The organism is Streptomyces sp. NPDC059534, assembly GCF_042743475.1.
Lineage (GTDB): Bacteria > Actinomycetota > Actinomycetes > Streptomycetales > Streptomycetaceae > Streptomyces.
Genome location: NZ_JBHWAQ010000027.1, coordinates 57,672 through 113,611, shown reverse-complemented (window position 1 = coordinate 113,611; position 55,940 = coordinate 57,672). Strand labels below are relative to the sequence as shown.

The following is a 55,940-nucleotide window of genomic DNA, read 5'->3' as shown; positions in this document are numbered from 1 at the left end:
CGGACGGTTCTGATCCGATCGAGGGTACGTCGACGCAGCTCGGGGGGTACGGCGATGGTTTCGGCGGCGGCGAGGGAGGCTGCTGTCCGTTGGAGTTCGTCGGCCTCGCGACGGCATGCTTCGCAGCTTGCCAGGTGGTTCTCGAACGCCGCTTCCTCGGCCGGAGGCAGAGCGTGCAGGACATACGCACCTACGGCGGCGTGCGGGCTGTCTGCAGGCGTCATGATCCCTCCTCCAGACAGGCGCGGAGCCGGCGCAGTCCTGCGCGCATTCTCGACTTGACCGTGCCCGGCGGGGTCGACAGGGACCGGGCCACCTCGAGATAGGTCATTCCCTCGTAGAAGGCGAGCACCAACGGAACCCGGTGGACACTGCCGAGCCGGGCGAGGCAGCGATACACACGTCGGCGTTCCTCCCGGCCTTCCACCGCCTCGATGACCTCGTCGACGGGGCGCCCGGAGGACAGCATCGCGGCATGTTGTTCCCGCTCCGCGCTCGCCTGGACGTTGCGTACCCGGTCGACGGCCCGGCGGTGTGCCAGGGTGAGGACCCATGCCTTGGCCGTGCCACGTTCGGGCCGATAGCGGTCAGCGGTCCGCCATACCTCGATCATGACGTCCTGGGTCACCTCCTCCGCCAGCGCGGTGTTCCTCAGGATGCGGCAGGTCAGTGCCATCACCGAGCCGGCGAGGGCGTCGTACACGCCCGCGAACGCCTCGTGGTCCCCGTCGGCCGAACGCGTCAGCAGCTCCTCCACCGCCGCGTCCTCCGCGTGTCCCTGCGGCACGCGCTGCTCACCGTCCTCTGCGTCAGCCGTCCGCCGCTCCTGCGGCGTGGATCTGGTGCTTCGGCTCTGCCCCTGCCCGACTCTGCCCGTGATCCCCGACCGTCGCCGGGCGGCGGCGGCAATCGGGTGAGGGTCGCGGGGACGGGGGCAAGTTCATGGCGGGTCGCCTTCCCCCGCGCCGTCGTCTTCGAGGCCGAGCACGACGTGCACCGTCTTGCCGCCGAGGGCGGGAACCACCTTGATGCGCCCTCCCAATCCCCGGATCAGACGGAAGCCGAGGCCGCCGCGCTCGTCGAGGGGTGCGTCCCACGACGTCTGGGGAAGTTCCTCGCTCTGGTCGGCGACGGCGATGTCCAGCAGCGTTTCGCGGATGGTCAGCGTCAGCACGCAGGGACCGCGCGTATGGCGAACGGCGTTCGTCACCAGTTCCGAGACGATCAGCACGGCGTCCTCCGTCCGGTCCGGCCGGCCGCCGTTTCCCGCTAGCCAGCGTGCGGCAACGCGTCGGGCGGTGGCCGGTGTCCGCCAGTTGTAGGGAAGACCGAGGCTGTGGCGTGTCGCGGCCGGTGCCGACACGGTGGTAGTGATCATGACCGCCCCCTGGCGACTCGGTTGGGACGTGTGGTTCTGCTGGGTATTCGAAGCCGCGCCACCGGTGGATGACGAACAGGGCGCGGGACGGCGAAGGCATCGCATACGGCCATTCGAGAAATCCGGGCATCGGTTCATCCGCAGCGCCTGCTGCTTCGAACCCACTACGAAGTGCACGGCGAGACTCAGGGCTCTCGGCCCTCGCCACACAAGCCGGAATGTCCGCTCTCACGCTGACTCTCGTTCCGTGCAGGCCCAAATCGGATCGTTCGAAGGAGGTGTGTTCCATGACCAGGTCCATGCGAGTCCGCCGGCTGGTGGCGGGTGCCGCCGCGTCCGGCCTGCTGGCAGGCGGCGCCGCGCTCGGCATGTCCGGCTCGGCGGCAGCTGCTCCTGCCCCGACGTCCGTCGCCACCACTGTCGTGGCCGGCCACGGCGATGGGCACGACCGGCACGACCGGTGCGAGTGGAAGAAGGGGCACTGGGAGAAGAAGTGGGTGAAGGGGCACTGGGAGAAGAAGCGGTTCAACCACGACACCTGGCACCAGGGACATCACGACCACCATGGGAAGTGGCAGCACGGCTACTGGCAGCATGACCACTTCTACAAGTGGGTCTACGTTCCCGGGCACTGGGACCACGTCTGGGTGAAGGGGCACTGGGACTGCCGCCACCGGTGACTCGCGACCGGCAGGGAGCAGGGGTTCACCCCACCCTGCTGCGGCGACGATCGGAGTCCCGATGTCCACCGCACGTCGGGTGGGCGGAATGGATGGGGCAGGGCCCGTGACGCACGGGCCCTGCCTTCTTCGGTGGTTGTCCTGGGGTTGGGAAGCGATGTCGTCCTGGCGGCAGTCGCCGGCGGTGGTGCCGACAAGGTCACCAAGCCGGACACCGTCGCGGTACTACTGGACCCGGCCTGCCCGCAGGTGCAGTTCTTCCCCGCCGAATCCGGCGCGGAATCCGGGGTCGTGCGAGACCGCGACGACGGTTCCCGGGTACTGGGCCAGGGCCTGCTCCAGTTCCTCGACCAGGGACAGCGCCACGTGGTTGGTGGGCTCGTCCAAGACCAGAAGGTCCACCGGGCGTGTCACCAGCCGAGCCAGGGCCAGGCGCCGTTGCTGCCCCGCGGAGAGCGCGACTACGGGCACTGCCAGATCATCCTCGCGGAAGAGACCGAGGGCCAGCAGCCCCTCGGCGTGCTCCTCGGCCGTGCCGGGCCGACCGGCCGCGAAGGCATCGAGCAGGGGGCGGCGGCTGGGTGCGGCGGGGAGCTCCTGCGGTAGGTAGCCGATGCGGGCCGGGAGCCTCGCACGGCCGGTGTCGGGCTCCAGGTCACCGGCCAGTACGCGCAACAGGGTGGTCTTGCCTGCCCCGTTGGGGCCGGTGACCAGCAGTCGCCCGCCCGGGGCGACGGCCAGGGCCTCGATGTGAAGTCGGCCTCCGACGGTGACACCGGCCAGCAGAGCGGGATCGGTCTCGGGGCTTGCGGCCTCCAGGGCCGCGGTGAAGCGCAGCGGCTTCGGCGGGGCGGGCACGGGCGACTGCTGCAGCCTCCACAGCTGCTGCCGGGCCGCGCGTACCCGGCCCCCGAGCTTGGCCTCGTGGGAGCGGCGGTGCTTGCCGAAGCCCTCCTGCGGGTCCTTGCCGGTCACGGTCAGTCGCTCGCCCGCGGTGTCGACCAGCCTTTCGGCCTGGGCCAGTTCGGTCAGCCACTCCTGGTGGCGCTGTTCCCAGCGTGCCCGGGCGGCGGCCTTGGCGGTGCGGTAGCCGGACCAGCCGTCGCCGTACCGGGTGATCGAGAGGGTGTCGCGGTCGACCTCCAGGATCGTGGTGGTCACCCGCTCGAGGAAGCCCCGGTCGTGGGTGACGGCGACCAGTGTGCCGGGGTGGGCCCGCAGCTGCCCTGCCAGCCAGTCGACGGCGTCACGGTCGAGGTGGTTGGTCGGCTCGTCCAGCAGCAGCAGCTCCGGCTGCGCGGCCAGGACGCAGGCCAGCGCCAAGCGGGAACGCTCCCCACCCGACAGGGTGCACAGGACGCGGTCGGCGGTGATGTGGGTGAGGCCCAGCCCGTATATCGCGGCCTTCACTCGCGCGTCGGCCTCGTAGCCGCCGCGTTCCTCGAACGCTGTGAGCAGCTCCCCGTACTCCTCGAGGGCCGCTGCGTCGGTCAGGTCCTGTTCGGCCTCGCGCAGGCGCCGCTCCAATTCGCGCAGGTCGCAGAGGGCCTCGTCGATGGCGTCCTGGACGGTGAGGGCGGGGTCGAGGTCGAGGGTCTGGGCGAGGTGGCCGGTGCCGCCGGGGAAGGCGACGGTCAGCTCTCCGGTGTCGGGTTGCTCCAGCCCTGCCAGGAGGCGTAGGAAGGTGGACTTGCCGGAGCCGTTCTCTCCGATCACCCCCACTCTTTCGCCGGGGCGGACCGTGAGGGTGACCTGCTCCAGGACGGAGCGGTCACCGAATGCCTTCGAGACGTCTTTCATCGCCAGTTGGGCGCGTGCCTGCATGATTCGTTTCCCTGAGTCGGGGGCGTACAGGGGGGCGGAAGGAACGCCGGGCCGCCGCAGCTCATCGGAGTGCGGTCAGCCCGGGCGTGGCGCCCTGAATCAGCGGAAGTCGTGATGCGAACCCATGTCCCCACCATAACAAGACGAACCGTCTCGTGACATCTTGAATCGTGGGGTCGCGCGCGTGCAGGACTCGCCTCCGCCGGCTTCGTGTGCTGCCACTACTACTGGTCGAGGGTGACGGCGACCTGAACCAGGTGGGCGTGGTGATTCCACGTGTCCACGGTGTGAAGGGTGGCGGGTGTGTCCCGATCCCGCTCGGTCGAACCGCAGAATCGGGACATCGCGCGATCAGTGGATGGGGGCCTGGCAGCCCGTCCGGGCGGGTCACTTGTAAAGAACGGCCTGGATTTCGAGGCTGATCGACACCTTGTTGCCGAGCGCGACGCCACCGGCGTTGATGCCGAAGTCGCGCCGGTTGATCTCCGCGGTCGCGGAGAAGCCGGCCCGCTGTCCATCCCGCTGGTCCGAGCTGAAGGCGTTCACCTTGAGGGTCAGCGGTACCTGCCGTGTGATGCCGTGCAAGGTCAGCTCACCGTCGACGGCCCAACCGTCGACGGTCTGGCGGATGCCGGTCGAGCGGTAGCTCACCGTCGGGTACGTGTCGACGTCGAGGTACTCGGCGGCGTGGAGGTGGTTGTCGCGCTTCTCGTTGCCGGTGTCGATGGATGCGAGGTCGATCGTCGCGGTGACCGACGAGCGCAGTGGGTCCTCGTCCGTGACGAGCGTGACGTCGTGGCGGGTGAACCGGCCCCGCGTCTTGCTGATCCCGAGAAGGCGGACGGAGAAGGCGATCTCGGAGTGCGCCGGGTCGGCCTTCCACGTGCCGGCCAGATAGCCCGGAATCGCGGCGGTCGCGGGGGCGGTGTTCATGGGTTCGTTCACGGCTTCCTCCATGGTTGTGCGGCCGCAGCCGCACGGCGAGGGTGATAGTCGGTCGGGGTCGGGGCCTGTGTTCCATCGCGAGCGGCGCGCCCAAGGGAGCCGGGGATCCCAAGACGTCGGTCATCGCGCACAGTTGCCTGGTGTTGCTCGAACTCCTGCGATCTGTCAGGGCTCAAGGTCGACCGCTCCGTTGCCGCTCGCGATGTCGAGCGGCACCGAGACGTGGTCGTGCGTGATCAACCACGTCCCGTCGATCTTCCGGAAGCAGTACGTGACCCTGACCCACATACCGCCCATCGCCGTCCCGTCCTTCAGCGTGCCGCCGAGACGAGCAAAGGCGTACCCGAAGGCCACTTCATCGGCCATGGTGAGGGTCAGCTCGCGAACCTCGTAGGTCACGCTCTCGAGGAACACGAACACGGGCGCCCAGTCCTTGAGTTTCGCCTCCACCCCCACACTCCGGAGCGGCGGCTCGATGTCGAAGGACACGATGTCCGTCGCGTACAGCATCTTCAGGCCCTCCGGATCCTTGGCCTGGAGGCTCTCGGCGATCATGTCCACCTGCCGGCGAATCTCGGCTTCGTCCCTCTCGCGTTGCGTAGGCATCGCGACCTCACCTTTCCTTTCACGTTGGAATCCTGGCTTCTCACACACTCCGCTCTGCGGATTGCGCTGCACCTCTCAGTGCAGGATTTCGGCCCGCACTCTCTCTTTCGGCGTTGCGATGTCCCAGTAGCGAACGATGCCCCGCGCATTACTGAAGTCGCCTGTACCGCCGGTGATGGCCATGTCGAGCTGGCTCGTTCCGCTCACCCAGAGCGACTGCATCGCCAGAGAGCCACGGTTGAGTTCCATCGTGATCAGGCACTGTGTCATGAGTTCTTCGCCATTGATGTGGATGACCTGGCACGCCCCGCCCCCGCGTCCGACACTGCGGCCGTCCTTTATCGCGGTGCCGGAGTAGACGTACGTATCACCCAGGCTCGGCCCTTTCGGGTCGAGATCGGTATACGCGTACTGGTCGTTCTGAACCTTGAGTTCGAGGACCTCGACTCGTCGCTGTTCCAGGGCGTCAGCGTCTGCACTAGTTACGGCAAAGACGCCGATCAAAGCGGTGACCAGCGATATGGCGAGGAATTTTGTGATCGACGCTCGTGTGTTGTTCTTCCTCCGATCCCTGTCATGCACGCCGACGGATCCCAGCCTTCTGGTGACCACGATGGAACCTCCTCATTCGCTCAAGCAGTTTCTGCCCCTGATGGGCGTTGCCGGTCAGACGAGTCCCGGAGGGGCGACCTCGCCGCCGCCCTTGGAGCGCCCTGTAGACACGCCGACGAGCTGAGCCCCGACGTGCTCGCTGGGTGATGTGTTCGTCCCACCGGTTCGACAGCGCAGCCCCACGGAATGTGAGGCTGGTGCGTCGCCTCACATTCCGTGGGGCTGTGTTGTCGAACCGGTAAGGGCAGATACGACGAAGGGAGCCGTCGGCACCATGAGTAACCGATCCGAGCCAGGACACGGCCGGCCCGATCCGGGCCTGGACGCGCTCATGAGCGAGCGTCGCCAACTGATCAATCTCGCGTACCGGCTTCTGGGTTCCCTGGCCGAGGCAGAGGACGCCGTCCAGGAGACCTACACCCGCTGGTACGCCATGTCACGGCAGCAGCAGGACGCCATCGAGAACCCCGCCGCCTGGCTGACGACCGTCGCCGGCCGCATCTGCCTCAACCTGCTCGGCTCGGCGCGGGCCAGGCGAGAGACCTACGTGGGCGACTGGATCCCAGAGCCGCTGCCCAAGCATTCGGAGTGGATCAGTGGGCGGGCGGACGGTGCGGCGGCCGATCCGGCCGACCGGGTCACCCTGGACGAGTCGGTCAACCTGGCCTTCCTGGTCGTGCTCGAATCGATGACCCCGGCCGAACGCGTCGCGTTCATCCTGCACGACGTCTTCTGCCACTCGTTCGCCGAAGTGGCCGAGATCCTCGGCCGGACCCCGGCGGCATGCCGCCAGCTGGCCTCCTCGGCCCGCCGCCGCATCCGGGCCGCGCGGCCTTCCACGACTGCTACAGCCCAACGCGCCGCCGTCGTCAGAGACTTCAAGCAAGCCTGGGAGGCCAAGGACATCGATGCCCTGATCGGCCTGCTCGACCCCGATGCCACAGCGATCGCCGACGGCGGTGGCCTTGCCCTCACCTTCCCGCACCCCATCGAAGGCGCTGAGCAGATCGCGCACGCCTGGCGAGAGATCGCCCGCAGCAAGCCCGACACCATGACGTTCCTGGAGCGCACGGTCAACGGCCAGCCCGGTCTGGTGGCTCAGCAGGACGGCGCCATCGTGTCGGTGTACGCGTTCGATGTCGCGGACGACCGGATCAAGCACATCTGGGTCGTACGCAACCCCGAGAAGCTCCATCGCTGGACGACGGGTTGAGGCGCGGTTCCCTACCGTCCGGTCCGCCGGCTCACACCCGCCGGCCGGCAGCACAGAGCAGGAACGAGGCCGGGGGCGATACCGATCCGGCTGTTCTCCATCCCCTTGCGCACCGGGTGCGCCGGCGAGACCGTTGTCCGACATGACGTCAGAGATCAAGGTGAGGGGCCACCATCCCGTTCAGGATGGTGGCCCTCGTCGGCCTACCCGTCGATCAGACTTCTCATCACGGCAGGCGCCACTGCTGGTTGGGGCCTCCATGACACGCCCAGAGCCCCTTGCTGTCTGTTCGCGCCGCTGGGGTTCCTCAGCGTCCGGCGGGGCGCGTCTGCGGCCGGCCGGGGCGGGTCTGCGCCTGGCCGGGGTTCGGCGCTTCGACGTAGCGGACGGTCTGCATCATGCCCAGGTCTCCATGGTGGAGCTGGTGGCAGTGGACGAAGGTGTCGCCGGTGAAGTCCTCGTACCGGACGAGGAACGTGGCGGACTGTCCGGGAGTTCCGCCGGGAAGGCCGATGGTGTCGTGCCAGGTAGGGGTCTCGAGCGGTTGGCCGTTGCGGTGGGTGAGCAGGACCTGATTGGTGTGCAGATGGAAGGGGTGGCTGCGCGCGGGGATGGTTTCGTCGGTGCGGATAGTCCATCGCTCCACAGAGCCGAGGCGCAGGGTGTGGTTGGTGTAGTCGGGGTCGAACAGGCCGTAGGCGGGGTCGTGGGTGAGGTCGCCTGTGGGATCGGCCGCGGGGGTGGGATGAGTGCCGAGCATGCGGTAGGCGTTGGGGAAGGGGCCGGTGAAGACGCCGGGGTCGGCGTGGAAGACCACTTCCCGGTCCGCGCCCGGGTGGGTGATGTCGTTCTCGTCGAGGAAGGGCCTGCCCTGCGGCAGTGAGGTCGGCAGTTCCATCGGAGGCTGTACGGGTTCTCCTGAGACCTGGATCGTCATCAGCGGGCCGGGGGCTGTTGCGGCGCGCAGCTGGTAGGTGCCGGGCGTGGCGCCCTGGATCAGGACGTCGGCGCGGTTGCCCATGCCCAGGTCCACGATGGTCTGGGCTCGTGGGGCGCCGAAGGTGACACCGTCCTGGGCAATCTGGTGCATGGTCAGGCCGTCGCCGACGCTGGTGCTGGTGCTTGTACTGGTGATCTTGAGCTGCAGGGCGGTGAACGCGGTCGCGGCGACCAGTCGCAACCGCTGGACCTCACCGGGGCGGAGGGTGAGGGTGGGGTTGACCGTGCCGTTGACGGTGAAGAGGGAAGGGATGCCGTTCACCCAGGTTCCGGAGGTGAAGGCGGGGACGTGGCCGTCCCTGAACTTCAGCTCGCTGATGCAGAGGACGATGTCGGCGGCCGCCTTGATCTCGGGGACCTCGTCGACATCGCCTTCGACGATGATCACGCCGGCCATTCCTCCGATGAGCTGCTCGGCGGTGGCTCCGTGCAGATGCGGGTGATACCAGTACGTTCCCGCCGGATGGTTCTCCGGCACGTCGATGACCGTCTCGTGCCTCGGCTCCGGGGCGCCGGCGGCGACCTCGTCCTCCGTGCGCGGCGCGAACTCCCGCAGGACGTTGTCGGCCTGCCCTGACGGGCTGACGTGCAGGCCGTGGGTGTGCAGGTTGAAGCTGTTGGCGTGATGGGGCGCGTGAGGATCGGTGGTGTGTGGCGGGTTGGGCGGCAGGCCGTTGACATGCGTCAGCCGCAGCGTGTCCCCGCCACACACCCGCAGGGTCGGCCCCGGGATGGTCCCGTTGTAGGTGCGGGAGGTGACCCGGCCGTAGCCCGGCACTTCGACGTCCGTGAACCGCACATCGAAGATCTGCTCAAGCACGCGTGATGCCGAGCCAGGCACCGGGCGTGCCGTCGCGACAACAGGCTGCGGGAAAGGCGCCTCCGCTGCCATACCCCGGCCGGCCAGGACACTCCCTGTCGCTGCTGCCAGAGCGCCGACCGGGATCGCTTTCAGCACCGTCCGACGGCTGACTCCACCACTGGATTCCATAACAGGGCAATCTAGAACAATGCTGCTTCAGTACCCGAGAGGCGGACGGCCGACACCACCGACCGCCACGAACAGGAGGGCCGGGCGGACGCCACCACTCACCCCAGCCCGCGCCTCCGTGGCCTCGCCGAAGCCGATACGGACGCAGGCCGGCAATGCAGGGTCCACGCAGACCGGCGACGCTTCGCGGGCGTGGCCTGCTTGACCGGCCGGAGTGTCGCCTGCAAAGTCGCTATGCGGACCCGAAGCAGCACTCGTCCCCCGTCGGCCGCCTCTCCCTCCAGGTGCGGCGGACAGCCCCGAGACCCAGGAGCAACCTGTCCCGATGGTCCTCGATCTGGTGCTAATCGGCACTGCCATCACCCTGGGGCCTTTGCACAACAGCGCCTTCATCCTGCTGCTCTCCTCACGGCGCGGCATCCGGCAGGGGCTGGCGTTCCTGCTGTCATGGCTCGCCAACCTGATCGCTGTGACCGCCGTCGTGGTGCTGCTGACCGGCGGTCAGCCCCCCGCCCGTCACAGCGCGCCCTCGACCGCCGGGCTCGCCGTGAAACTCGCCATCGGCCTGGTCCTGGTGCTCTACGGCGCGCACCGACACCGCCGGCCGCCCCGCCCGCACGGCCCTCCGCGCTGGACCACCCGGATCGACAACGCATCCCCCGTCACAGCAGCCGGCCTGGCCTGGGTGCTGCAGCCCTGGGCGCTGGTCGGCGCCGGCGCCGCCACCGCCCTCGACGCCGATCTCTCCACCGTCACCGACTGGCTCACACTCACCGGCTACTGCCTGCTCGCCTCACTCAGCCTCATCGTCATGGAGACGTACGCACTCCGGGCGCCCGCGGACGCCAACGCCCGCCTCAACGCCCTTCGAAACTGGCTGGCCCAACACCAGGAACAACTCATCGTCACCCTCGCCCTGATCGTCGGCCTTTGGCTGACGGCACGCAGCACCTACGAGCTCATCGCCTGACACAACCCACACGGCCCTGACGGCCATCACCCTCATCAGGCACGACAGCGACCGGCAGGAATCGTCCAGAAAGACACCGGGGCCTGCCGAATTCAGGTGGCGCCTTGCACGGGCGCCAGGCACTGCCCGGGCAGGCCGGAGCCGGCCGTCAAACCCACGACACACGCCGGGGACCAGACAGGATTTCACCAGGCAACAGACGCGACAGCGGCCTCGTGTGACCACCCACGTGACACCTCGCGTGACAACAGACGCAAGGCACGCAAGGCGCTCCCACCCATCCTGCGAGCGGGGAAGGGCTCCGGGACCGCTATTGGCCACCGGGCGATGGCCGTGGCCGCGTCGACCAGGCTACGGCTCCACCTGGCGTCGCCCGCCGCAGCGCCAGCAGCCAAGCGAGCCGTTTCAAGGCCCTCCGGCTCAGGTCACGACGGACGGCGGGGCGTGGTGCAGGCCGGTGTTCCTCCCGGTAGTCGGTGGCGGTGGGCCGCGACGAGACGGTAGGCGCATCGGGCGGCCCATCTCACGCCGGGCAGCAGGAGCACCGCGCCGAGAAGTGCCCAGGCCCCGCCCGCGCTCATGAGTGCCTTCGCGACGGCCCGGGCCCCTCCCTCCACCGCGCCGGCCGGTGTCACCCACAGCACCTCGTACTCGGCACGCTCTCGGGTGACGCCGAGGGCCTCGAGGTCCGCGTACTGCCATGGAATGAAGTCGCAGCGGGGCCGTACGCGCCTTTCGGCGAACTTTGCCGACGTCGTACAGAAGCCGCAGTCTCCGTCGTAGACGAGCACGGGCCGAGAACGCATATCTCCATCATGCTGCGTCGCGACGCCGGGGCCGCCGCCCGGCACGCCCACAACCCGGAGGCCGAACACTCCGCCCGGACCCCGGCGCACGCAGCTACAGTCGCCCTCGGCGAGAGCGGCACCCATGGCGGAACCAGCCCGCCACACAACACCGCACCCTCTGGAGCGAAGGGGCTGACGGCACAACCAGGCCACCGACACGGAGACCGCCCGCAGTGAGGGCACGTGTGAAGGCCCTGGCGCACGCCGGTCGGTACTGCCCATGCGCCTCCCGCCCGGGGAGGCGGGAGGTCCGAAGGGGGTAACTGGTGCGAGGTAGCCAGCCGACGCCCCGGCCGGCCCTCATTGGAAGCACATGCCGGTCGTGGCGCCCCGCTGCCTGACGTCTCACAGCTCGGCCAGGAAGGTGGCACGGTCGATCGCAGCGCACGCCTGGTGAGTCTGCAGATCGACCAGGTCGTCGCGCGGCATGACGTTCACTCGCACGGGGCAGCGAGCACGGCAGCCCCGGGAGTCTTGTATCGTTCTCCGCGAATCATCCAGAGGGGTGGAGGGACCGGCCCTACGAAGCCCCGGCAACTCCCCGGTCGACTCGGCGCTCAATGTTCACGCCGTGTCGTCGGGATCAGTGCCAACTCCGGCTCGCGCCAACGTGGCGCGGGAAAAGATGAGGAGACACGGTGCTCTCTGTGCTGCCTTTCGCCCCGGCTCTGTCCACCCCGGGCTTTCCGCGTACCCATCTCGCGATCACCGCGGCATATCGGCCGACCGCTTCGGCCCTTTCCCGCTGATCATCCCTGCCCTCCCCTGAGCGAGGTCGCCGCAAGTCATGGCTCGCGGCACGAGACTGGAGTACCCCCTTCATGGACATTTCGGATATTTCTAGTGGTGTTGGCGTCCTCGACAAGGCAGCGGTGATACTCGGCGCGCTCGCGTCGGGCCCGGCCACTCTGGCGGGGCTGGTCGCTTCCACCGGCCTGGCCCGGCCTACGGCCCATCGACTCGCCCTCGCACTCGAACGTCACCGTCTGGTAGGCAGGGACGTGCAGGGCCGCTTCGTCCTTGGCCCTCGACTTGGTGAGCTCTCGGCTGCCGCGGGCGAGGACCGCCTACTGGCCGCGGCCGGTCCGGTCCTCACCTCCCTTCGGGACGCCACCGGCGAGAGCGCGCAGCTCTACCGACGCCAGGGTGAGCTGCGCGTCTGCATCGCCGCCGCCGAGCGAACCGCCGGCCTGCGCGACATCGTGCCGGTGGGGTCCACCCTCCCCATGAAGGTCGGCTCCGCTGCCCAGGTCCTGCTGGCCTGGGAGGAGCCCGAGCGCTTCTACCAGGGCCTGCAGGGCGCTCGCTTCACCGCCACCGCCCTGAGCGGCGTACGGCGCCGAGGCTGGGCCCAGTCGATCGGTGAACGCGAACCCGGCATGGCCTCCGTCTCGGCGCCGGTCCGCGGCCCGTCCGACCGCGTCGTGGCCGCCGTCACGGTCACCGGCCCGATCCAACGCCTCACCCGACACCCCGGCACCCGACTCGCGAAGGCCGCCGTCGACGCGGCCCACCGGCTCACCGAAGCCATTCACCACTCCTAACCCGTAGGGAGGGAGAGGTCTTGGGGCAGCGAGGTCCGCGAACGGGATTCGGACGTCGCCCACTTCCTCCTGCGGGCCTGGGTCAGGACTGGCTCGTCCTGCCTGGACGGTATCTCCGCCAGAACCGGCTTGAACTGGGTGTAGGCCACGTGTTGGCCTGGAGTGAAGATCAGGGACAGCGGGCAGCGGCCTCCGTACGCCCTCAGGTCCAGTAGGTCGGTAGGCGTGGATCCGCTGCGCCCGATGTAGTGAATCTGCCGGGCCTCGCATGGCGTACCGACTGACGTTTGATCCCAGGCGTCCCCTGCCGTGAAGTCATTCCCCGTACACGAACCTCAGGAGGACCAAGTGGGCAAGATGACCGAGGCCGAGGCCGAGGCAGTGTTCGCGGACATCGACACGGACGGAAGCGGAGAGATCCGACTGCGCGAGTTGAGGGACTACGACCTGGCCAACGGCGGCACCCTCGGCGGAGTAAAGCTCGCCGACTTCGTCCGAGAGGCCGACACCGACGGCGACAGGCGCATCAGCCTCACCGAGTTCAAGTCGTACTTCGCCTGACCCTCCCCCACGTCACACCACCCCACACCAGGCGCCAGCTGGCGGCGCATCCCCCTCCTCACCCGGGGCACGGGTGACACCGCCTGCTCACAGCCAAGGTTTCAGGCGGGTTCCGGCGCACATTCCGGATGCTGTTGGCCATCTTGTCGCGGCCGGTTGGCGTGGCGGTGTCGTACACCGCGTGGTGCCCGGACTCGCGGCCAAGGAGCGCGTGTTCTTACGGTCCTTGGCCGCAGTCATCGTTACCCCTGCCCGCGCGACCAGCGGCGCTTCGGTGACGACGGCGCTCCCCCCGGTGACGGGCATGGTCTGGGTGTTGCCCATGCCCCGGTGAGTAGGGCTTACGGGGTTCTTCGCGGGCAGGGTGTAGTCCACCCTGCCCGCGGTGGGGCTTGGTGCTCGTTGGCGAGGCTGAAGTCGCCGCCGACCGGTACGGCGATCCGTCGACGCGGGTCAGGGCGGTGAGGGTGGTGACCTCCTACCCGGACGGACCGTACCGGTGCGCCGAGGGGTGGGGGTCAGCCTACGGGGTGAAGGGGGACGTCGAGGTAGGACTCGGTGCCCTTCGGGGAGGTGATGTCGATGGTGAACACCGGGGTGGTGGTGTTGTCGTAGGCGAAGAAGGGGTCGTGGGTGTCGATGACCAGCTGGAGTCGGCGGCCCTTGGACACGACGTAGTCGGCCGGCTGGAGGGGGAAGGTCACCGTGGTGGCCTGGCCGGCCTGCTCGGCGGTGAAGGTGTACGGGGCGTGGGTGATGATGTGGGCCCTGCCGGTGGCCGGGTCGGCGTCCAGGAGGTAGGCGACGATCGTGGCGTCCGCCTGCTGCGGCTTGACCGTGAGCCGCAGTTCCAGATCGCCCCGGACGCGCGATGCCTGCTCCAGCGGCGTGGTGGCGAAGACGGCGGCCAGGCCACGGTCGATGTCGGCGGTCTTGTAGGCGTGGGGCAGGCCCAGGCGTTCGAACAGGCCGGTCTGGACCAGCTTGGGGGCGACGACGATGTCGGTGCCCTGGCCGGTGGCCTTCACCGAACGCGTCCAGCCTGCCTGCGGCTTGTCCTCGGTCAGCTGCCCGTCGCTCTGCCCGGAGGGGGCGTCGGCAAGGTGGAGCCGCTTCTTCGGCAGGGCGTAGTCGTCCCAGGTGGCGTGGCGGAGGTCAGAGAGGGGGTTGAACATGTACTCCGAGCGGACGTCGAACCGGGGAGGCTGTCCGTCGCCGGCGGTGCCGCCGAGGAAGTGGTCCATCCACCGGTAGGCCATGTCGGTGGGCTTGGCGGGGAGTCCGGCCAGGCCCGGGAGTTCGGCGTTGCCGTGGTCGCCGACCTGGACGAGGAGCGTCTTGGGGCTGGTCAGACGCTTGTGGAAGTCGATGACGGCGGGCACGGAGAAAATGGTCTCGTGCCAGGTGGTGGTCAGCAGGATCGGCGTCGCGTTGTCGTTGTACTGCGACAGGTACGCCTTGGGCGAGCGCCGCTCGGCGAACTCCCTGACCTGGTCGTCGATGGTGTTGGCGCGGATCTTCTGGATGATCTCGCGGAACTCGGGCGAGCACCGGTCCTCGCCGAAGAGCTGCACGAGCGCTTCGAACGCCTTGATGTGGCGGGTGCCGTTCTCGTACAGCGAGGTGAACAGGTCGGCCCAGGCGCTGGCGCCCGCGACGGCCTTGACCCGCGGGTCCTGCGCGGCCGCCAGCAGGCTCGTGCCGGCGCCGTAGGAGGCGCCGAAGAACCCGATCCGGTCCGCGTCGACACCGTCCTGCGCCACCAGCCAGTTGATGACCTCGGTGGCGTCGGACCAGTCCAGCGGTCCGGCCACCTGGATCTCGCCCGTGGACTTGGCCAGACCACGCTGGCTGTACGCCAGAACGGCGTAGCCGCCCTGCGTCCAGCGGGAGATCATGCCGAGGTAGGCCCGGTGCCCGATACTGATCAGCGGCGCGGGCAGCACGACCGCGGGGCAAACCTGCCCCGGCGCGAGGTGCCTCGGGACGCTGAGCGACGCGTCCAGGAGCGTCCCGTCCGCCATGGTCAGCGAGACCTCCGCGTACCGGCCGATCTCCGCGTAGACCTCGTACTCATCGGCCAGACCCCACTGGTCGAGACGGCCGATCCGGCGCGGCGACGGGTCGAGCAGCGCCTCACGGATCGCGTCCAACCTCGCGAGGTCTTCTGCCGAGAGCGCGAAGAGGGGATCCGTGGTTCCGTCTGCAGACATGGCTGTACCCGCCTTCTGTGAAAGGGATAGTGACAAGGTGTCGAGACACATGCTCACCCCGCCAAGATCACCCTGGGGAAATTTCCGCACCGGCCACTCGAATGAATGAACAGCTCCTCGCAAACCCCAAAGCGGACAACAGGCCATAGGTCGACCGAGAACAGCCGAGCGCAGCCGAAGGCACCGGTCAGCAGCACACTCACGCGAGGACGGCCGTCAATCCCCGGTGCCGTCGTACCAGGCAGGTGAAGCCCAGCCAGGGCGCTGGCGGCCCCGCCCCTGAATAGGCAACCGCCCCCGGCTGCGGCGCGACGGACGGGGCGATGTCGAGGGTCCCGTTGAGGCCGGACCCAGACCCGGAGGCCAAGGGCGGGGCAGGGGCAGGGCAGGGGCGAGGCCAGCAGGCCACCGGCGATGTGCACGGCGTGGCCTCACACAGCTCGCCGTGTCGCGCCACTGGTGCGGTGCGGCGTAGCTGGACAGCCGGTCCTCGGCGTCGTCGGTCAGCTCAAGCCGCGGAGTGTCCGCCCGGAGATGCTGCTCTCCCCCTGCGCCAAGGACGGCCGTAGCCGTCGGCATGATGGCGGCGCAGCAGCGGACCTTGTGTGTGACGTAGGGAGCGATTATCCGTCCCCTGGGTCTCCCTGATGAGGAGTCAGGGTCGGTTCGGGGTTGGACCGGGGTGATCCCGGTCGTCGCGGGCGTGCCAGGCGGACAGACTCGAAACGAACTTGATCACTGCTTCGAGAGGTGGAGTCGACCCATGCGTCGTGCCACGCGTCGTTCATCGTTCCTTGCCCTGTCCGCCGCTCTGGCGTTCGGTGCCGTCGCGCCCGCCCAGGCTGCCACCGCTGGGCCCACCCCGGAGCTGGACCGGGCAGCGCTACGTTCGACGATCGTCCCGCGTCCGGGTGACGGTGCGGCCGGCGTAGTAGCGGAGGTGCACAAGAACGGGGAGACGTGGCGGGGTGCGGCGGGGGACGTCGTCACCGGTCGGCATCTCTCCCCGCGCGCGCACTTCAGGATCGGCAGCATCACCAAGCCCATGGAGGCGGTGATCCTGCTCCAGCTGTCCGCCGAGGGCCGTGTCGACCTGGACGAGAGCGTCCAGCACTACCTGCCCGGCCTGCTGCCGGAAGACCGGTTCAAGGAGCCGATCAGCGTGCGGCAGTTGCTCAACCACACCAGCGGGCTCCCGCAGGACTTGGAGGGCGCGCCGGCCGCCACGCCGGACGAGGAGATCGAGCAGCTGCTGGGCTACGTCACGTTCGACGAGGTGATCCGGGAGACTCTCCGCCCCGAGAGCCGGCCCGGCCCGGGGCCGCGCTTCAGCCCCGGCACACGTCAGGAGTACAACTCCTTCGGCTACCGGATCGCCGGGAAGCTCATCGAGGAGATCACCGGGCACTCGTACCAGTACGAGGCGACCACCCGCATCCTCAAACCGCTGAAGATGCGGGACACCCGAGCCGCCGTTCCGAACCGCAGCACGCCCGTGCCCCGGCCGTACCTGCCCGGCTATCTGGCGAACAGCGGGGGCGACCTGGTCGATGTCAACGTGCAGGGTGGGTTGCCTGCGAGCATGACCTCGACCACGGCGGATCTGGACCGGTTCATATCCGGCCTGTTCGACGGCCGGCTGCTGCCCCCGGCTCAGACCGCCGAACTGTTCGCGATACCGAAGGGCATCGATGGCAAGCCTCTGCCATACGCGGATGGCTCCCACTGCAACATCGGCCCCGGCAAGGGCACGGCCTGCTTCAGCGTGGGGCTGATGTCCACGCCGCTTCCCAACGGGTCGCTCCTGTGGGGCAAGACGGGATCGGATCCGGGATACCGGAGCGGTGTCTTCGCCTCCCGCGACCTCAACTTGCGCGCCGTCTACGCGGTGGGCACCGCGGGTCCCATCGACGGCGTCCCTGCGGTGGCCCAGCGACTGGCCCTCGCGGCCTTCGGCAGCTAAAAGCTTGTCCCGAACTACGGGGTGAGCTGGTGGTCTGCCTGGCAGTGCGGTCAGCAGGTGGAATCGAGGACGGTGAGCGAGTGCCCGTTGCACGGGGTCTTGAACAAGTGGTGGCTTCGTGTCATCTGTACGGCACGGAGGCTCCGTCCGACCCGTTGGACGTGTGACTGATCGACAGCGAAGCGGTCGCCACGCGCATCACGACCGGTTCGGACTGATGCCTGATCATCGAGACGGCGGCCCACTTCTCTGGATACGACATGGCGGAGTCAGGAGTATGCGAAGAGGACCGGGACCGGACCACACCTCTCAACCAGCATGACTGAGGCGTTCTGTCGGCATCGCCTCGTGTGTGCGACCTGCCCGGTGGAAGACGCCATGGGCGCCGACAGCCAGCGCCCAGAGCAGGAGAGGGAAAGCAGCGATCCGTTCCATACCTCCCATGCCTAGGCCGAGGTAGTGGCGGGAGAGGAACAGCCCGAGGGCCGTGATCGCTGTGAGTCCCAGCAGGCCGGTCCCCCACCGCAGGGGGGTTGGTATGCGCTCTGCCAGGGCGAACCCCGCCATGACGAGACCGATGTTGCCGGCTGCCATGATGAGGAGGGCGCCCAGGACATGCTGGTTCTCGTTGACGTCCGCAGGAGCCAGTCCGGCCAGCGCGAATCCCAAGCCGGCACCGGCGAGCAGCCATTGCGTCGTGGTAGCGGCCCGGCCACTGCGCCAAAGGACACCACTGGTCAGAACGGCGCCGACAACGAGCAACACTCCCAGGACGACGAACGAAACGTTCATCAGGCCGTGCTCGGGGGAACAGATGTACCGCGGCTCGGGCTCTGGCTGCAAGGCGCAGTGAACGTTGCCCAAGTCGCTGATGTTGTTCCGCGCCCAGCTATACGGTCTGGCCCAAGCCAACTCGGCGATGACGTGGGCAACGAAGAACTGCACCACGCCGACGATCCATGCCCAGTACCCGATCCGGACTCTCACCTGTCCACCTTCCGTTCCACGAATCTCGTGCGGACAGCCGATCACGCGGCGCCGCACTCAGGCACTCCGACAAGCCCCCTTGAGCGGAGTGGGGTAGGCCCTACTGCGCGAGGCGAGCGGCATGTTGCGCGGGTACGGCTTGGATGCCGTCGGCGGAGCGGCAGGGAGTGCCACGTAGGAACGTGGGCCAGGCAAGGTGGAGCACAGGGGAGAGATATCCGGGTCCTCCTCCAGAACGGCATCGGAAGGGTAGGCGCCGGAATCCCGGGCGTGGTCGAATTAGGGTCCGGAGCATGACAACACCCCTTACCGGCAGCGCCTTCGACTCGCTCCGCCTCGACGCCGTGCCCGACCAAGAGGCGCTGCGCCGGGCCTACGCACTCCCCAGCGACGCGTCCGTGCGCAAGCAGATGACAGAACTCACCGCACAGACCCGGCGGTTGATCGGATGCTCATCGCTGGTCCTGGTCGCCAGCGCGGACGCCGAGGGCAACTGTGACGTCTCCCCGCGCGGCGGCCCCGCCGGGTTCGTGGCCGTCCTGGACGCACGCACGGTGGCGATACCCGACGCGACGGGCAACAAGCGTCTGGACACCCTGCAGAACGTCATCGCCACCGGACGGGCCGGGCTGCTGTTCCTCATCCCAGGGCGCACCACGACACTCAGGGTGAACGGCCGGGCCTGCGTCTCCACCCGCCCGGACCTGCTGTCGCAGCTGACCGCTGTGGGCAAGCCGCCGGCCAGTGCGCTGGTGCTGGGGATCGAGGAGGTCTACCCGCACTGCCCGAAGGCGCTCCTACGCAGCGCTGCCTGGAAGCCGGAGCAGTGGCTGCCGGCGGATGCCCAGCCGACCTCGGCCGAGGTGACGCTGGCTCAGCTGCGGATGCCGGAGCTGACGATCGCTGACATCGAGCAGGCGGAGGCGGAGACGCTGAAGTACCGGTACGAGTAACGGGCCGACCAGCAAACGCTGAACTGCCACCCCGCCGGTCTGCAGGCCAATACGCTTCGAGATCAATCCCGGGTGGCCAGCCTGTAAGCAACTGCGGCACAGTCCAGATGATGCATTAGGGCAGCCGCAGCGGCGGCCCGTCTGGGGGCACCCGGGGCGTGGAGCTGGTCACTGACAGAGGGCGCTTAAGCGATTCTCGTACTCACAGCGGGTCTGTGCTGGGCCGGGATCGCCGAGGCGCCCGGGGCGCCGTCGAGGGGTTGGCAGCGGGCGAGGAGTGGGCGGTGGACCGAGGGCACACGCTGTCGCAGAGCGTGCAGCCCTGGCCGCGCCGTACGATCACGCCCTGGTCGGGCGCGGTGCGCACTGCGGGATCCAGCTCGGGCGGAGGAAGACGGCGACCTTACCCGCTTGTCGAGGGTGACCGGCAGCGCCGGGGCCGGAGTGCTGGCGCCGCCGGTGTCATCCTTTGGTCGCCCATCGGATCAACCCGGCGGCGGACGCTGAGGTCCCACCCCGCACCCGAAGATCGACAACGTCGGATCTCGTCGGGGAGGGCACACATGACCACGCCTGCCAGGGGCACGGCAACGGCAACCGAGATGGCGGTCGGCGCGCCGACCGGCCGTAAGCCCGTCGAGCCCGTTCCCCGCTGGGCGGTCCGGGTGGCCCATGCCATCCCACTGTGTGTCCTGCCGTCTGGGTTATGGCGTGTCGCGCTGGTGCTGGGCCTGGCCGGCTACGACGCGGACTACCACTGGTCGGTGTGGGAACGCCCGTACGTGATCGGGCTGTCCCTGGTCTCCGAGGGGCTCGCGCTGCTCGCTCTCGGGCTGGTGCGGCCGTGGGGCGAAGTCGTCCCGGATTGGGTACCGAGGCTGCACGGTAGACGGATCCCGATCCCGGCGGCCGTCGTTCCGGCCGCAGTCGGGGCAGCACTGATCATGATGTTCTGCGCGTACGCCGTGCTGAATCAGATCTTCGGTTTCGTGGAGCCGTTGAACGAGGACGGCAACGGTTCCCCTACCAGCGGTCCGGCCGCCTGGGCGCTGTGGACGTCGTACGCTCCGCTCCTCGTCTGGGGACCGCTCCTGGCAATCCTCACCGTCGCGTACTACCGACGCCGCCGAGCGAACGACGCATCGGCCGCCGCGTGGCCCGAAGCCGGATAGCCGGTCCGATGGGCTGCCGTTGCGCAGGCCGACCGAGCCCGCATCGGATGTCCGGGCCCTCGGCCAGTCCTCGGCGACGGTGACGTCCCTGCACGAGTGGCGGCTCGCGCATCTTCCCCCGGACACCAGGCCGCTGCCCTCGGTGACCCACTACGACCAGTTGCTCCGACACCGCCGCACCCGCGGCAGCGGCCACCGTGAGGGAGAAGCGCCGTGACCATGCCCCGCCAGCGAGGATTGACCGAGCAGGCGCCGATGCCGCAATCGACTCCGCCTGCCGCTTGCTGAGGCTGTCGTCGATCCGCAACGAGTTCTCCGACATCGCCGACCGGGCGACGAAGGACCAGATGAGCTACCGCGGCTTCCTCGCCGAGCTGCTGATGACCGAGTGCGACGACCGGGCCCGCCGCCGGTCAGAGAGGCGGAACAAGGCAGCCGGCTTTCCCCCGGGAGAAGTCCCTGCGGAGCTTCGACTTCGACGCCAACCCCAACATCGACCCGGCCACAATCAACACCCTGGCGAGTTGCGAGTGGATCAAGAAGAGTCAGCCGCTCTGCCTGATCGGCGACTCCGGCACCGGCAAGTCCCGCATGCTGATCGCCCTGGGCACCGAAGCCGCGATGAAGGGCTACCGCGTCCGCTACACCCTCGCGACGAAGCTGGTGAACGGGTCCCGAGCCGAGGGGCCCGCCAAGGCCGGCTGGCCGCCCCGACAGCCGGCCGAAGGATCCCGGCTACGTGTCCGCTCGGGTCCAGAACTGACGCGGCGCGAACCCCTCGCGCCGCAGCCAGTGCTCGGTATAGACGATCCGTTCGGCCTCGATCACGATGATCGGCCCCGACGGCGCTTCGTCGAGAGAGCGCGACCGCTCGACATGGTCGGACTGCCAGCGGAAAGACGGCCAGTAGTGCTCGAAATCCACGTCGGACTCGGACAGTACGCGAGCCTGACCGAAGAGCTGGGCACCTCGGCTGCTGGCCTGCCCGACCAGCGGAGCGAAGATCCCCACCGACACCCGGGGATCCGCAGCAAGGTTCCTCATCTTCGGCGAACCAGCAGCCGTGGAGAACATCACCGCGAAGTCGAGGTGGAAGTACCGCACCGGCGTCGCGAGCGGCCCCTCCGGTCCCGCCGTCGCGAGCACGCACATGTTCTGCGACGACAGCAGATTGAGTATTCGCTCTTCCAGCCGCTCGCGATCGAGCCGCTGCTTCGGTGACGGGCCGGCCAGCCACGGATTAGTCACAGGCATGATCAACTATCCCACGCCCTGCGCCGGGTCTCACCAGCCCGGACCGTCACGACCGTCGGCAGTGCCGTCAAAACTCGTCGGCATCTGCTCAGCTGTTGATCACCCACCACCGCCGGAAGCCATCGACAAACGCTGTCGCTTGAAGATTCTGGCTCACTCTTCGTGAAGCGTGCACCGGGAGTGACATCAGGCGTGGCAGTGGAGCCGGACGAGGATGGTGTCGCCGGGAAGGTCCGCGAGGTACGCCTCGCTGCCCTGCCATACGGTGGGCTTCGGAGGGTCGTGAGGGCAAGAGCCAGGATCACAGGAGGCGTGGACGGCGTTGCTGCCGCCCTCCAACCACCAACCGTCCAACGTGAGGACGTCCGTGTTCGGCGGGTATGGCCCAGTGAGTCCACGGATGTACTCGGCACGGGTTCCGTCGTAGCCGATCACCGGGTGCTCCTCGGGACCGGCAGGGCCCACGAACCCCAGATACCCCATGTCGAGGCTGAAGGGGTGGTCGAGGTAGGCCCGGATCAGAGGCTGGGCCCGGTAGGCGGAGAGCATCTCGTCTCCCCACCGGTCACCGGGGAATGCGTCCGGATCGTTCCACCAGCGGTCGACGAAGACCGCGAGGGGAATGGCCGGAGGGTGGAGGGCGGACAGGCTGTGCCACAGGTCCCAGGACGCGGCGACCGCGCGCTCGCGGGCGAGGTTCGGCTGCGAAAACGAGCAGGGCACGCGGTCCTCCGGCGCAGACGCCCGGGACGCTGGGGAGGGGCGAACCGTCGTATCCAGGGTCGTCGTGGATGAGTCTGGGATCGCCCATGTGTCCTGGGACGACCGCGAAACCCATGCCGTCGCTGCCGCCACTAACGTGGCGCGCGTCCCACATGCCACGGTCGACGGGGTTGTCAGCCGTGTCCAGGCAGAAGGGCGCGAGGGCCTCTCCAAGCGCCCCTTCGAAATCGCCCGCGGCCTCACCCGGCAGACACACCGTCACCCATACGCCGGCCATCCACCCCTCCTTGCCACGTCGCCAAGCATGATCACACGCGTGCGGAGACGCGCCACAAGCCAGGCCGCCTGCCGGCGCTCTGCACGTCGGCAGGAAGACGCAGACAGGAGCCGTGAACGCGTTCCGACCGGCCGCCGCACCCAGCGCAACCGGCTCCAGAGTGCAAGCTCCACGGAAATTGAGCCAGAACCCGCTTGAAGTCAACGAAGCCACACCGGTGACGTACAGAGCAGCAGGGTCTCAAATCAAGCACCGAGGTGTTTCCAGAGCTCGGGTTCCGGTCCATTCCTGGTGGGTCGCGTGCGCAGCGTGACCGGTGATCTTCGAGTGACGGCGGTCGAAGTTGCGGGGAAATGATCCCGCCGGTGTTGGGTGCGGGCGACAGTTCTGCGTCGGGGACGAAGCGTGGCCGCAGCCGTCCAGACACGGGAGTTGCGTCGCTGCCTGCGCTGGCGCAGCCAGAACGTCCGGCGTCCCGACGGCCTGGCCGTCCAACGACCCGAACGCGCCCGCATCCGCAGACGCATCCGCAGTGAGAAGAGCATCCGGTGGGCCGGACGACCTCTGCCGGAAGCGGCCTGGCCGTCTGCCGCACGATCAGATGTCGCCCTGGACGAGGGCATGCAGGTGCTCGTCATGCCACCCGTCCGCGTGCAGCAGCGCGCTGCGCATGGTGCCTTCGAGGGAGTATCCGGCCTTGTCCGCAACACGGCAGGATGCCGGGTTGGCCACCGAGTGACACAGCCGCAGGCGATGCAGGCCAAGGTCTTTCAGGGCCCACTCGCTGACGCGCTTCGTGGCTTCGACCACCACACCGCCCCCGCGTGCCGCGGGGAGGATCCAGTAGACGATCTCGGCGCTGCCACCGCTGAGGTCGATGTCGCCCCACCCGATCAGGCCCACAGCCTCGCCTTCCGGTCGGGCGATGGCCCAGATCGCGCTCAGCTCGGCCCGCCAACGCTCGTGCATGCGTTCAATCCTCCGGCGCGCGTCTTCTGGCGTCTCCACCAGCAAACGGTTCCACTGACGAATCCCGGGATCCTGACTGCCGGCCACCAAGACGGCGGCATCGGAAAGACGCCAGGGACGCAGCTCCAGGCCGCACGGAAGGCCGAACACCGGCTGGTCCATCTTGGCCATCTGCCCCGCCGGAACAACTGCTGGTATGCGTGAGCTGGAGATCATCGCGGCATCCTGCCACAGCCCTCAGCCATGCCACCCGTCGCCCGGTGCCCCAACCATCAACCCGGCGAATCTATGCGGTCACAGAGCTGGCGATCGATTCCAAGTCAGCGGTCGTAGGCGGTCAGCGAGCGTTGGACGGGCTATCCGGCCAGTTCCGAGCGTTACAGGCGTCGGTGAGCTGCGGGGCGATCCCACGGCCGGACGCCACGGCGCCAGATGCGGAGACGCCTTCGGCAGGTCGTCGGTCTTCACATAGAGTGCCGTCGCGAGGTGTCCGGATTGTTCGTCACAAAACGATCTTGGATGCCCAGATGCCCTTGTTCTCGCCTTCGGCGGCTCCCCTTGGCTTTGATCATTCGGTGAATCTTGTCCAGTCACTGATGCACGGAAAGGATCGTGGCATGTCCAGCGACCGTCTCATGCGCATCCACAGCGCCGAGTTCCAGGCCATGGCCGAGAGGGTCCTGCGGGTCACCGAGCTCACCTCCCGCCTGAACGTCCTGCCTTTCGAAGACGAAGCGGGCAAGGCGGAGCTGTTCGAGCAGATCCTCGGTAAGCCGCTGCCGCCGAGAGTCACGATCTATCCGCCCTTCTTCACGGACCATGGCCTGAACCTCGACCTCGCCGAGCGCGTCTTCATCAACCAGAACTGCACGTTCCTGGACTATGCGGGCATCCGGCTCGGCGAGCGCGTGATGATCGGACCGAAGGTCACGTTCATCACCAGCGGCCACCCGGTTGATCCCGAGGAGCGGCGGCTGTACCTCACCGGCGCACCCATCGACGTGGCGGAGAATGTGTGGATCGGTGCCGGTGCCACGATCCTGCCCGGCGTCAGCATCGGCCGTGACGCCGTGGTTGCCGCCGGCGCTGTCGTGGCCGATGACGTTCCGCCCGCAAGCTTGGTGACCGGTGGCAAGGCGACCGTGCACCGAATGTGGTGACGGCCTCTTCGCGCTCGTCGGTACGGGCACTCCCGCACGTCGCCGACAACGTGCGGGAGTGCCCGGTGCATCGACCCCGTGCTGCCGACGCCGGGCACCATCCGGTGACATGGCCGGGGGGTACGCGGCGGCCGGAAGAGGTCCCGTGTCAGTGTGCGAGCTTCCGGGCTGCGCCCCCGCACACCGACAGGAGCACGGGGGCGGGGTTGCAGTCGACGACAGTGGTCTTCATGCCTCGGCGTACACGGTCAGCGTGTCTGCTGTGCCAGGGTTTCGGGGCGGGTGTCGTCGCCGTGCCAGGTGGGCCAGCCGAGCAGGCGGGGCCGTTCGGTGACCCAGGCGTGGGTGTCGGTGCCGATCTCGGTGTCGATGAGGTCCTCCAGGAGGGCCCGGTAGCGCTCGACCAGGCCGTGGTGGGCGGGGTCCGCGGCGAGGTTGTGCATCTCGGCGGGGTCCTGCTCGCGGTCGTAGAGCACGACGTCGTTCTGCGCCAGCAGGGCTTCGGTGCCGGTGGGGCGGTTGGGGTTCAGCGGGGAGAAGTAGCGGCCGAAGGTGTAGCGCTCGTCGGAGTAGCCGCGTAGGAAGCCGCGCTTGTTCCAGTCGGGGCGCAGGTCGCCGGCGGCGACGCGCTGGGGCGCTTCCGGGTCGGTGAACTCGAACCAGAACGAGGCGTCGAGCATCATGATCGACTCCACTGCGTTGAGGACCCCGGTACGCACCGGGTGTCCGTGGAGCGCCGGCATGAGTGAGTGGCCCTTCAGGGCCGGGTGGCGGGTGGCGGTCTCGGCCGCGTCCAGTCCGGCGATCTCGAGCAGGGTGGGCGCGATGTCGATGGAGGAGGCGAGCGCTTCTGTGCGACCCCCGCCGGCCACGTCGGGGTGGGCGATGATGAAGGGGACGTGGAAGTTCTCGTCGTAGACGAGGTTGCCCTTCTGCCGCAGGCCGTGCGAGCCCGCCATCTCGCCGTGGTCGGAGGTGAAGACCACGACGGTGCGGTCCGCCTGGCCGGACGCCTCCAGGGCGTCGAGGACGAACTCGACACTGCGGTCCACGTCGCGAATGGCGTTGAGGTAGAAGTTCAGACCGTCGTACCAGTGCTGGTCGTCGGCGACCGGTCCGAAGACCGTGTCGAGCATTCGGGCGTACTCCCCCACCGCCGGAGCCGCACCCCTCAAGTCGTCGTGCAGGCTGACCGGCAGTTCGAAGTCCCAGCGCCGCTGGTACACGGGGATGTTCGCCGCCGCACGGGTGACGACGGCATGGGCGAGGCCGGGCGGGAGCTGGACCTGGGAGCGGCCGCCGTAGTCGAAGCTCATGATGTCGTGCGGGTTCACGAAGTTGACGGCCATGAACCACGGCTGGTCCTCGGAGACGACCGGCGCCCTGTTGCGCAGCCAGCGCACGGCCTGTCCGGCGATCACGGGATCGAGTTTGAGGCCCGCCCACGCGCCGCCGTCGATGTCGCCCCAGTCGTTGAACTCGCTGAACCCGTAGGGCTCCAGTGCGTCCGTCGTGGGTCCGGGGTTCTCCGCGGTGGCGTAGCAGTTCGAGAGGTGCCACTTGCCCTGGTAGGTCGTGTAGTAACCGGCCGACCGCAGCATCGTGCCGATGGTGCCCAGCTCGGGGTCGAGCGGACGGATGTACGGCATGTTGTCGTTGTCGTAGATCTCGGTGAGGGGCAGGTGCTGCCCCGTGTAGATCACGGACCGCGCGGAGCTGCACTGCGCGGAGGCGGTGTAGTAGCGCTCGAAGGTGGTCCCTCGCGCCGCGATCCGTTCCCGCGCGGGCAGGGAGTACCCGGTCGGCCGCGGAAGGCCGGCACGTTCCTCGTCGGTGATGATCAGCAGGATGTTGGGGCGCTGGAGCATGCCCTGCCTTTCGCTCGCCACGCGCCGCCGGGTGGATCGGGCGGCCTGAGACCGCCTCGCGCGCGGGTCGGGTACGGATGCTCCGAATCTAGGGTCGGCCCCGGCCGGGGCCGCTCAGGACGCGGCGGAAGGCGGCCGAACGAGTGATCGCGTCCAGGCGTCTCGCCGGGCGCGACCATGCCCATCACACCCAGCACCCCGAGGCCGCGATCCGGCCGCGCCACACCGGGTCGGGGCGCAGCAGGGAGCGGCCGCACACCGGCTTCTCCGCACCGGCGTTGTCGGGTGCGGATCACATCTCGTCGGAGCTGATTCCGGCATCCGCCGCGCGATCCGGTGGCCGGCGTCCGCCGATCAGTGCCACTCCCAGCGCAGCGCCCGGAAGCCGGGGCCCGGGGTCTCGAAGACCGCGTGCACCCGGCCGGCTGCGCTGATCCACACGGGCTCCGCGGACACCGGCTCGCCGGTGACCGAGGCGCTGAAGCAGCGCCGGCAGCGCACCGGCACGGCGTCCGGGTGGAAGGCGACCTCCAGGGTGTAGAGGAGGGCGGGGGCGTGGAAGCCCCGCCCGCACTCCTCCGCGCGGCGTCCGTTCTCGGGGAACCGCAGGGTGTACTCGATCAGCGTGGTCTCGCCCTCGGACAGCGTGCGGTCCAGGAACAGTTCGGCGACCACCAACGGCACGCTGCGGTCCGAGCGCAGCCGCCCGAGGCGGGCGTTGTGTACGTCGACGAACCGGGGCAGCGCTCTGTCCGGGTCCTCGCCGCGGAGGACCACGACGCAGCGGTCCACGCGATCCCGGGTTGCCTTGAGCGTCAGGCGCGTGGTCAGCCGCGCTCCGGCGCCCTGCGCGTCGAGCTCGTAGGTGTCGTGGGCGGCGACCCGGAGCAGTCCGTCGTCCGTACTGCCCAACTCGGCCAGCAGGTCGGGAAGGCTCACGAACTCCCGCCACAGGTGCTCGGTCTCCAGTACCTCGGAGTTCCGGTTCACCCAGCGTCCCCGGGGGCGGCGCGGGCCGAGCAGCGAGACCAGGCCGTCGGTGGGGACGCCGAGGAGTTCCTCCAGGAACCGGACCGCCTGCCGGGACTGCGGCCTCTCGGGGCGGCTGCGGCCACGGCGCCAATAGCTGAGCGTGGTGACGCTGATCTCCACACCGCGCTCGGCGAGCCGGTACTGGATGCGCTCAAGGCTGAGCCCGCTGGCCCGCACGGCGGAGTCCAGGGCGGCCTCGAAGGGGCCGGTGCGGAGCAAGTCGAGCAGATCGTCCGGTCTTTCCCGCGGTTGCACGGCCTTCTGCTCCAGTAGCCGTGGGGCCTGGACCGCCTGCCCGAACCGCGATGTGCCACTGGTTTCCACCAGTCTCTCGCCTCCTGCGCCGACGTCGCGCACCTGGGATGGAGGCGCTGCCGGTGACAGCGGTCTCCTGTGGGGGGGGTGGAGGCACTGCCAGTGACAGCGATCTCCTGTGGGGGGATGGAACGCGGCCACAGGTTAGCCACAGCCTGGCTGGATATCGACGAGACGTTAGACAGTCTGTGAACAGTTTTGACCAAAGCTCTGGCTACGGCAGGGTCGTGGCCAGGGGAAGGCCCGATCGCCAGCCTCTTCACAGTGCCTGCAATTAAACAGAGTTGGCGTCCGTTGACCTGACTTCCCGTCGACGGCCAGCATCGCGGCCCATGAAGAGAACTGTTCTTGCCGCATCGATCTCGCTGGCCGTCAGCGGCCTGCTGATAGCCGGCGCGGGATCTCCCGCCGTCGCTGCCCACGCCGCTCGCCCCCACCCGCCCAAGGCCGACAAGAGCCAGGCCATCCAGGACGCCCGCGACTCGATCGCCGCCCACCCCAGTGCAGTTCGGGCGAGCTCGGACGACACCTTCACGTCCTCCTCGGTGCTGGTCGACAAGGACGGCTCCCGTCATGTGCACATGACGCGGGCGTACCGGGGCCTGCCCGTACTGGGCGGTGACGTCGTCGTGCACTCCGCGCCCAGCGGGGCGTTCCGCGAGAGCACACTGACCCTCAAGAACAGCCTCTCCGTGCCGGTGACCCCCAAGGTCAGCGCCGGCCGCGCGGAGGCCCTGGCGCAGAAGCGGTTCCAGGGCAAGCGCGCCACGACGACCAGCACGCTGGTGGTGGACGCGCTCTCCGGCACCCCGCGTCTGGCGTGGCGGGTGACCGTCGACGGCATCGCCCCCGACCAGTCGCCGAGCCACTTCAACGTGCTCGTGGACGCCTTGACCGGCCAGGTCGGGCAGACGTGGAACGACTTCCACACCGCCGACGGCACCGGGCACGGCTACCAGGTGGGCGACGTCCCGCTGACCACCACCGCGGTCTCGGGCGGCTACCAGCTCAAGGACTCCACCCGCGGCAACGGGGAGACGCGGGACGCGCAGAACCTGACCGCCACCAACGACAGCCCGCCGGCCGGCTGGGGCAAGGCGTTCACCGACACCGACAACGTGTGGGGCAACGGCACGCTCGGCGATCGCGCGACCGTCGCGGCCGACGCCCACTTCGGCATCCAGGCGACCTGGGACTACTACAAGAACGTGCACGGCCGCAACGGCATCAAGAACGACGGCGTCGGCGCCCGCTCGTTCGTGCACTACGGCAACAACTACGCCAACGCCGGCTGGGACGACACCAGCTTCAGCATGATCTACGGCGACGGCGCGCCCGGCGACAAGCCGTTCACCGAACTCGACGTCGCGGGCCACGAGATGAGCCACGGTGTCACCTCCGCCACCGCCGGCCTGAACTACTTCGGCGACGCCGGCGGTCTGAACGAGGCGACCAGCGACATCTTCGGCACCCTGGTGGAGTTCAACGCCAACAGCTCGGCGGACGCCCCCGACTACCTCATCGGCGAGAAGATCAGCTCCACGCCGCTGCGGTACATGGACGACCCGAAGAAGGACGGCGCGTCGCAGAGCTGCTGGACCACCGGCACCAAGAACCTCGACCCGCACTACTCCTCGGGCGTGGGCAACCACTTCTTCTACCTGCTCGCGGTCGGCTCCGGCTCCTCCAGCTGGGGCAACAGCCCGACCTGTGACGGCGGCACGGTCACCGGCGTCGGCAACGCGGCAGCGGGCAAGATCTGGTACCGCGCGCTCACCACGTACATGACCTCGGGCACCACCTATCCGGAGGCCCGTACCGCGAGCGTCAAGGCCGCGATCGACCTGTACGGCGCGAGCAGCAGCCAGTGCGCCGCGGTGGAGAAGGCGTGGAGCGGCGTCGCCGTCGTGCCCACCGCCACCACCTGCGGTGGCGTCACCCCTCCGACGGGCTCCAACCTGCTGTCCAACCCGGGCTTCGAGTCCGGCGCCGTCAACTGGAGCGCCAGTACCGGTGTGATCACCAACGACACCGGCGCCGCTCCGCGCTCCGGCTCGTACTACGCCTGGCTGGACGGGTACGGCAGCGCGCACACCGACACGCTGTCCCAGTCGGTGACCGTCCCGGCCACCGCCACGGCGCCCAAGCTCAGCTTCTACCTGGCGATCGACACCAAGGAGTCGGGCACGACGCCGTACGACACGCTGAAGGCCCAGGTCGTCTACGGCACCAGCACCACCACCCTGGCGACGTACTCCAACGCCACGCCCGGCGGCTACGCCCAGCGGACCCTCGACCTGTCGGCGTTCAAGGGCAAGACGGTCACGATCAAGTTCACCGGCACCGAGGACTCCTCCGCGGCCACCAGCTTCCTGATCGACGACACCGCGGTCACCACCGGCTGAGCCACTCCCCCAAGACCCTGGGGCCCGCCGCGCATCCCAGCGCGGCGGGCCCCAGGCCCGTTCGGAGGGCGGTACGCAGGAGGGTGAGGTGCTTCTTGTCGATGCGGGCGGTGCTTCTTGTCGATGCGGGCCGCTGTCGTGCGGTCACGTGTGATGCGGATCGTGGTGAGCCTCATCGGGGTGGCCCACCGGGGCGGTCGTCGAGTCGGGCAGGAGCAGACGGAAGGCACAGCACTGGTCGGTGTCGGGGGTGTTGTCCGTGGCGGTCAGTGGGCCGCCGGTCCGGAAGTGAAGAACTCGATCATCCGCTCAAGCCCGTGGTCGCCGAACATCGTCTCCAGGCCGGCGGCGGACTCGGCGGCGGACGCCTCGCTGCGAGGGAAGAGGGCCTGCTCATAGGAGGTCAGCGCGGCCTCGGTGTCGCCGGGGTGGGCGGCGACGGCCTCAGCGAGTTCGGCGCCGTCGAGCATGGCCAGGTTGGCGCCCTCGCCGGCAAAGGGGGACATCAGGTGGGCGGCGTCTCCGAGGAGCGTGACGCCCGCGGTCCGCTCCCAGCGGTGTCCGACGGGCAGGGCGTGGATGCGGCGCGGGGTGATCGTGTCCGCGTCGGCGATCAGGGCGCGCAGGTCCTCGTGCCAGCCGTCGAAGCGGGCGAGGACACCGGCCTTGGCGTCGGCGGGACCGGTGAAGTCGACGGTGTCGAGCCAGCCCTCCTCCGCCCTCACGGCGGCGTAGACGTGGAGGCTGCCGTCGGTCTCGCGGTGCGCGAGGAAGCCGCACTGGCCGCCCAGGCTGATGAAGAACCCGTCTCCGATGACGGCGGCGCTGCGTGGGTGACGGGCATCGGCGTCGTGGAGATCGGCTTCGGCGAAGGAGATGCCGGTGTAGGTGGGCGTGGCGTCGGAGAGCAGCGGCCTCACGCGGGACCAGGCGCCGTCGGCACCGATCAGAAGGTCGGTGGTGAGAGCGGAGCCGTCGGCGAATGTCACCTCGTGGCGGCCGTCGCCCAGGGCCCGGGCGCCGGTGACCTTCCTGCCCCAGTGGATCGTGCCGTCGGGCAGCGAGTTCAGCAGCAGGTCGCGCAGGTCGCCACGGTCCACCTCCGGGCGGCCGCCGGTGCCGTCGTCCTTCTCGGAGACGTGGACGGTGGCGTCCGGGCCGACCAGGCGCATCGCCTGACCGCCCTTGTGGACGATGTTCAGGAAGTCCTCGTGGAGGCAGGCGGCGTGGAGCGCCTTCTGGCCGTTCTCCTCGTGGATGTCGAGCATGCCGCCCTGGGTGCGGGCCGCGGCGGACGCCTCCCGTTCGAAGAGGGCGGGCTGGATGCCGTGGACGTGCAGGACGCGGGCGGCGGTGAGGCCGCCGAGACCTCCGCCGATGATCGCGATGGGGTGATGGGTGCTCATGGGGGCCTCCAGGTGACTGGCCGAGTGCGCACGAAGCGCGCGGCCCGGGGAAGGGGTGCGGAGCCGGCACCGCTCGTCGCGGCGGAGGGCGCCGGAGGGCGCCCGGAGGGCAGACCGCCCCGGAGGGCGGCGGACGGCGGCGGACGGCTCGGTCGCGCGGCGACCTGACCGGACACCTCCAACCGTAACGAACATGTTCGTCCCGAACAAGTTCGTAGCAGTGCATGCCGACCCACCAGACCCCGACGGAAGCGCCGGGTGAAGGCGCCGGGCGGCGGGCCGCCAAGCTTCAGGCGGGGTGGCTTCAGCCCTTCGCGCCGGGTACGGAGGTGTGCGTGATGCCGTTGATCAGCACGTCGAAGCTCCAGCCCATGCGGTCGCCGGGCGAGCCGCTGACCAGTGCGGGCATGTGCGCCTTGATGGCCGGATGGCTGGCCTCGTCCACGGACCGCAGGGCTCTGGTGGTGGCGTTCCAGTCGTCCTCGGCCATGGGGTCGTGCTCCTGCGCCGACTGCTCGGCGGCCGTGGCCGTGGCGTCCTGGAGCAGCTTGTCGACGCCCCAGGCGACCTGCTCGCGGGAGGCTCCGCTGCGGGCCAGCAGGTCCAGGACGCGTTCCACCAGCCGCAGGTAGTTCTCGCCGCTGGGGCGCGCCACGAGAGCCGACCGGGCGAGCTGCGGGTGGGCGAAGAGTACGGCGGTGTAGGAGGCCAGTACGGCGCGGAGCCGCTCGCGCCAGCCGTCCCCGGCGCTGCCGCCGGTCAGGTCGACCTCGCCCAGCAGGGCGTCCAGCACGGCCGCGTGCAGTTCGGCGGTGTTGGCCACGTACACGTACAGCGAGGCCGGACCGGTGTCGAGCTCCTTGGCCAGGCGGCGCATGGTGACCTTCTCCAGCCCCTCGGCGCGCATGATCCGCACGGCGGTGTCCACGATCCACCGCCGCGAGAGGGCGGGCTTCGCCGGACGCTCCCGGCGGCTGATCGGCTCTCTACTCGCAGTCATCCCCTGATCGTAACGAACACGTTCGCCCGGGTGCCGGCGAGCGGCGCCCGACGCGCCCGCCGGCCGGCCTCAGGCGTGATCGGTCAGGTCGTGGCCCGTGACCGCTCGGGCGTAGGCGTGCAGGGCCGTAATGACTTCGGCGCGGGAGCGGCGGCCCGCGAGGACTTCCATCTGGTAGCCGTCCTCCATGGCGACGAAGCTGGCGGCCAGCATCCGGGGCGGGTCCTGCAGTGTGAAGTGCCCCTGGGCCTGCCCCAGGAGGAGAATGCCGGAGTAGACGGCGATCTGGCGTTCCGTCAGTGCGCTGTCGAGGGCTGCGGCCTTGGCGTCGCGCAGGCAGCGGGGCCAGTACTCGAAGAGCAGCCGGGTCAGCGTGTCGTCGGGCCCGCTGGCGACCCCCCTGTCGATGCACGCCTCGAGTTTCAGGCGCGCGTCGGCGAAGCGGTTCGCAGCCTCTTCGCGTTCCTGGCTGTAGCGCTCGATCGCCTGCTGATAGGCCGCGTGGACCAGGGCGTCCAGGTCGCCGTAGTAGAGCACCGCGGCGGGAGTGACCCCCGCCTCCTCCGCGACGTCACGCAGACGCAGGCCCTCCAGCCCGCGTGCCACCAGGGCGCGCCCCACCGCCTTGCCGAGCTCGGCCCGGCGGGCCTCCTTGTTGCTGCCCTTCCTCGCGGCCACGCCGCTCCTCTCATCGTTCTGTTGCATCTGAATTTAACAGTAGCTCGCCATCCCTTGACCATCGAACAGCCCATGTCTTAAATCTGCGTTTAACAAACCTGCGGCCCACGGAGGCACCATGCCCAACCCGACCGACGCCGAGGCCAGAACCGGGCCCGCGCCCGCCCCCGACAAGGGGCTGCGCAGGGGTTCGGTGGGCCTGCTCGCCTCCGTCACCCTCGGACTCTCCTGCGTCGCCCCGGCGTACAGCATCGCCATCACCCTCGGCTTCGTGACCCTGGCGGTGGGGGACCTCGCGCCGGCCGCACTGCTCCTGGGCTTCGTCCCGATCCTGCTCACCGCGTTCGCCTTCCGTGAGCTGAACCGCGAGATGCCGGACTGCGGCACCACCTTCGTGTGGACCACGCGAGCGTTCGGACCGCTGACCGGCTGGCTCACCGGCGGCTGGGTGGTGCAGGTCGCCACGTACATCGCGATGACAGCTCTCTCCCAGGTCGGCGCGACCTACCTGCTCCACCTGCTCGGCCTGCACCCCCTCGCCGACAGCGGCCTCGCCGTGACGCTCACCGCGGTGGCCCTGCTGGCGGCGGTGACCTCGGTCGCCTACCGGGGCCTGCATCTTTCGGCATCCGTCCAGTACGTACTGCTCGGACTGCAGCTGGTCGCCCTGCTCGGCTTCGGCGCCGCCGCCCTGGCCCGCCACGGCGCCGTCACCCCGTCCCTGGGTTGGCTCAACCCCTTCGCCTTCTCCGGTTTCGGCCCGTTCGCCGAAGCGGTGATGCTGTGCCTGTTCATCTACTGGGGCTGGGACGCACTGATCACCGCGAACGAGGAGACGCGCGACGGAGAACGTGTCGCCGGACAGGCCGCCGTCATCTCCACCCTCGTCCTGCTGGGCACCTACCTGTTCACGGCCTTCGCGGCCATCGGCTTCGCCGGAACCGGCACCGGCGGCACCGGGCTCGGCAACCCCGACAACGCCGCCGACGTCCTGGCCACGCTCGCCCCTCCGGTCCTCGGCACGGCGATGGCCAAGGTGATGCAGCTCGCCGTCTGTGTCTCCGCCGTCTCCGCCCTGCTCACCAGCCTCGTCGGCTCCTCCCGCGGCACCCTGTCCATGGCCGCCCACGGCGCCCTGCCGTCCGCGTTCGCCCGCGTCCATCCCCGCCACCGCACCCCCGGCTTCGGGACTCTCTTCGCCGGGGCGACGGCCGCCTGCCTGCTCGTCCTGCTCACGCTCGTCTCCACCGACTTCCTCGGCGACGCGATCCTGTGCATCGGGCTGCTCATCGCCTGCTACTACGGCACCACCGCCCTCGCCTGCGTCTGGTACTTCCGGGGACGACTACGGAACTCGCTCCGCGACCTGCTGCTCCGCGGAATCCTGCCCCTGCTCGGCGGGCTGATGATGCTGGCCGCCTTCGCCCGCAGCGCCCACGACATGTACGACCCGGCCTACGGCAGCACCTCCTTCCACGGCATCGGCGGAGTCTTCCTCCTCGGCGCCGGCTCCCTCGCCGGTGGAGCGCTGGCCCTGGCCGTCGCCCGCACCCGCTTCCACCGCTTCTTCCGCGACGGCCGCACCACCGTGGCCGAACTCACCATCACCGAGGACTGACACCCATGCGCACACTCGCCATCGCCGCCGTCCAGACCACGCCCGTACCCGGCGACCTCGACGCGAGCTGGCAACGCTTCGCCGACCAGGTCCGCACCACACGCGACCTGTTCCCCCACGTACAACTCGTGGTCGTCCCCGAGCTGCTGCTCGCCGCGGAAGGCTCCCTCCTCCAGCCGGCCGCCGACGACGACTGGACGGAACAGGCCGCCGTGACGATCCCGGGCCCGCTCACCGACCGGATCTGCGCCTTGGCCGTGGAGACCGGACTGTGGCTGGTCCCGGGGAGCGTGTACGAGCGCGCCGAGGACGGATCCCTCTACAACACCGCCCTCGCGGTCTCGCCGGAGGGCGGGATCGTCGCCCGCTACCGCAAGGTCTTCCCTTGGCAACCGTACGAGAAGACCACCCCGGGGAACGAGTTCACCGTCTTCGACATCCCCGGCACCGGCCGCGTCGGCCTGGCCATCTGCTACGACGGCTCCTTCCCCGAGACGGTCCGCCAGCTCGCCTGGCTGGGAGCGGAGGTCGTCATCCAGCCGACCCTGACCCCCACCCGCGACCGGGAGATGGAACTGGTCTGCGCGCGTGCCAACGCCTGGACCAACCAGGTCTACGTCGTCAACGTCAACGCCGGCGACCCTGCCGGGGTCGGGCAGAGCACCGTCGTCGACCCCGAGGGCATCGTGCGCCAACAGGCCGGCCCCGGCGAGGAGATCCTCGTCGACGTGCTCGATCTGGACGCCGTCACCCGAGTACGGCGCTACGGCTCCGCGGGCATCAACCGCCCCTGGCGCCAGCTGGCCCGCTACGGGGAGTCGGTGAAGCTCCCGATGTACGGCGGCGGAGGATTCCGTACACCGGACTGGCTCAAGGACGAGACCCCGTGACCACTCACTGAGCGGTGGTGGCGGGTGCGGCCATCGCCTGGGGCGGCCTGGCCATCGCTTCGGAGCCGGCCGGCGTGCCCCAGGCGTGCCACGGAACTCCGAGGACGACGCCGAATCGCCTGTTCCTGGGAGGTGTCGCGTTCGGAAGCCTGCTCGTCCTCGCGCACGGCCGCGGCATGACCGGCCACACCGGGTGGGTGGTCACCGCAGAGGGGTCGGTGACCACCCACGTGGTCCGGCGTCCGCGGGTCAGGCCACGGGAGGTACGGCCGGCTGGGACTGGGTGGCGCAGTGGATGCCACCGCCGCCGCTGGCGATGTTGTCGATCTTGACCTGGACGACAGTCCGGCCGGGATACGCGGCCCGCAGGATGCCGTAGGCCACGTCGTCGGCGTAGCTGTCGCCGAACTGGGGCACGAGGAGCGCGCCGTTCACGGTGTAGTAGTTCGTGTAGCTGGAGAGGAAGTCCGTGCCCCTGCCTCGGATGTACCGCCGGTCGGGGCCGGGGAGCTCCGTGATGGCCAGTCGGCGCCCCTGGGCGTCGGTGGCGCTCTGCAGGACCTTCTTGGTCTCGTTGTAGACGGCGACCCACTTGCTGCTGGCGCCGGGGCCGGGCTGGTCGAGGATCACCTGGCCGGGCGCGACGAAGCGCGCGAGGCAGTCGATGTGACAGTCCGTGATGTCCTGTCCGGCCAGTCCGGGGACCCAGATGACCTTGTCGACACCGAGGGCCCACTTGAGCGACTGCTCCACCTGGTCCTGGGTCATGCCGGGGTTCCGGTTGCTGTTCACGAGAGAGCTGATCGTCGCCATCAGGGTGCCGTGACCGTCGGTCTCCAGCGAGCCGCCCTCTCCGACGAACGGGGCCTGGATCCTGTTCACGCCGTACTGGCCCAGCAGCGTCGTGGCCGCCACCGCGTCGTTGGCGAAGGGCTGGTAGTAGCTCGTGCCCGTCTTGCCCCAACCGTTGAAGTTGGTGTCCACACCACCGATGGCGCCGGGCGCGACGACGAAGGTGGGGCCGAAGTCGCGGATCCAGAGGTCGTCGTTGGCTATCTCGACGACGTCGATCGGGTAGGAGGCCCCGGAGCCGCAGATGTACCGGGCATCGGCGGCCTGCGAGGGGCGCGCCAGTATGACGACCGGCTCGAAACGGGAGATGGCGTAGGCGATGCGCGCGATGTCGTTGCGAACTCCGCCGAGCTGCGTGGACCAGACCGACGACAGCGCCGGCCAGGCCATGAAGGTACGCACGTGAGGGTCGGTCTCCGCGGGAATCCGCAGGGTGGCGCTCGATGCGGCGGTGGCCGCCACGGCGTTCGCGGGCAGCGCCGAGCCGAGAGCGGCCAGCGGCACGGCGGTCGCACCGAATTGGAGAAGGCGGCGTCGAGAGGTGAGGGGCGTGGCCATGGAAGTTCCTTGATGAGGGACGGGAAGGTGCGTCGCACATCCTGGCCTGGACTGAAAATTCAGTCAAGATTCCTGAACCCTTTACCTGCGGGCTCGATCCCACGGGATGCAGTGCGGGACCCGCCCGACCTCGCCCTTCATTTTTCCGCTATTGCCTGAAATGTGATGACTCTACGTCTACAGATCAGGCCGACAGGGCATGGGGCGGGCCGCGGGTCCAGGTGGTCGTAACGTCGATGCCGGCACCGCCTTCCGAAAGAACGACACCGGGGCTGACTTTTCAGTCAGCCCCGGTGGGCACTGGACGGCCGCCGATTTCAGCCGGCGGCTCCCGGCGCGTGACTGCTCGTCACCGCAGGTCGCCCTGTGCCGCTCTGACGCCGTGTTCTCCCCGCGGATGAAGAGAGGTCTCGCCGATGGCCTGAGCGACGTCCGCCGGGTGTGTCAGCTGGGGGTGGTGCCCCGCGCCGGCGATGACGGTCACGGTGGCGTGCGGAAGGGATCCCAGCAGGGACTGCCCTTCGGCGGTGAGCGGATCACGGGAGCCCACGATGATGTGGACGCGCCCTGGGTAGCGCTGCAGCTTGGCGTGCAGATCTGCGCGCCACTGCGTGTTCCCCGAGGAGGCCAGGAGCCGCGCGGCGGTGGCGGCGACGGCACCGCGACGGAGATCGGCGACGGACGACTGCAGCGCGGTCGCGTGGCTCGTGTCGCCCGCAAGCCTCGCGGCCAGAGCCGCGGGAGTCGTCCGGCGCAGGTACCGGCGGGTGAGGAGTGCCAGCTTGGCGGTGCGGGGCGGGTGCGCCTGGAGGAAGAACGGTGACACGAGCGTGAGTTGATCCACCGCATGGGGGTGGGCGGTCGCGGCTTCGACGGCGGCTGCGGCACCGATGGAGTGGCCCACCAGATGACGGGCGCCGGTCTCGGTCACCAAAGCGCTCAGCCATGACGGCCAGTCGTCATGGCGCCCGGTGCTCATGCCCAGACCCGGCAGGTCGACGGCGCGGGCGTGCCTGAGCGCTGCGACGACCGGTGCCCAGGTGTCGGCGTTGACCGGCAGACCGGGCAGCACCAGCGTGGGGGCACCTGGCTCACCCAGTTCGAACGTGCGGATTCCACCGGCCATGGTGAACCGTCTGTCACCTGCGGGAGCGTCGCCGAAACGGTGGGCGGCGAGGTGGTCGGCCCAGCGGCGGATGGTCGTGGCGGTGTCCGGCATGGCCAGCCGGTGCCGGGCGGCGAAGGCGTGGGCCGATTCGGTCGGGTAGCGGTCGGCGGAGAGGAACGTCAGAGTCTCCGGATCGGCCTTGGTGAGCCGACGGGGAAGCCGCTTGAGCAAGGGCACCGGAACCCGGGTCCGGGGTGCCTTGACGCCGTAGTGCTCCGCTGTGAGCGTGAGCAGGTCGGGCAACGCGGGAGTGTCGTCGTCCAGCAGCCAGTACGCGGTGCGCTCGGTGGCCGCGTCCATCGGCAGCAGAGCCATGAACCGGGCGAGGTAGTCGGCCGCGACCACGGGGACGAACGTTCGCCCGCTGCCCGGCAGCGCGGGAAGCGCGCCCTGCCAGAGGTCTTTCACGTTGGTGGCGAGTCCCAGGTACTGGTCGGACTCCCCCGTGGCACTGTCCCCGATGACGCTGGCCGGGTTGACGATGGACCAGGGCACGTTCCACTCCGACGCCAGGTCCCGGAAGACGGCGTCCGCCTCGACCCTGGATGCCTCGTACGCGCCCAACGTCCGGTAGGTCTCGCGTCGGCGCTCTTCGCTCCACGGCTCGTGGTCCTGCCCGCCCACGCGGTACCCGGAGACCTGAACCAGGCGGCGCAGGTTCGGCAGCCGCGCCGCGAACGCGACGACCGTGCGGACGCTGTCGACGTTGGCATGGCGCGCCTCCTCCACCGACATCCCGAACCGGAAGGCACCGGCGCAGTTGTAGATCTCGGTGATGTCGTCGCACTCGGCCTCGATCAGCGCATCCTTGGTGAAGTCGACCCTGAGGTCGGCCGGGGCCTGGTCGTGCCCGCGCCCCGCAAGCCAACGGGCCAGCCGCTGGTAGGACGCATGACTCCGGTTCGCCGTACTCACCCGAACGCCCGCCTGCCCGAGCGCGAGCACCACATGGCGTCCGATGAAACCGCTCGCGCCCAGTACCAGCGCGTGTCTGCCCTCCAGGCTCATGCCGAGGCCCCCGCACCCTGCTCCAGGAGCACGTCGATCGCCTGCGCGGCGCAGTACAGGGGCTCGGTGGACCGCTGGGCGCGCGACACGATCACCGCTCCCTCCACCATGCTCACCATGGCGGTCGCCAGGGCGCGTGCGAGGGGGCGAGGACGGCCGTGGGCGATCAGCAGCTCACTCACCGGCGCGATCCACGACTCGAAAGCCTGGGTGCATGCCTCTCGCAGCCGTTCGCTCTCCGCACCCATCTCCAGCGTCACCACCGATACCGGGCATCCCAGCTGGAACCCGCTCTCGTCGAGCATCCCGGCCAGTTCGTCGATCACCCGTCGCAGAACCTCGCCCGGCGTCGCCGGCTCCACCGCCGCGTCGGCCACGAGGGAGCCGAATCGCGCCGCCGCGAGTTCGACGGCCTTCTCTCCGAGGGCCTGCTTCCCCTGGGGGTAGTGGAAGTAGAGCGACCCCTTCGGCGCGCCCGCGTGCTCCACCACCATGTTGAGCCCCGTGCCGCTGTACCCGTGCCGCTGGATCAGCTCCAGCATCGACTCCGCCAGCCGCAGGCTGGTCTTGGCTCCCTTGGTTTCAACCATGACCGCAGAATAGACCGGTCTACCTATTTTGCACAGCCGCCCGATCGTAGTGAGTTCTGCGCCAAAGTCGCGGGGATGAAGGGGCGTTCGGTACCGCCGGGCGCCAACGCCCCTGGGCGGGATGGGCCTCCCCGTCCGGCCAAGGTGGCTCGGTGCCGGTTCCGGCGCCTGGGACGATGTGCCCATGCGTGCCCACGTGTACCGATGACCGGACGATGGCTCTGGGCGAGAGCGGATCGGGGTGGACGGGCGCGGCGAGTCGGCGCCTCCGCTGCTGCGCCTGCGACGGGCCGACCGACGACTCGGAGGACTACGTACTCGTCGAGCTGACGGCCCAGTTCCCTGATGCCCAGTAATGGCCGGGCGCGCACGCGGAGCACCCGAGTTCCGTCCTGTGCGGGCGGGCAGCGGGGGGCCAGGTTCCCGGCCGGGTGCCCGCGGGGTGGTGTGTCAGGTGACGGCGAGTCGGTCCACGAGGAGTCGTACTCTCTGTTCGGTGTGTTCCGGTGGGAGTCGTCGTGCCCGGGTCAGGGTGGCCAGTCCGTGCAGGGCGGCCCAGAAGGTCTCGGTGAACAGTCCCGGGTGGATGCCGTCCCCGGCGACCTCGGCGAGGCTTTCCATCAGGGCGGCGAAGGCGTCCTTCAGCGGTGCGGGGGTGTCCTCGTGCGCGAAGGCCAGGCCGCCGTCGAGGTGGAAGATGGCGTCGTAGACCGCCGGGTTGCGTGCGGCGAAGTCGAGGTAGGCGTGGGCGAGGGCGGCGACCCGGGCGCGGGGATCGTCCACCGTGGAGGTCGCGGCCCGCACCGCGGCGGCCAGCTCGGCGGCGCCTTCGAGGGCGACCGCGCCGATGATCTCCCGCTTGCCGCGGAAGTGGCTGTAGAGGACGGGCTGGCTGTACTCGATGCGCTCGGCGAGCCGGCGGGTGGTGACCGCGTCCCAGCCCTGCTGCTCGGCGAGTTCGCGGGCCGTCGCCACGATGAGGCGCTCGCGGTCCGCCCGTTCGCGCTGCTTGCGTTCCTGTACCGACATGATCCGACCCTAGCACCGCTAGACAACCGAGCGACAGCAGCACTAGCGTTGCCTCAACACCTAGCGCCGCTAGGTCCCAGGAGGGGTCATCATGCTCAACGCACTCGAGGTCTGCACCACCGTGATCGTCGGCCTGATGGTGGGGGTGGAGTTCTCCGTCGCCTTCGTCATGAACCCGATCTTCACCGCACTCCCCGAGGACAGTGGCCAACTCGCCCGCTCCCACGGGGGCCGGATGCTCGGCGCCGTGATGCCGGTCTGGTACATCGGCTCGCTCGTCCTCACCACCGTCTGGGCCATCGCCGGATGGAACCACCCCGGCACCGGCCTCGTCGTCACCGCCGGCGCACTGCTGATCCTCAGCGTGATCATGTCGATCCTGCTGCTCGTCCCGATCAACGACCAGGGCAAGACCTGGACCCCCGAGAACCGGCCCGCCGACTGGAAGGAGCAGATGAACCGCTGGGACCGCTACCACTACGCCCGCGTCGCCGTCATCATCGCCGCCTTCACCCTGCTCGTCACCGCCCTCGTCTGACCCCGCAGACTCACCCGCCCGGTCGTCAGCCGCAACCGCTCGGCCCAACCTGCTCGGCTGGGGGCCGATGCGCGTAGCGGAGTGACGGGAAGGCGAGATGCCCTTTCCGTCGGTACGGATCACCCGAGAGCGCTCGTGAGGTCCGGGTCGACGCCGATGGGCCTGCGGGCACCATGCGGTGCCCGCATGGTTGCCCGTCGAGCTCTGTGAACCGGCGGGCGGGGCCGGTGCCATGAAGGGATTCGCTCGCGTCGATCGAAAGGCTGCCCCCTGTGGCGCATCAACACGGCCGAACCCCCGACCCCGACCGCTCCCCGAAGGCCCCACCGCCTCGCTCACCCCTGTCCCGGTCGGTATCGCTGGGCATCCAGCAGGCCGCCGGGAACATGGCCATGGTGCAGATGCTCCGCCAGGCCGGACACCCCTGGGCGCAGCCCCAGCCCGACCGGCACCAACACGGCTCCGCCTGCGGCCATCAGGCGAACACGACCACCGAGACCACAGGATCAGGTGCGGCGGCGGTGCAGCGGTCAGCCGTCCACGATGTGCTGCGCGCCCCCGGCAGGCCCCTCGACGACGCGACCCGTGTCGACATGGAGGCCCGGCTTGGCGCGGACTTCTCCGATGTCCGCCTCCACGACGACGCCGCCGCGACCGCTTCGGCCGCTGAGGTCGGGGCCCGCGCCTACACCTCCGGTAGCCACGTCGTCATCGGCGAGGGCGGCACCGACAAGCACACCCTCGCCCATGAGCTGACCCACGTCATCCAGCAGCGCACCGGGCCCGTCGCGGGCACTGACAACGGCCAGGGCCTCAACATCAGCAACCCCTCGGATCGGTTCGAACGCGAGGCCGAGGCCAACGCGACTCGGGCCATGGCTGCTGGTCCCTCAGCCTCCGCGGAGGTCGCGCATCCTGCCGGGACTACCCCCGTCTCTGCGACCGGCTCGGTGCAGAGGGCATCCGCCGTGAACGGCACGATGCTGGTGAAGAGCGGGCGGCACCCGTTCAGTTCGGCGCTCACCAATGCGCTGCGGGTAGGCGCGAACGAAGCCCGCTGCCACACGATCTCGTACGAGGCCATATCGGATGGCGTGATCACTGCCGTAAACGAGTCTTTGAGCACGACGAATTTCAACAATTTCGGCTACCTTGAGGGTCTCATTCGGGCGATATTCCCCAATCAAGGCGCCCTCCCCACCTGGCACCAAAATACTCCGCAGACGCAAACTCTACTGGCGATCAATCTGCAGGAGATGCAGAATGCCACAAATGCGGCGGCAAATCTCTACGGGCTCTTGTCGAACCCGGCTCGCAACGTGCAGGTCCTCAACGCCGCGAACGTTCACGCAAACGATCTGATCAAAGCCCTGAACAACTCCCCGGCCAACCTGCGTGTCGGCTTCGGCAACTCCAACAGCTCCATCCAATCGGGACTTGATTTCATTCAAGTCGGCGCGCCTCGAATGTTGCGCCAAAACAGCAGGATCGTCGACACAGGGCAGACATACGACTGGTCCGGACATCAAACCATCCCCCTGCAAAATAACACCATGGTCACTTTCGTCAACCCCCAGCAGGAACAGCAGGTGTGGACGCTGTTGACCGAAACCGCAGTACCGCAAGTACACGCCTTCAGTTCCGGACCGCAGCTTCAGAGCTCCGACGTCGCGAACATGAACACCGCCACCATGACGAACGCCAATCCCACGCCCATCGCACTCCGGGTGCCGGGTACCAACGACTACTTCCTGTTCAATATCTGACCGTCGCGGCAGGACTGGCCCGGTAGCCGGTCTTCGACATGCTCACCGGCTACCAGAGTTTCCCAAGCCATCAACTATCCAGATCAGACGATGACTTAGCCCAGGGCGAGCCATCGGAGGCCGAGCTGTTCGATCCGTTCGGCCTCCGCTTCGTCCAGCGTCTCCCGGCCGGTGGCCTTACGCAGGAAACGCGCCTGGCTCCACCCCAGGGCGGGGACGGCCCCGGTTCGATCCGCGCCGAGCAGCAGCTCCGTCACGACGTCGGCGGCGGACGGGGTGAGCCAGGGGTCGTGGCCGAGTGCGTCGGCCAGGTCGAGACCGTGGACGGCGACCTCCACGACGCGAGTGAGGAGGAACTCCGACAGGAGCATGGCGTCGCCGTGACGAGTTCGTACGGTCCGGCCCGCAGCCTGGACCCGGCACAGCCGGTCGACCCGCTGCCAGGTCGCGGCGAATTCCTCGGCGAAGGCGGCGCCGTCGGCCGACCGCGCCGCACGGTCCTGGGCCAATGTGATCCGAGTGTCGTTGGTCCGGGGCGAGAAGCGGTCGTCAGGGCGGTAGTACTCCGCGGCCGAGATTTCCGGCTTGTCGGGCGCCGGCGCTTCCAGCATGTCCGGCAGCCAGTCGATCACGACGCATACGTGCCCGAGCAGGTCGAGCACGCTCCAGGGAGTGCAGCGTGTCGGAAGGCTCCACTCGGCCGGGGAGAGTCCTGACACGGCATGGGTCAGGGCCGCGGCTTCCTGGCGGAAGGCTTCGAGTACTCGGTCTTGATTCACGCTGGTGTCGTTCCCCATCATCGTCGAACAGGCTCCTGTCGGTCATGCCATCGCAGTTCGGTGCGCGGGTCCTTCACGGCGGGGACCCGTCAGCCCGATCGGTCGTTCTGCCACCGCCGGCGCTTCCGCCAGGGGCGGCGCCCTGCCGAAGGTGCGGCGTTCCGCTCTCAGATCGCCGCATCGACGGGCCGCTCCGCGCGGAGCATGGAGTAGATCACCGAGTCGTTCCACTGTCCGCCGCGCCATACAGCGGAGCGCAGGACGCCCTCCTTGACGAAGCCGGCCTTCTCAAGGGCCCGCTGCTCCGCGATGTTGGCCACGTCCGTCCACGCCTGGATCCGGTCGGCCCTGGTGTGCTCGAACAGGTAGTCCGCAAGGAGCCGCTGAGCCCGGGTGCCTATGCCCCGGCCACGGGCGGAGGGCACCAGGCCGATGGCGAGGCTCCAGTTCGTCAGGTCGGCGGGCCCCCAGGTACCGGGGAACCACTTGACCCGGCCCACCGTCACGTCGCCCTCGACGACGGAGAACAGCCCGCCATCGGGGCCGAGGAGGCCGTTCTCCGCGAAACGGCGGCGCAGGTCGGCAGTCGACTGATGGCCGAACCACTGATGGACGCCCCAGCCCTCCGGCCCGTTGAACTCCTGCTCCCACACGTCGAGGTCGTGGGCGATGACAGGGCGCAGCGTGATCTTGTCCGGCATGGAACAGCTCCTGGTCCTCCCGGGCCGCGCGGTTCGATCTCGCACGGCCACGACGGGCAACGTCTTGTGAACCTCTCCCCCTGCCGACGCGCTCCGACAGGGTGCCGGTTGCGTCAGCGCGAAGAAAGATCGACAAGACGACCCTGCGGGTCAGCTGTGTGAGCCGATCTCCTTAGGGCCGTACAGGGCCGCGGCTGCTCCCGCGTTCAAAGCCCAGTAGCGGTCCCCGTAGGACCAGTGCCACCACTCCGTGGGGTAGTTCACCAGCCCGGCGGCCGTGAGCACGGAGCCCAGGAGCTCACGGTGGGCACGGGCCTCCTCGCTGATGCCGGGGGCATCGGTGTAGCAGGCGCCCGCACTCTCCTCAGGGTCCGCGTTCATCCGCGTACCCAGGTCCAGCTCGCACCCGTCGGCATCGGCCAGCGTGAGGTCGACGGCCGCGCCCGCGCTGTGCGGGGCGATCTCGGGCGGTGACACGTAGCGGCTCGCCGCCGTGTGGACCTGCTCGGCGGACCAGTCGGGCTGGGCGGCGCGCAGCTGGCCGGCGTACTCCTCGAAGTACTCCCGCTGGAGGGAAGGAGGCCGGTACCCCTCGACGAACAGCAGCCGCAAGCCCCGCGGAAGGAGTTCCTGGGCCTTGATCAGCCGTTCCAGCACGCCTTCCCGCAGGTACGCGAAGGCGTCCGCCGGGTCCTGCTTGCGGGTATCCACCAGCAACGCACCATTGCGACGGACGTCCACGAGGGGCTCACCGCATTCGGTGACCGGTATGGCCGCCACCTGCGGATCTGACATCAACACGATCTTGGTCATTCCCCGATCATGCCGTAGGGCCCGCCCCGGCCAAACCGCCAGGATCCTGTTCAGCAACCGCCGAGCAATCGCGAGCAATCGATACGTACAGGCCCGGGCTATCCAGCACCGGCCCAGGGGAACCGATGTGGCCGCGCGTGGGGACCACGACGACGCTCATCCGGTGCTGCGTGGCCCGCTCACGCAGACAGTCCCAGTCCGGCCGGGATCGGTCACGGTCACCGACCTGGTCGGCGCTTGTCATCCCTCTTGTTCGGCGGTTCCCGCGACGGCCGGACCGAGATCGGCGGGGAGGTGGCGCACCGCCAGGGCGACGACTTCCTCGGCGGTGGTGGCCTCACCGAGAACGTCGTCGGAGAGCGGATGGCTCTTCACGCGGAAGGGGCTGCCCTTGTGTGACGGGACGATGGCCACGGCATCGCGGAACGGGTATCCAGTGCAGGAGCTGAAGCCGAGCGTCCAATGGCTCGAGAAGACATAGAGCGGCCGCAGCCGCGGTTCGGCATGAGCCGCTTCCACGAGCTCGCCGAACCCCGTGAAATCCGGTTCCTCGGCCGCTTGCTCCCGCATCATGCGCCACTGCAGCTCCACCACCGCGGCCGGCCCGCGTTCATGCGCTTCGGCGCGCTCGCTGGAGTGCAGGAACGGCAGCCCCGCCCTCAGCTCCTGCAGGCTCCCACCCCGCCCCCACGCCGCTCCGGCCCTGACGACATCCGCCAGGTCGGGCGTGGCTCCGGTGATCAGTTCCACTCCACGACTCCAACCGGAGACCCCGAACCAGCGGCTCTCGGCCCCGATGTGAACCGACAGCGGCTTGCGCTCAGGCACCGACGTGGCAATGCCGGCCGAGACGAGTGGGCCCCAATCGCCGGGTACCACGGTGAGATCGACACCGAGTTCGGCCGCCAGCCGCGCCAGCGCTGCGGCCAGGCTGCCCGCAGCAGCCAGGTCAGGGTAAAGGTCAGAGTCCACCCCCGTAGTCTGCCGTCGCGACGCCGCCAAGAGAACGGCGATCAGGCGGTACGGCGAGGGGCGTGGGCACGTGACCGCGCGCGTCCGTGGCTCACGGCCGGGGAGCGTAGCCGGCCGTCGACGGGTACGGAGAGCCTCACGCCGTTGGAAGGGTGCGGGGCGTCGGCCCGGACAGGCGAGACCAGCCGAGTAGCCGCCGTTGGCGATCGTGAGGGTCTTGCCCAAGACGGCTCAGACGCCGTGATCACACCAGCCACACCACCACACGAGCCACACCAAGACCATCTCACCCGTGACCAATAGTTTGGGGACCCCTAGGGTGCATATCGGGTTGTGATCCATCTGCAGGATTCGCCCCCGTGGCGGGGCTTGAACCGGTGGATGCAGGTCGGCGCCGCCGGTAGTAGGCCCAGGCCAGGGCCAGCACAATCGGCCCCCACAGCATCGCCGGGCTGATGCACACCCGGGCCAGGGCCATCCACCATCCGTTGCTGTACCCCACCTCGGGCAAGACGCCCGCCCAGGCGAGCGGGTAGAGGTCGAACATCGCCACCAGTGCCAGGCCGCCCAGGACCGCCGGGATCACCGCTGCGAGCGGCGCCACCCGCCGACCGCCGATGAACGGCACCCAGCGCGGCACCATCTCGCCCCACCCGCTCACCAAGCCGGTGGTGAGCAGAGCCAGTGCCTCGGTGAGCACACTGAGCCCTACGACGTAGAACGGAACCCACCAGGGAGCGGCCGCCGGGGCCGCCGAGTCGATCATGCCCATACGGAAGTCGACGGCGAACGGCAGCCGCCACAGGCAGTGCGGCAGCACGACGAACGGGAGGGCCTTGGCGAGTCGGATGGCCCAGACGGGGACGGGGCGCTCGGTGTCGCCGAGCGAAAGGGCGAGACGTGTCATAGGCATGACCCTGACCATCGTCGAACCTCAACGACAGTGCGTCGCCTGCACGCACGATCAGGATCCCCCACGAGAGCTACCCCTCGATCGTCCTGGCGGCTGACCATCGACAGGACCTGCGCGGCCGTCTCGGAGGACAGTTACGGGACAGCCCTTAAGATCCGCCGGACAGTACCTCTTGCTGCGACCGGGAAGGTTCACAGGAGTTGGGGCTGGTGTAGGCGTGCGCTTTCACTTCGGCGCTTCCACGCGCAGAGCAGCGCATCGATCTCCTTGGCGAGAGCAGTGACGTCGGCGGTCTGGCTGGTGTCGGTGATCAGGACGGGGCCGCCCAGCCGGAGCGGGCCTGGCGAGGCCGCCCTCCAGGTGGCGACGCGCTCGACGATCTCCTCACGGGTGAGGTGTCGATCGAGGTGTCCGGGGTGGCGGGTGCGTGTCTGGAACCGCTCGGCGACCAGGGCAGGATCACATGCGCAGTGGACTTCGACGATCCGCGCGCCGAGCTGGTGGAGCCGGTTGGGGGCGGTGTCGTGGTGCCACCAGTTGTCGAGCACTGCATGCTTGGCGTGGTCGGCGAGGGTGAACAGGATGTCATCGCTGGCCCGGCTCAGCCGGTAGCGCCAAGCGTGGTCGCCGACGCCGAGGGAGTCGTAGAGCGATTCAAGGATCGCGTCTTTGTCGATGACCGGCCAGCCCAGTTCTGCCGCGAGTTCGCGGGCCAGGGTGCTCTTGCCGCTGGCGGGCAGGCCGGAGACGACCACGAAGGCGTTATCGATCACGACGCCAGTCTGTCGCACCGCGGGCCCGGTCATCACGCGGGGAACGCCATCGCCGCCGGGAGTGGGTCAGGCTCCGGGCAGAGCCAGGCCGTCGCTTCAACGCCGACGGCTTCGAGTCGCTGTAGCCGAGGTGCGAGGGTGGTCGGTCCAAGACGTTCACTCTGCAGCCGATATTCGCTTGCGCGTGATCGTCACTCAGGTCAACGTCGCCTGACACCTTACGAAGGCAGAGAGAATGACCTCCCAGACTCACCAGGTCGACCACGAACTCATCGAGGCCGCGGCCCACGTCGCGCGCACGCGCTGCCGGGGCGACAACCACACCATGGCGGCCGCAGCCCGCGCCCAGGACGGCCGGATCGTCACCGCGGTGAACGCCTACCACTTCACCGGCGGCCCCTGCGCCGAGCTGGTCCTCCTCGGCACGGCAGCCGCCCAGGGCGCCTACGAGCTGGACACGATCGTCGCCGTGGGCGACCGCGACCGGGGCGTCGTCCCTCCGTGCGGCCGGTGCCGCCAGGTCCTGCTCGACTACTTCCCGTCCCTGAAGGTCATCGTCGGAGCAGGCGACCGCCTCCGGACCGTCCCCATCACCGACCTGCTTCCCGAAAGCTATATCTGGGCCGACCACCAGCTCGACCCTGAGCAAACCGACCCACTCAGCACAAGCTGACACACCACCAGACATCAACGGGTCCTCCGTTTCCTGATGCAGCATTAGGCAGTGTCCGGCGGATCATGTGACTGTCGGATTACTGGCTCGTTGTTCCCGGCATGGGGCGGGGTGATCTGGCGAATGCCGAATGGGTCCGGCTGGAGCCGCACTTGCCGGCGTTGGGGCAGCGTGACGGACGGTGGAACGATCACCGCAAGGTGATCAACGGGATCCTGTTCCGAGTCCGAACGGGCATGCCCTGGCGGGACCTTCCCGAGCGGTTCGGCAGCTGGAAGACCGTCTACGAACGGCACCGGCGCTGGTCGGCGGACGGCACGTGGGACCGGATCCTGCGCGCCGTCCAGGCCGATGCCGACCTCGCGGGCCGGATCGGCTGGAGCATGGTCAGCGTCTACTCGACGTCCTGCCGTGCCCATCAGCACGCGGCCGGGGCCCGGAAGAGGAAGCCACGCGTCCCGAAAGGACAACACCCCGGCGCCACCGAACCGACGAAGGACTCGGCCGGTCCCGGGGCGGCCTGACCTGCAAGATCCACCTCGCCGGTGAGGGTGGGTGCCGGCCGATGGCCTTCCTGGTCACGCCCGGACAGTGGGGCGACGCACCGCAGATGATCGAGGTCCTGAAGCGCATCCGCGTTCCCCGTCCGCAGGGCGGTCATCCGTACACCCGGCCGGATCGCGTCGGTGGCGACAAGGCATACAGATCGCGTCGCAACCGCCGCTACCGCTTGTGGCTCCGGCCGTGATCGCTCGGCAGGAACTCGCCCTTCCCCGCGGCGAGCATGATGATGGCAGACCATCCCGCCACGAGGTACCGCGGTTCACCTCGGCGGGTCCTCGCCAGTGAGCCCGTCGACGGATTCACGGATGAGGTCGGCGTGACCGGCGTGGCGGGCGTACTCCTCAATGAGGTCAAGGAGAATCCGACGGAGGTTGGGGCGTTCGCCGCTACGGGTCGTGTAGACGCCGAGCTGGTCCAGCCCTCCCGTGCTGAGCGCCTCGCCAACGAGGGCACGGGAGCGGGCTACTGATTCCTGCCAGAGAGCGAGCAGTCGCTCCGGGGTATCCCCGGCGGCGGAGCGGTAGTCCCAGTCGGGAGTACTCTCCCAGTCGACTGTGTCCCAGGGAGCACCGACGGGGGAGCCTAGCCACAGCCGGGCGAAATGACTGTCCTCCACGTGCGCCAGGTGCTTGAGCAGGCCGCCCAGAGTGATCGTGGACGTGCCGAGTGTGGCGCGAAGGCCGGAGGCGTCCAAGCCGGAGCACTTCCAGGCCAGCGTAGCCCGCTGGCGTTCGAGGGCGCCGAGGATGGCTGCTGCCTCGGTGCCTGCGAGTGGGGGTTCCGGCCAGGCTTCGGCTGTGATCTCAGTCATGGCCGCAGACCTTAGCGAACGGAGCTGACAGTGCAGCCGGCGGGTGAACTGCAACGAACCGACCACTCGAACCACAAGATCCACCGGACAGGCCCTATGCCGCTTCGTTTGGATCACCGGGCAGACCAGAGGAAGATGCCCGCGATGTGGGGTCCGGACAGGTAGATGGTCGCGGTCTTCTCGGGAGGAGTACTCCTTGTCGGCCAGGACCACCTCCGGCCTGGTGCGGGACCGTCCTAGCCGTCGAGGAACGCGAAGGTCAGTGGCCGGCAATGAGCATCAGAGGCCCGGTGGATCTCTGTGGTCAGTCCGCCGCGGGAGCGGCCGAGGGCGTGGACTGCCGGTTCACCTGCTGGGACCCCTTCTTGCGGGCTCCGGCCGCATGCTGGTCCCGTGCTGTTGCGTGTCAGGCCAGCTCGAAGCCACTCTCGATGACACCGTGCTCCGCAGGCGTCTCCCAGCAGGTGTAACGGCAGCCGGGGAGATCTGCGAGATCGATCCCGAGCTCTTCCGCCAGTCCGGCGGCAACGGTCTTGCCTGTGCGAGAGTGGTCAGCGGTGGCTTGGTAGTAGGCCAGGGCTCCGCGCAGCTCGATGACCACATACTCCACACGCTTCCCCGCGCCGGCCATCGATCCACGGCCATGCTGTTCGTGCTGGGCGCCAAAGGGCTGCCCACAGAGCCCACAGCTCAACTTGTTCCGCGTCGTACCCACGGCGGCATCGTACGTCGACGGTCTACGGACCCTTCCCTCGCCGGCAGCGTGATGACACCTTGGCACTGATCGTCACCCAGCTCCAGGCACCGCTGTCGGTGGTGGTCACGGCCGAGCAGCTGGGCGATTCCCCGCAGTTCAGTGTCGGCCCCGCACGCCTTGCTGACCGCGACCAGGTGGAACGGGCGAGCGGAGACGGCGAAGGCCAGCACGCAGGTCAACGCGTCCGAAGCCTCAGCGGCCCTCTCCCGATGCGGCTCAGCGGGAGGAGGGACTGCTGGTGTGTCGTTGGATGCCGCAGGTGAGGTGGCTCGGCTTGTGGCACGCGCTCCGTCAGGCGTAGTGGCGGTAGATGGCGTGGGCGACGCAGGCGGGCTTGTCGCTGCCGTTGATCTCGACGGTGAAGGTCAGTGGCATCTGGACTCCGCTGCCCTTGACCTCCTCCACTGTGCCGACGGTGGCATGGAGGCGGATCTTCGCGCCGACGGGGACGGGGCTGGGGAAGCGGACCTTGTCCAGGCCGTAGTTGACGCTCATCTTGGTGCCGGTGATGTCGAGCAGTTGACCGAAGAGCGGAATGATGAGGGAGAGGGTGAGGTAGCCGTGGGCGATGGGGCCGCCGAAGGGGCCGTTCTTGGCCTTGTCGGGGTCGGTGTGGATCCACTGGTGGTCGTCGGTGGCGTCGGCGAAGGTGTTCACCCGGTCCTGGGTGATCTCGATCCATTCGGTGCGGCCGAGGTCGGCTCCGCTGAGGGACTTGAGTTCGTCGAGGCCGTTGGCGGTGGTGGGCATGGGGGTTCCCTTCGGTGGCGTGGGCAGCGGTGGGCGTGGCCCGTGAATGGGTGCTGTCCGGACGTCTGTTACGGGCGGGAGCGATCGGTGGGAGCGCTCGCGTAGGTGTCCCGTACGGCGGGCTTGATGATCTTCCCGGAGGCTGTACGGGGCAGTGCTTCGGTCACGACGAGGGACTTGGGGATCTTGTACTTGGCCAGCCGGCCGTGGAGGTGGCCGAGGATGTCGTCCGCGTCGGCGCGGGCGCCGGGCTTGAGGACGACGACGGCGCGGCCGACCTCGCCCCAGACCGGGTCGGGGACGCCGATGACTGCGCATTCGGCTACGGCGGGGTGCGTGAACAGCACGTCCTCGACCTCGGCCGGATAGACGTTCTCGCCGCCCGAGACGAACATGTCCTTGACCCGGTCGACGATGTAGGCGTAGCCCTCGGCGTCGGTTCGGGCCACGTCGCCGGTGCGCAGCCAGTGTCCGTCGGTGAAGACAGCCTCCGTGTCCTCGGGCCGTCCCCAGTAGCCGGTCATGACGTGAGGACCGTGGACGAGGATCTCGCCGCGTTCGCCGGGTTCGGCATCGCGGCCGTCGGGCAGAACCACGCGGGTGTCGGTGAAGAAGTGCGGCACGCCGGCGGAGCCCGCCTTGGCCGAGGTCTGCTCCCGGTCCAGGAAGAGGACGCCGGGGGACGCCTCGGTCATGCCGTAGCCCTGGCTGAGGGCGAGGCCCCGTTCGAGGTACGCGGCGAGGGTACGGGTGGGGACGGGGGCGCCGCCGCAGTTGAGGGTGCGCAGGCTGGACAGGTCGGTGGTCTCCCAGCGCGGCCGGGCGGCCATGGCGTCGTACATGGTGGGGACGCCGAACATGTACGTCACCCCGAGCTCCTCGATCAGCTCCAGGACGCGGTCGGCGTCGAAGGCGCCGAGGAGGATCACACGGCCGCCCTTCAACAGGGTCGGCAGACAGGTCATGTTGAGGCCCGCGGTGTGGAACAGCGGGGCCACGACGAGTGTCACCTCGTCGCCGGTCAGGTCGGTGTCGACGAGAACGTTGACGCTGTTCCAGGTGATGTTGGCGTGGGAGAGGACGGCGCCCTTGGGCCGGCCCGTGGTCCCGGAGGTGTACATGATCATGCACGGGTCCTCGGGGGCCACGGTCTCGTCCAGCGGGCCGGTCTCGGCGGCGGCGAGCAGTTCCTCGTAGCCGAGGGCGGCGACCCCGTCGGAGATGCCCGCCCCGTCAGAGGTACCGGCCCCGTCGGGGGCACTGGCCCCGTCGGAGGCGCCCGCCCCCTTGGAGATGCCCGCCCCGTCGGACGTGCCGCCGTCGAGGCCGGTCCCGGGTGCAGCGTCAGGGCCGGCGAGCGCGATCACGTGCCGTACGCCCGCCTCGGCCGCCGCCACCCGGGCCGTCCCGTCCTGCTCGGGCCCGTGGACGAGGACGGTGCTACCCGAGTCGGCGAGGTTGTAGGCCAGCTCCGGCGCCGTGAGCCGGGTGTTGAGGGGGACGAAGGCCGCCCCCAGCGTCCCGGCGGCGAAAAGGGTCTCAAGGAACGCCGGGTGATTGGGGCCGAGGTACGCGATGCGGTCGCCCCGCGCCACGCCCAGGCCCCGCAGGGCGTGCGCGAGGCGAAGGACGCGTCCGTGCAGCTCGCGGTAGGTCAGGGTGCGGTTCTCGTGGACGACGGCCACCCGGTCGGGGGTCTTGCGGGCCCGGCGCGCAGGCCAGGAACCGATGCCTTGGTTCAACACGGCGTCTCCTTCAGCCCGAGGCCAGACCGAGCAGGCGGGCGGCGTTCTCCTTGAGGATCTTCGGCCGGACCTCGGGCTTGATGTCGAGCTTCTCGAAGTCCGCGAGCCAGCGATCGGGGGTGATGACGGGATAGTCGGAGCCGAAGAGCACCTTGTCCTTGAGCAGGGTGTTCGCGTAGCGAACGAGCTGCGGCGGGAAGTACTTCGGGGACCAGCCGGACAGGTCGATGTACACGTGCGGCTTGTGGGTGGCGACCGCCAGGGCCTCGTCCTGCCAGGGGAACGACGGGTGGGCGAGGATGATCCGCAGCTCGGGGAAGTCGACGGCCATGTCGTCGACCAGCATCGGGTTCGAGTACTTCAGCCGGATGCCGCCGCCGCCCGGGACACCGGCGCCGATGCCGGTCTGGCCGGTGTGGAACAGCGCGGGCACGCCGAGTTCCTCGATCGCCTCGTACAGCGGGTAGGCGAGCGGGTCGTTCGGCGAGAACGCCTGGATGCTGGGGTGGAACTTGAATCCGCGGACGCCGTGCTCCTCGACCAGGCGGCGCGCTTCGCGGACGCCGGCGCGTCCCTTGTGCGGGTCGATGCTGGCGAAGGGGATGAGCGCGTCGGCGTGGGCGGCGCAGCTCTCGGCGATCTCCTCGTTGGAGATCCGGGGGTGGCCCGTGGCGTGTTCGGCGTCGACGGTGAACACCACCGCGGCCATGCGGCGCTCGCGGTAGTGGTCGGCCATCTCGTCGATGGTCGGCTGCCGGTGACCGTGTGCCTTGAAGTACTCCTCCGAGGCGCCGAACAGCTCGGGGCTCAGGGCCCCGTGGCCGTCCTTGGAGATCTCGGCGTGTGTGTGCACGTCGATGGCGGTGAGTCGGTCGAGGTCGAGTGCGAGGTCGCCCATGGTCACGCCTCCGGGGCCTGGGGCGCGGGGATGCCGTACGTCTCGGGCTCGGCACCGACGCCGGCCGGCCACTCGGCGGCGATGGCGTCGGCGCTCCAGCCTCCGTCGGCGAAGGCGACCGCCTTCTCCTTCGGGTGCGCCCACAGGGCCAGCCGGTCGCCACCGATGCCGATCGCCTGACCGGTCACGCCGTCGGAGTCGTCCGAGGCCAGGAAGGTGATCACCGAGGCGACGTCCTCGACGGTGCCGAGGCCCTCGTCCTTGCGCAGCCAGTCCGGCAGCGGCTTGCCGGTGACCTGGGACTCCTCGATGGCCGGGGCGAAGGCCGGGATGGTCTTGGTCATCTCGGTGGCGGCGACCGGTACGACGGCGTTGACGGTGATGCCGGCGCGGCCCAGTTCCATGGCCCAGGTGCGGGCCATGGCGACGATGCCGGCCTTGGCGGCGGCGTAGTTGGTCTGGCCGAAGTTGCCGCGCTGCCCGGCGGGCGAGGAGATGAGGACGAGCCGGCCGCCGGTGCCCTGTTCCCGCATACGGACGGCGGCGGCACGGGCGCAGGTGAAGGTGCCGCGCAGATGGACGCGGACGACGTCGTCGAAGTCCTCGTCGGTCATCTTCCACAGCACGCGGTCGCGCAGGATGCCGGCGTTGGTGACGAGCACGTCCAAGCGCCCGAACTCCCGTACGGCGGTGTCCACCAGCTCTTGTGCCGCCGCGCTGTCGCCGACCGCCGCGACGACGCCGGCCGCCCTGCCGCCCTCTGACGTGATCGAGGTGACGGCGGCGTCGACGGCGGCCCGGTCGACGTCGTTGACGACGACGGCGGCGCCGGCCGCGGCGAGAGCCTGGGCGTATGCCAGTCCGAGACCGCGTCCGCTGCCGGTGACGACGGCGACCTTGCCCTGAAGATCCATGAGAGGTGCCTCTCGTAGGTGGCGTTGGGGGAATGCCGAAAGCGCCGGCACGAGCCGGGATCGACAGGAATCCTGATGAACGACAGTCTGGGGATCAACAGGATTCCTGTCAATGCCTTAGGGTGGGAGGCGCCGCCCCCACGGCAGCGCAGCGACATGGCCCACCCCACGCGGACCATCACCACGGGAGGACGAACGTGAGCACCTCACTGCTCTACCTGATCAAGAGGACGGAGCTGGCGGTACGCGCCCGCCTGGAAGAGCTGCTCAAACCGGCCGGAATCACGGCGCTGCAGTACACCGCCCTGACGGTG

Annotated in this window: 51 protein-coding genes, 4 pseudogenes and 1 riboswitch (2 of these 56 cut by a window edge); of the genes and pseudogenes, 19 read left to right on the top strand and 36 right to left on the bottom strand. The window is 69.1% G+C overall.

Annotated features, from left to right (window positions below; translation table 11 throughout):
- From ACFVZH_RS28635 to ACFVZH_RS28625, 3 genes are all read right to left on the bottom strand, one after another.
- Positions 1-224, bottom strand: partial view of an anti-sigma factor domain-containing protein gene (locus tag ACFVZH_RS28635; protein WP_384901664.1) — the beginning only. Its footprint begins 523 nt before the window's first position; only the first 224 of its 747 coding nucleotides appear in the window; the start codon lies at positions 222-224; the stop codon falls past the left edge of the window.
- The gene (locus ACFVZH_RS28630) at positions 221-787 is read right to left on the bottom strand and encodes a sigma-70 family RNA polymerase sigma factor (protein WP_384901662.1); all 567 of its coding nucleotides are present in this window, start codon (positions 785-787) and stop codon (positions 221-223) included. The genes ACFVZH_RS28635 and ACFVZH_RS28630 overlap by 4 nt, the downstream gene beginning before the upstream one ends.
- A 153-nt stretch (positions 788-940) precedes the next feature.
- Positions 941-1,378 carry an ATP-binding protein gene (locus tag ACFVZH_RS28625; protein WP_384901661.1) on the bottom strand — a complete coding sequence of 146 codons (438 nt, stop codon included), beginning with the start codon at positions 1,376-1,378 and terminating at the stop codon, positions 941-943.
- Positions 1,379-1,665: 287 nt separating this feature from the next.
- On the opposite strand from ACFVZH_RS28625, the gene ACFVZH_RS28620 reads away from it, so the two are divergent.
- Positions 1,666-2,058, top strand: a complete 393-nt coding sequence (locus tag ACFVZH_RS28620) for a hypothetical protein (protein WP_384901659.1) — start codon at positions 1,666-1,668, stop codon at positions 2,056-2,058.
- Positions 2,059-2,283: 225 nt separating this feature from the next.
- Here the strand turns inward: ACFVZH_RS28620 and abc-f are convergent, their stop codons facing one another.
- The 4 genes from abc-f to ACFVZH_RS28600 all read right to left on the bottom strand — a co-directional run bounded on the left by abc-f (position 2,284) and on the right by ACFVZH_RS28600 (position 6,045).
- Entirely contained in the window at positions 2,284-3,882 is a 1,599-nt protein-coding gene (gene abc-f, locus ACFVZH_RS28615) for a ribosomal protection-like ABC-F family protein (RefSeq protein WP_384901657.1), read from the bottom strand.
- Between the two features lie 387 nt (positions 3,883-4,269).
- Positions 4,270-4,827 (bottom strand): YceI family protein, encoded by a 558-nt coding sequence (locus ACFVZH_RS28610; protein ID WP_384901656.1) that lies wholly within the window; start codon positions 4,825-4,827, stop codon positions 4,270-4,272.
- 165 nt (positions 4,828-4,992) lie between these two features.
- A complete protein-coding gene (locus tag ACFVZH_RS28605) occupies positions 4,993-5,433 on the bottom strand; it encodes a YybH family protein (RefSeq protein WP_384901654.1) in 441 nt (146 codons plus the stop codon).
- A 75-nt stretch (positions 5,434-5,508) separates the two neighbouring features.
- Positions 5,509-6,045: a hypothetical protein gene (locus ACFVZH_RS28600; RefSeq protein ID WP_384901653.1), complete on the bottom strand. Its 537-nt coding sequence runs from the start codon at positions 6,043-6,045 to the stop codon at positions 5,509-5,511.
- Positions 6,046-6,319: 274 nt separating this feature from the next.
- Here ACFVZH_RS28600 and sigJ point away from each other — a divergent pair, with 274 nt between their 5' ends.
- Complete coding sequence (sigJ, locus tag ACFVZH_RS28595; protein ID WP_384901651.1) at positions 6,320-7,258, top strand: RNA polymerase sigma factor SigJ; 939 nt, start codon at positions 6,320-6,322, stop codon at positions 7,256-7,258.
- Between the two features lie 307 nt (positions 7,259-7,565).
- Here the strand turns inward: sigJ and ACFVZH_RS28590 are convergent, their stop codons facing one another.
- A complete protein-coding gene (locus ACFVZH_RS28590; protein ID WP_384901649.1) occupies positions 7,566-9,077 on the bottom strand; it encodes a multicopper oxidase family protein in 1,512 nt (503 codons plus the stop codon).
- A gap of 496 nt (positions 9,078-9,573) precedes the next feature.
- On the opposite strand from ACFVZH_RS28590, the gene ACFVZH_RS28585 reads away from it, so the two are divergent.
- On the top strand, positions 9,574-10,218 hold the full coding sequence (locus tag ACFVZH_RS28585; RefSeq protein WP_384901647.1) for a GAP family protein: 645 nt from the start codon (positions 9,574-9,576) through the stop codon (positions 10,216-10,218).
- A gap of 425 nt (positions 10,219-10,643) precedes the next feature.
- Here the strand turns inward: ACFVZH_RS28585 and ACFVZH_RS28580 are convergent, their stop codons facing one another.
- A complete protein-coding gene (locus ACFVZH_RS28580) occupies positions 10,644-11,024 on the bottom strand; it encodes a thiol-disulfide oxidoreductase DCC family protein (RefSeq protein ID WP_384901646.1) in 381 nt (126 codons plus the stop codon).
- A 532-nt stretch (positions 11,025-11,556) separates the two neighbouring features.
- Positions 11,557-11,698, top strand: a riboswitch (SAM riboswitch).
- Between the two features lie 189 nt (positions 11,699-11,887).
- Here ACFVZH_RS28580 and ACFVZH_RS28575 point away from each other — a divergent pair.
- A complete protein-coding gene (locus tag ACFVZH_RS28575) occupies positions 11,888-12,610 on the top strand; it encodes an IclR family transcriptional regulator (protein ID WP_384901644.1) in 723 nt (240 codons plus the stop codon).
- A 357-nt stretch (positions 12,611-12,967) separates the two neighbouring features.
- Positions 12,968-13,171 (top strand): EF-hand domain-containing protein, encoded by a 204-nt coding sequence (locus ACFVZH_RS28570; protein WP_384901680.1) that lies wholly within the window; start codon positions 12,968-12,970, stop codon positions 13,169-13,171.
- A 518-nt stretch (positions 13,172-13,689) separates the two neighbouring features.
- Here the strand turns inward: ACFVZH_RS28570 and ACFVZH_RS28565 are convergent.
- Positions 13,690-15,384, bottom strand: a complete 1,695-nt coding sequence (locus ACFVZH_RS28565; protein ID WP_384901642.1) for a CocE/NonD family hydrolase — start codon at positions 15,382-15,384, stop codon at positions 13,690-13,692.
- 763 nt (positions 15,385-16,147) lie between these two features.
- Here ACFVZH_RS28565 and ACFVZH_RS28560 point away from each other — a divergent pair.
- Positions 16,148-17,347: a serine hydrolase domain-containing protein gene (locus ACFVZH_RS28560; protein WP_384901641.1), complete on the top strand. Its 1,200-nt coding sequence runs from the start codon at positions 16,148-16,150 to the stop codon at positions 17,345-17,347.
- Between the two features lie 309 nt (positions 17,348-17,656).
- On the opposite strand, the gene ACFVZH_RS28555 is transcribed toward ACFVZH_RS28560, so the two are convergent.
- Entirely contained in the window at positions 17,657-18,334 is a 678-nt protein-coding gene (locus ACFVZH_RS28555; RefSeq protein WP_384901639.1) for a DUF998 domain-containing protein, read from the bottom strand.
- Positions 18,335-18,627: 293 nt separating this feature from the next.
- On the opposite strand from ACFVZH_RS28555, the gene ACFVZH_RS28550 reads away from it, so the two are divergent.
- From ACFVZH_RS28550 to ACFVZH_RS28540, 3 genes and pseudogenes are all read left to right on the top strand, one after another.
- Entirely contained in the window at positions 18,628-19,287 is a 660-nt protein-coding gene (locus tag ACFVZH_RS28550) for an MSMEG_1061 family FMN-dependent PPOX-type flavoprotein (protein WP_384901637.1), read from the top strand.
- 563 nt (positions 19,288-19,850) lie between these two features.
- A complete protein-coding gene (locus tag ACFVZH_RS28545; RefSeq protein WP_384901635.1) occupies positions 19,851-20,459 on the top strand; it encodes a hypothetical protein in 609 nt (202 codons plus the stop codon).
- Positions 20,460-20,672: 213 nt separating this feature from the next.
- A pseudogene (locus ACFVZH_RS28540) lies at positions 20,673-21,128 on the top strand (ATP-binding protein); the annotation flags it as partial.
- 66 nt (positions 21,129-21,194) lie between these two features.
- On the opposite strand, the gene ACFVZH_RS28535 reads toward ACFVZH_RS28540, so the two are convergent.
- The 3 genes from ACFVZH_RS28535 to ACFVZH_RS28525 form a co-directional block, all read right to left on the bottom strand.
- Positions 21,195-21,713: a pyridoxamine 5'-phosphate oxidase family protein gene (locus ACFVZH_RS28535; protein ID WP_384901677.1), complete on the bottom strand. Its 519-nt coding sequence runs from the start codon at positions 21,711-21,713 to the stop codon at positions 21,195-21,197.
- Between the two features lie 186 nt (positions 21,714-21,899).
- Positions 21,900-22,436, bottom strand: coding sequence for a hypothetical protein (locus tag ACFVZH_RS28530; RefSeq protein WP_384901633.1), 537 nt, complete (start codon positions 22,434-22,436; stop codon positions 21,900-21,902).
- A gap of 874 nt (positions 22,437-23,310) precedes the next feature.
- On the bottom strand, positions 23,311-23,853 hold the full coding sequence (locus tag ACFVZH_RS28525; protein ID WP_384901631.1) for a GNAT family N-acetyltransferase: 543 nt from the start codon (positions 23,851-23,853) through the stop codon (positions 23,311-23,313).
- 446 nt (positions 23,854-24,299) lie between these two features.
- On the opposite strand from ACFVZH_RS28525, the gene ACFVZH_RS28520 reads away from it, so the two are divergent.
- A complete protein-coding gene (locus ACFVZH_RS28520; protein WP_384901629.1) occupies positions 24,300-24,842 on the top strand; it encodes a DapH/DapD/GlmU-related protein in 543 nt (180 codons plus the stop codon).
- Between the two features lie 248 nt (positions 24,843-25,090).
- Here ACFVZH_RS28520 and ACFVZH_RS28515 read toward each other — a convergent pair whose 3' ends face one another.
- Both ACFVZH_RS28515 and ACFVZH_RS28510 read right to left on the bottom strand, forming a co-directional pair.
- A complete protein-coding gene (locus ACFVZH_RS28515; protein ID WP_384901627.1) occupies positions 25,091-26,731 on the bottom strand; it encodes a sulfatase-like hydrolase/transferase in 1,641 nt (546 codons plus the stop codon).
- 333 nt (positions 26,732-27,064) lie between these two features.
- Positions 27,065-27,961, bottom strand: a complete 897-nt coding sequence (locus ACFVZH_RS28510) for a hypothetical protein (protein WP_384901625.1) — start codon at positions 27,959-27,961, stop codon at positions 27,065-27,067.
- A 428-nt stretch (positions 27,962-28,389) separates the two neighbouring features.
- On the opposite strand from ACFVZH_RS28510, the gene ACFVZH_RS28505 reads away from it, so the two are divergent.
- Positions 28,390-30,462, top strand: coding sequence for a M4 family metallopeptidase (locus ACFVZH_RS28505; protein ID WP_384901622.1), 2,073 nt, complete (start codon positions 28,390-28,392; stop codon positions 30,460-30,462).
- 266 nt (positions 30,463-30,728) lie between these two features.
- Here the strand turns inward: ACFVZH_RS28505 and ACFVZH_RS28500 are convergent, their stop codons facing one another.
- From ACFVZH_RS28500 to ACFVZH_RS28490, 3 genes are all read right to left on the bottom strand, one after another.
- The gene (locus ACFVZH_RS28500) at positions 30,729-31,868 is read right to left on the bottom strand and encodes an FAD-dependent oxidoreductase (protein ID WP_384901620.1); all 1,140 of its coding nucleotides are present in this window, start codon (positions 31,866-31,868) and stop codon (positions 30,729-30,731) included.
- Between the two features lie 304 nt (positions 31,869-32,172).
- Positions 32,173-32,868: a TetR/AcrR family transcriptional regulator gene (locus ACFVZH_RS28495; RefSeq protein ID WP_384901619.1), complete on the bottom strand. Its 696-nt coding sequence runs from the start codon at positions 32,866-32,868 to the stop codon at positions 32,173-32,175.
- A gap of 69 nt (positions 32,869-32,937) precedes the next feature.
- The gene (locus tag ACFVZH_RS28490; RefSeq protein ID WP_384901617.1) at positions 32,938-33,546 is read right to left on the bottom strand and encodes a TetR/AcrR family transcriptional regulator; all 609 of its coding nucleotides are present in this window, start codon (positions 33,544-33,546) and stop codon (positions 32,938-32,940) included.
- A 118-nt stretch (positions 33,547-33,664) separates the two neighbouring features.
- Here ACFVZH_RS28490 and ACFVZH_RS28485 point away from each other — a divergent pair, with 118 nt between their 5' ends.
- Positions 33,665-35,164, top strand: a complete 1,500-nt coding sequence (locus ACFVZH_RS28485; RefSeq protein WP_384901615.1) for an APC family permease — start codon at positions 33,665-33,667, stop codon at positions 35,162-35,164.
- Between the two features lie 5 nt (positions 35,165-35,169).
- Positions 35,170-36,054, top strand: a complete 885-nt coding sequence (locus tag ACFVZH_RS28480) for a carbon-nitrogen hydrolase family protein (RefSeq protein ID WP_384901613.1) — start codon at positions 35,170-35,172, stop codon at positions 36,052-36,054.
- 249 nt (positions 36,055-36,303) lie between these two features.
- On the opposite strand, the gene ACFVZH_RS28475 is transcribed toward ACFVZH_RS28480, so the two are convergent.
- The 3 genes from ACFVZH_RS28475 to ACFVZH_RS28465 all read right to left on the bottom strand — a co-directional run bounded on the left by ACFVZH_RS28475 (position 36,304) and on the right by ACFVZH_RS28465 (position 40,230).
- Complete coding sequence (locus ACFVZH_RS28475; RefSeq protein WP_384901611.1) at positions 36,304-37,464, bottom strand: agmatine/peptidylarginine deiminase; 1,161 nt, start codon at positions 37,462-37,464, stop codon at positions 36,304-36,306.
- A 349-nt stretch (positions 37,465-37,813) separates the two neighbouring features.
- A complete protein-coding gene (locus ACFVZH_RS28470) occupies positions 37,814-39,640 on the bottom strand; it encodes an alpha/beta fold hydrolase (protein ID WP_384901609.1) in 1,827 nt (608 codons plus the stop codon).
- Positions 39,637-40,230 carry a TetR/AcrR family transcriptional regulator gene (locus tag ACFVZH_RS28465; RefSeq protein ID WP_384901608.1) on the bottom strand — a complete coding sequence of 198 codons (594 nt, stop codon included), beginning with the start codon at positions 40,228-40,230 and terminating at the stop codon, positions 39,637-39,639. Before ACFVZH_RS28465 ends, ACFVZH_RS28470 begins: the two co-directional genes overlap by 4 nt.
- Before the next feature lie 215 nt (positions 40,231-40,445).
- Between ACFVZH_RS28465 and ACFVZH_RS28460 the strand changes: the two genes are divergently transcribed.
- Positions 40,446-40,586 carry a hypothetical protein gene (locus tag ACFVZH_RS28460; protein ID WP_384901606.1) on the top strand — a complete coding sequence of 47 codons (141 nt, stop codon included), beginning with the start codon at positions 40,446-40,448 and terminating at the stop codon, positions 40,584-40,586.
- Between the two features lie 94 nt (positions 40,587-40,680).
- Here ACFVZH_RS28460 and ACFVZH_RS28455 read toward each other — a convergent pair whose 3' ends face one another.
- Positions 40,681-41,259 carry a TetR/AcrR family transcriptional regulator gene (locus ACFVZH_RS28455; protein WP_384901604.1) on the bottom strand — a complete coding sequence of 193 codons (579 nt, stop codon included), beginning with the start codon at positions 41,257-41,259 and terminating at the stop codon, positions 40,681-40,683.
- A gap of 91 nt (positions 41,260-41,350) precedes the next feature.
- On the opposite strand from ACFVZH_RS28455, the gene ACFVZH_RS28450 reads away from it, so the two are divergent.
- Together ACFVZH_RS28450 and ACFVZH_RS28445 are read left to right on the top strand one after the other, a co-directional pair.
- On the top strand, positions 41,351-41,797 hold the full coding sequence (locus tag ACFVZH_RS28450; RefSeq protein WP_384901603.1) for an anthrone oxygenase family protein: 447 nt from the start codon (positions 41,351-41,353) through the stop codon (positions 41,795-41,797).
- A 386-nt stretch (positions 41,798-42,183) separates the two neighbouring features.
- Positions 42,184-42,696: pseudogene (locus tag ACFVZH_RS28445) on the top strand (DUF4157 domain-containing protein); the annotation flags it as partial.
- Between the two features lie 962 nt (positions 42,697-43,658).
- Here ACFVZH_RS28445 and ACFVZH_RS28440 read toward each other — a convergent pair.
- From ACFVZH_RS28440 to ACFVZH_RS28415, 6 genes are all read right to left on the bottom strand, one after another.
- Positions 43,659-44,342: a maleylpyruvate isomerase N-terminal domain-containing protein gene (locus tag ACFVZH_RS28440; RefSeq protein ID WP_384901601.1), complete on the bottom strand. Its 684-nt coding sequence runs from the start codon at positions 44,340-44,342 to the stop codon at positions 43,659-43,661.
- A gap of 167 nt (positions 44,343-44,509) precedes the next feature.
- A complete protein-coding gene (locus tag ACFVZH_RS28435) occupies positions 44,510-45,043 on the bottom strand; it encodes a GNAT family N-acetyltransferase (protein WP_384901599.1) in 534 nt (177 codons plus the stop codon).
- Positions 45,044-45,193: 150 nt separating this feature from the next.
- On the bottom strand, positions 45,194-45,856 hold the full coding sequence (locus tag ACFVZH_RS28430) for a M15 family metallopeptidase (protein ID WP_384901597.1): 663 nt from the start codon (positions 45,854-45,856) through the stop codon (positions 45,194-45,196).
- A gap of 240 nt (positions 45,857-46,096) precedes the next feature.
- Positions 46,097-46,828 carry a DUF6193 family natural product biosynthesis protein gene (locus ACFVZH_RS28425; protein WP_384901595.1) on the bottom strand — a complete coding sequence of 244 codons (732 nt, stop codon included), beginning with the start codon at positions 46,826-46,828 and terminating at the stop codon, positions 46,097-46,099.
- Positions 46,829-47,114: 286 nt separating this feature from the next.
- Complete coding sequence (locus ACFVZH_RS28420) at positions 47,115-47,741, bottom strand: hypothetical protein (RefSeq protein ID WP_384901593.1); 627 nt, start codon at positions 47,739-47,741, stop codon at positions 47,115-47,117.
- Positions 47,742-47,932: 191 nt separating this feature from the next.
- Positions 47,933-48,514, bottom strand: coding sequence for an AAA family ATPase (locus tag ACFVZH_RS28415; RefSeq protein ID WP_384901591.1), 582 nt, complete (start codon positions 48,512-48,514; stop codon positions 47,933-47,935).
- Positions 48,515-48,749: 235 nt separating this feature from the next.
- On the opposite strand from ACFVZH_RS28415, the gene ACFVZH_RS28410 reads away from it, so the two are divergent.
- Entirely contained in the window at positions 48,750-49,187 is a 438-nt protein-coding gene (locus ACFVZH_RS28410) for a cytidine deaminase (RefSeq protein WP_384901589.1), read from the top strand.
- Between the two features lie 101 nt (positions 49,188-49,288).
- A pseudogene (locus ACFVZH_RS28405) lies at positions 49,289-49,914 on the top strand (IS5 family transposase); the annotation flags it as partial.
- Between the two features lie 96 nt (positions 49,915-50,010).
- Here ACFVZH_RS28405 and ACFVZH_RS28400 read toward each other — a convergent pair.
- The 7 genes and pseudogenes from ACFVZH_RS28400 to ACFVZH_RS28370 form a co-directional block, all read right to left on the bottom strand.
- Positions 50,011-50,562 (bottom strand): DinB family protein, encoded by a 552-nt coding sequence (locus tag ACFVZH_RS28400; RefSeq protein WP_384901587.1) that lies wholly within the window; start codon positions 50,560-50,562, stop codon positions 50,011-50,013.
- Positions 50,563-50,724: 162 nt separating this feature from the next.
- Positions 50,725-50,950: pseudogene (locus tag ACFVZH_RS28395) on the bottom strand (IS5/IS1182 family transposase); the annotation flags it as partial.
- An 18-nt stretch (positions 50,951-50,968) separates the two neighbouring features.
- Positions 50,969-51,277 (bottom strand): hypothetical protein, encoded by a 309-nt coding sequence (locus ACFVZH_RS28390; RefSeq protein WP_384901585.1) that lies wholly within the window; start codon positions 51,275-51,277, stop codon positions 50,969-50,971.
- A gap of 333 nt (positions 51,278-51,610) precedes the next feature.
- Entirely contained in the window at positions 51,611-52,069 is a 459-nt protein-coding gene (locus ACFVZH_RS28385) for a MaoC family dehydratase (RefSeq protein ID WP_384901583.1), read from the bottom strand.
- A gap of 68 nt (positions 52,070-52,137) precedes the next feature.
- The gene (locus ACFVZH_RS28380; protein WP_384901580.1) at positions 52,138-53,814 is read right to left on the bottom strand and encodes a long-chain fatty acid--CoA ligase; all 1,677 of its coding nucleotides are present in this window, start codon (positions 53,812-53,814) and stop codon (positions 52,138-52,140) included.
- A gap of 10 nt (positions 53,815-53,824) precedes the next feature.
- Positions 53,825-54,712, bottom strand: coding sequence for an amidohydrolase family protein (locus tag ACFVZH_RS28375; RefSeq protein WP_384901578.1), 888 nt, complete (start codon positions 54,710-54,712; stop codon positions 53,825-53,827).
- Between the two features lie 2 nt (positions 54,713-54,714).
- Entirely contained in the window at positions 54,715-55,626 is a 912-nt protein-coding gene (locus ACFVZH_RS28370; protein WP_384901576.1) for an SDR family oxidoreductase, read from the bottom strand.
- Between the two features lie 197 nt (positions 55,627-55,823).
- Between ACFVZH_RS28370 and ACFVZH_RS28365 the strand changes: the two genes are divergently transcribed.
- A protein-coding gene (locus ACFVZH_RS28365) for a MarR family winged helix-turn-helix transcriptional regulator (RefSeq protein ID WP_384901574.1) crosses the window boundary here: on the top strand, positions 55,824-55,940 show its 5' end (the start). The gene runs 297 nt beyond the window's last position; the window shows 117 of its 414 coding nt (coding positions 1-117); it begins with the start codon at positions 55,824-55,826; its stop codon lies beyond the right edge, outside the window.

Bases quoted from the DNA above. Each gene is read 5' to 3' on its own strand.
- ACFVZH_RS28625 (WP_384901661.1), bottom strand. From the start codon at position 1,378: ATGATCACTACCACCGTGTCGGCACCGGCCGCGACACGCCACAGCCTC.
- ACFVZH_RS28620 (WP_384901659.1), top strand. From the start codon at position 1,666: ATGACCAGGTCCATGCGAGTCCGCCGGCTGGTGGCGGGTGCCGCCGCG.
- abc-f (WP_384901657.1), bottom strand. From the start codon at position 3,882: ATGCAGGCACGCGCCCAACTGGCGATGAAAGACGTCTCGAAGGCATTC.
- ACFVZH_RS28605 (WP_384901654.1), bottom strand. From the start codon at position 5,433: ATGCCTACGCAACGCGAGAGGGACGAAGCCGAGATTCGCCGGCAGGTG.
- sigJ (WP_384901651.1), top strand. From the start codon at position 6,320: ATGAGTAACCGATCCGAGCCAGGACACGGCCGGCCCGATCCGGGCCTG.
- ACFVZH_RS28585 (WP_384901647.1), top strand. From the start codon at position 9,574: ATGGTCCTCGATCTGGTGCTAATCGGCACTGCCATCACCCTGGGGCCT.
- ACFVZH_RS28580 (WP_384901646.1), bottom strand. From the start codon at position 11,024: ATGCGTTCTCGGCCCGTGCTCGTCTACGACGGAGACTGCGGCTTCTGT.
- ACFVZH_RS28575 (WP_384901644.1), top strand. From the start codon at position 11,888: ATGGACATTTCGGATATTTCTAGTGGTGTTGGCGTCCTCGACAAGGCA.
- ACFVZH_RS28570 (WP_384901680.1), top strand. From the start codon at position 12,968: ATGACCGAGGCCGAGGCCGAGGCAGTGTTCGCGGACATCGACACGGAC.
- ACFVZH_RS28565 (WP_384901642.1), bottom strand. From the start codon at position 15,384: ATGTCTGCAGACGGAACCACGGATCCCCTCTTCGCGCTCTCGGCAGAA.
- ACFVZH_RS28560 (WP_384901641.1), top strand. From the start codon at position 16,148: ATGCGTCGTGCCACGCGTCGTTCATCGTTCCTTGCCCTGTCCGCCGCT.
- ACFVZH_RS28550 (WP_384901637.1), top strand. From the start codon at position 18,628: ATGACAACACCCCTTACCGGCAGCGCCTTCGACTCGCTCCGCCTCGAC.
- ACFVZH_RS28545 (WP_384901635.1), top strand. From the start codon at position 19,851: ATGACCACGCCTGCCAGGGGCACGGCAACGGCAACCGAGATGGCGGTC.
- ACFVZH_RS28535 (WP_384901677.1), bottom strand. From the start codon at position 21,713: ATGCCTGTGACTAATCCGTGGCTGGCCGGCCCGTCACCGAAGCAGCGG.
- ACFVZH_RS28525 (WP_384901631.1), bottom strand. From the start codon at position 23,853: ATGGCCAAGATGGACCAGCCGGTGTTCGGCCTTCCGTGCGGCCTGGAG.
- ACFVZH_RS28520 (WP_384901629.1), top strand. From the start codon at position 24,300: ATGTCCAGCGACCGTCTCATGCGCATCCACAGCGCCGAGTTCCAGGCC.
- ACFVZH_RS28505 (WP_384901622.1), top strand. From the start codon at position 28,390: ATGAAGAGAACTGTTCTTGCCGCATCGATCTCGCTGGCCGTCAGCGGC.
- ACFVZH_RS28500 (WP_384901620.1), bottom strand. From the start codon at position 31,868: ATGAGCACCCATCACCCCATCGCGATCATCGGCGGAGGTCTCGGCGGC.
- ACFVZH_RS28495 (WP_384901619.1), bottom strand. From the start codon at position 32,868: ATGACTGCGAGTAGAGAGCCGATCAGCCGCCGGGAGCGTCCGGCGAAG.
- ACFVZH_RS28485 (WP_384901615.1), top strand. From the start codon at position 33,665: ATGCCCAACCCGACCGACGCCGAGGCCAGAACCGGGCCCGCGCCCGCC.
- ACFVZH_RS28480 (WP_384901613.1), top strand. From the start codon at position 35,170: ATGCGCACACTCGCCATCGCCGCCGTCCAGACCACGCCCGTACCCGGC.
- ACFVZH_RS28475 (WP_384901611.1), bottom strand. From the start codon at position 37,464: ATGGCCACGCCCCTCACCTCTCGACGCCGCCTTCTCCAATTCGGTGCG.
- ACFVZH_RS28470 (WP_384901609.1), bottom strand. From the start codon at position 39,640: ATGAGCCTGGAGGGCAGACACGCGCTGGTACTGGGCGCGAGCGGTTTC.
- ACFVZH_RS28465 (WP_384901608.1), bottom strand. From the start codon at position 40,230: ATGGTTGAAACCAAGGGAGCCAAGACCAGCCTGCGGCTGGCGGAGTCG.
- ACFVZH_RS28460 (WP_384901606.1), top strand. From the start codon at position 40,446: ATGGCTCTGGGCGAGAGCGGATCGGGGTGGACGGGCGCGGCGAGTCGG.
- ACFVZH_RS28455 (WP_384901604.1), bottom strand. From the start codon at position 41,259: ATGTCGGTACAGGAACGCAAGCAGCGCGAACGGGCGGACCGCGAGCGC.
- ACFVZH_RS28450 (WP_384901603.1), top strand. From the start codon at position 41,351: ATGCTCAACGCACTCGAGGTCTGCACCACCGTGATCGTCGGCCTGATG.
- ACFVZH_RS28435 (WP_384901599.1), bottom strand. From the start codon at position 45,043: ATGCCGGACAAGATCACGCTGCGCCCTGTCATCGCCCACGACCTCGAC.
- ACFVZH_RS28430 (WP_384901597.1), bottom strand. From the start codon at position 45,856: ATGACCAAGATCGTGTTGATGTCAGATCCGCAGGTGGCGGCCATACCG.
- ACFVZH_RS28420 (WP_384901593.1), bottom strand. From the start codon at position 47,741: ATGCCTATGACACGTCTCGCCCTTTCGCTCGGCGACACCGAGCGCCCC.
- ACFVZH_RS28410 (WP_384901589.1), top strand. From the start codon at position 48,750: ATGACCTCCCAGACTCACCAGGTCGACCACGAACTCATCGAGGCCGCG.
- ACFVZH_RS28400 (WP_384901587.1), bottom strand. From the start codon at position 50,562: ATGACTGAGATCACAGCCGAAGCCTGGCCGGAACCCCCACTCGCAGGC.
- ACFVZH_RS28385 (WP_384901583.1), bottom strand. From the start codon at position 52,069: ATGCCCACCACCGCCAACGGCCTCGACGAACTCAAGTCCCTCAGCGGA.
- ACFVZH_RS28375 (WP_384901578.1), bottom strand. From the start codon at position 54,712: ATGGGCGACCTCGCACTCGACCTCGACCGACTCACCGCCATCGACGTG.
- ACFVZH_RS28370 (WP_384901576.1), bottom strand. From the start codon at position 55,626: ATGGATCTTCAGGGCAAGGTCGCCGTCGTCACCGGCAGCGGACGCGGT.